Below are 57,671 nucleotides of genomic sequence, written 5' to 3' on the forward strand. Positions count from 1 at the left end.
GAGACGAGGAGGGGGTCGCCCCATCCGGCGCGCCTTCTTTGCCTACTTTCTTGGCAAGACAAGAAAGTAGGTCGCCCCCCGCAGGGGGGTGAAACCGCCTTTGACTTTAAGGTTTTAAGCCTTTGAAGTTAAGCAGTTGCAATTGCAACCCCATCAAACAAAAAAAACAAAACACCCAAATCCCAAAAGGACCAAAAGGAGACACCCCATGCCCCAAATCGACATCCACAAACTAGCCGACGAAGCCCGCTTCAACCGCTTCCACGCCCAAATCCTCCTCTGGTGCGCCCTCATCATCATCTTCGACGGCTACGACCTCGCCGTCGTCGGCATCGCACTCCCCTCCATCATGAAAAGCATGGGCGTCGACGCCACCAGCGCCGGCTTCATGGTCAGCTCCGCGCTATTCGGCATGATGTTCGGCGCGATCTTCATGGGCACCATCGCCGACCGCATCGGACGGCGCCGCGCCATCGCCATCTGCATCCTGCTGTTCAGCGTCTTCACCGCCGCCGCGGGCTTCACCAGCGATCCCGTGACGTTCAGCGTCACGCGCTTCCTGGCGGGCCTGGGCATCGGCGGCGTCATGCCGAACGTGGTGGCGCAGATGACCGAATACTCGCCGCGCAAGATCCGCGGCACCATGGTCACGCTGATGTTCAGCGGCTACTCCGTAGGGGGCATGCTGGCCGCCCTGCTGGGCAAGGGCCTGATCGAGAGCTACGGCTGGCAGTCGGTGTTTATCGCCGCAGGCCTGCCGGCGCTGCTGATCCCGTTCATCCTGAAATCCCTGCCGGAATCGATGCCCTTCCTGGTCAGGAAGGGCCAGATCGACACGCTCAAGGCCATCGTTTCCCGGCTGGAACCAGGCTACCGGCCGCACGCCGGCGACCAGTTCGCCCTGCCCGCCGGCGACAAGGCCGGCGATGCGCCCATCGGCAAGCTGTTCCAGGACGGACGAGGCTTCAGCACCGTGATGTTCTGGGTGGCATTCTTCATGTGTCTCTTCATGGTCTACGCACTCAGCTCATGGCTGGCCAAGATGATGGCCAGCGCCGGCTACAGCCTGGGCTCGGCGCTGGCCTTCGTGCTGGTGCTTAACTTCGGCGCCATGGTCGGCGCCATCGGCGGCGGCTGGCTGGCCGACCGTTTCAATATCAAGTACGTGCTGGTCGGCATGTACGCGCTGGCCGCCGTATCGATCACGCTGCTGGGCTACCCGGTACCCACCCCGCTGCTGTTCGTGCTGGTGGCGCTGGCCGGGGCCTCGACCATCGGCACGCAGATCGTGACCTATGCCTATGCCGGGCAGTTCTATCCGATGGCGGCGCGCGCCACCGGTATTGGCTGGGCATCGGGCATCGGCCGCAGCGGGGCGATCCTGGCGCCGATCGTGATCGGTGCGCTGGTGGGCATGTCGCTGCCGCTGCAACAGAATTTCATGGCAATCGCCATTCCGGGGGTGATCGCCATGATTGCGGTCCTGCTGATCGATCATCGCCGCTCGGCCTCGGCGCAACACGCATCCGCCCTGGCAGAGCAGGCACAAGCGCCCGGCCAGGCTGGCGGGCAGCGCATGGGTCCCGGAGTACAGCACTCCGGCTGAAGGCCGCGCATCCAATGTGCGGCGGCAGACATTCGGCGCCCGATTCCAGGTGCAGATTTAGCCCTGTACGTGAGTGGCCCCCAAGCGCCGTACCTTCGCCTCGCCATGCTCTTTCCCGAGCTGGCGAGGCGCCTTTCGCCGGATGCGGCAAGCGGTGCTTGTCATGCCGACATGTCATTTCGCCAGCCGCGCCCCCGGCCATGCCCGCACAAGCAACGCCCCGATGGCCGCCGCCGTCGACAACGCCGTGACGGCCATCCATCCCCACCGCGCCAGCATCAGGCTGCCCAGCGCGGCACCGGCCGCCATGCCCACGAACATGCCGACGAACAGCACCGCATTCAACCGGCTGCGCGCGCCGGGCTCGATGCCATAGACGATGGTCTGGTGCGCGACCAGCGCGACCTGCACGCCGAGGTCGAAGCCCAGCGCGCTGGCCGCGATCAGCCACAGCCGTGCGTGCGGCGCCAGCAACGGCGAGAACAGCATCCCCGCGAACGAAACCGCGGCCAGCGCGGCGCCCAGGCGCGTGACCAGCTCGGGGCCCTTGCGGTCGGCCAGGCGGCCGGCCAGCGGTGCGGCGAGCGCGCCGGCTGCGCCGGCCAGGCCGAACGCGCCAGCAGCCGCGCTGCCCAGATGAAACGGCGCGCCATGCAGCATGACGGCCAGCGTCGACCAGAACGCGCTGAAACCGATTGACAGCAGCCCCTGCGCCAGGGTCGCCCGGCGCAGCGCGCCATGCTTGCGCCACAGGCTGGCCAGCGAGCCCAGCAGCGCGCTGTACGCGAGATGCGTGGTGGGCTTGAAGCGCGGCAGTGCGCGCCATGCCACCGCGCCGATCAGCGCGATGCTGGCCGCCGCGATCACGAACATGATCCGCCAGCCGAAGTGCTCCGCCACGAAACCACTGAGCACGCGCGAGAGCAGGATGCCGAGCAGCAGCCCCGTCATCACCGTGCCGACGACCTTGCCCCGGTGCGACTCCGGCGCCAGCGTGGCGGCCGCCGGCACGATGTCCTGCGCCATCGTGGCGGCCAGCCCGATCGCCAGGCTGGTGGCCAGCAGCAGTCCGATGCCTGTGGCGGCGCCGCTGGCCAGCAGCGCGGCGCTGAGCACGGCGGCCTTGGCCAGGACGATGCGCCGGCGGTCATAGCGGTCGCCCAGCGGCGCCAGCAGCAGGATGCCCAGGGCATAGCCCAGTTGCGTGAGCGTGGGGACCAGCCCCACCGCCCAGTCGGACGCACCGATATCCGGACCCAGCACGCCCAGCATGGGCTGGCTGTAATAGAGCGATGCCACGGCCAGGCCGGCGCCGGCGGCAAGCAGCAGGACCAACCGGGCGGGCAAGCCGGTGGCGGCACCCGTCTCGGCCGCCAGGACCGCCGGAGCCCTGGCCGGGTGTGTGGCGACATTTGCATCTGTAACGCGAATGGATGACATAGCGGAAACCCTCGGATCGAAAACGAGACTGGAGTTTGCCGGCCCCTGGTTCAGCGCGGTAGTACTACACTCTGCACAATTGCTATGCGTCCGACGTATGACCAACTTGAAACCGCCCTCGCCCGCCACGCCAGCGCCCGCCTCGACCGACCGCATCGAACTGATGCAGACCTTTGTGCGGATCGTCGAAGCCGGCAGCCTGTCGGCGGCCGCCGCGCAGATGGGCACCACCCAGCCCACGGTGAGCCGCCGCCTGCAGAACCTGGAGCGCTCGCTGGGCCTGCGCCTGCTGCAACGCTCCACGCATGCGATGAAACTCACCGAGGACGGCGAACGCTGCTTCGGGCGCGCCAAGGAACTGGTGGCGGGCTGGGAAGCGTTCGAGGCGGACTTGCGGGGCGCCGGCGACGAACCGGCGGGCACGCTGCGGGTGGTGGTGCCACACGCGTTCGGCCAGCAGCAGCTGGTGGGGCCGCTGGCGGCATTCCTGCGCCGCCACCCGCGGGTGACGGTCGAATGGCTGCTGCACGACCGGACACCGGACTTCATCGCCGAAGGCATCGATTGCGCCATCCACGTGGGCGAGGTCAGCGACCCGTCAGTAGTGGCGATCCGGCTTTCCGAAGTGCCCCGCATCGTCGTGGCGGCGCCATCGGTACTGGAAGCCAGGGTGATGCCCTCGCATCCGAATGAGCTTGCCGGCTTGCCCTGGCTGTCGCTGCGCACCTTCTACCGCAACGAGGTGTCGCTCACCCATGCGGCCACGGGCGAGACCCAGCGGTTGGCCTTCCACCCGCGCGTCGGCACCGACAGCCTGTATGCGCTGCGCAGCGCCGCGGTCATGGGGCTGGGGGTTTGCGTGGCGTCGGCGTGGCTGATGGCGGACGACATCGCGCAGGGACGCCTGCTCCACCTGGTACCGCAGTGGCAAGCTTCCTCGCTGCCCATGCAACTGGTCTATCCCTACGCGAGCTTCTATCCCGCCAAGCTGCGCCGCTTCGTGGAAACGATGCGGCAGACCGTACCGGCGACGATGGCGAGCAGCGCGGTGCTGGCGCCCTGAGCGGAGCCGCCGCGCCCCGGAACAAGCCCTCCCCGCGCGCGGTCGAACTGATCAAGCCGTGAGGAAAGCGGGAGGTCGCAATGTCCAGGTCCCTTTGTTTCGCCGCCGCCGCTTTGGCCGCATTGTCCGGCGCCGGCGCCCTGGCGACGCCTCCGGGCGGCAGTCTCTCTGTCAGCTTCATTGATCCGCAGAGCTACACCGACGCCGCCTACTCCCACCCGTATGCAAGCGAGAAGGATCTCGCCGCGGTGGAAAGCGATATCACGCGGCATCTGACCCGGCTGGCCGAGCGCAAGCTCGCCCCGGGCGACTCGCTCAAGATCGAAGTGCTGGACATCGACCTGGCCGGGCGCTTCGAACCGTTTCGCTTCAACGGGCAGGAAATCCGCGTGGTGCGGGATATCACCTGGCCGCGGATGACGCTGCGCTACACCCTGAGCCATGACGACCGCATACTGGCAAGCGGCGAGGAACGGCTGGCCGACATGAACTTCATGATGTCGGTAAATACGTACTCGAGCAGCGACCCGCTGCGCTATGAGAAGCCCATGCTGGATGACTGGTTCGACAGGCGGATCGTCAGGCACTAGCCCCCTCTCGCGCGGCGCCTGGCGCACATGCCTGCGTGCAGGCGCCCTATGCAGTTGATCAAGCGATGGCGAGCACGATGCCAGCGGCACCGCGCCCGGCTTCAGTGATTACTTGCGCACGCAATCGGCACCAGAACCATCCCTGGTTGTCGAATAATAGTTGATCGCCACCCCGGGATCCTTTCGGCAGTTCATGAACTCGATCGTCATGAATCTCGCCCAGCGCCGGCTCTTGTCATTAGCATCGGGATGTACAGGGTTGTTGAAACGGCAGTACTGAATATTACCGTCCCTTGGGTAGAGCTGAGAAATATTGGAAATCTTCCCCGAGATAATATCCTCGCACGCAGGGAAACCTGACGAATCCCAGCCGGAAGGCCCCCAAACCGACGGCGCAACGGAGTACGGCGTGAGAGGACACATAATATCGATAGCGTAGCTGCTGTAACCCAGCACCAGCGGCTTCTCCGCACGGCGATCGCCGACCTGATCCATCGGGAAATGGCAATAGCGCGACCAATCGCCACCGGGCAACGCAGGAGGGAGATCAACATCATTGAAAAAATCGAGCGTATATTCTTCCACCTTTTTCTTGATCAGCCCGTTGCGATAGGAGTAAATCATATTCAAATCGCAAAGCGGCTCGTGCATTGTTTTTCCTTCGGGGTCGACGGGCTGCTCGACGGGCTTTCCGTCAAAGCCTATGCAAGTGCCAATCTTATCCCTCTGCTCGCCGTAGGTCGGATTCAAGGAGTTGCCCAACATCTCGGACAACGGATAATTCATGTCCTTGCGCCGCTCGTTCGGCCACTTGGGCAGACTATTCAGGTAGGCCGCCGACGTTTCCACCAGATAAGCCTTGTCCAGCGAATCCCATATTCCAGCGGAGTATTTCGCCACCAGGGAATTATAGATATTATATTGCTGCGCCATGACGGGCTGATTGAAACTCGGATCAGGAGAACCATTATAAAGATTGCGCGGATCCGGATATTTCAAAGTCGCCTGCCGCATCGAACTATAGAAAATACTCAGCCGATCATTTGGCAGCCCCTTGATCGCCACATCATCACCTGAGATCTCGACAGAATTGGTAAATATGCCATCGAGATTTGCCAGCGCCTTGTTCAAACCTGTCTTGGCGCAATCAGACGGAAATGAAGCCCCAAATCGCCTCACATATTCAATTATGAAGTATTGACTGGGGAACGGCTTATTTCCATGTGCGCAGTCGAAAGACGTCACATAGACAAGCGAGTTATAGGACGAATTGATTTTTGAACTATTATCGAATATCTGACTGGCACTTTGCTGTGCGATATTCTTGAGGTAGATCGCCTCGAACTTCTTTATGTAGGAAGTCAGATCCTGCAACGTCGCGGAGATATTATCCAGCTTGCTATTGATCTGATCCAGCCGCGAGATGATTTCCGGACCCAGCTGCGCAATCGGGTCTTCAGGCTTGTTGAACAGATCGAACGCCTCGAAGAGGCTGGTCATGCCAGCGACTGCCGCCTTGGCGTATTTTCCCTCCGCCAGGCTAAGAGCTATCTCGCCCCCGTTCTTGACCCCAAACGCGGCAATTGACGGCCACGTGGTGGAATCCGTCTCGGCCGATGCCAGTGCGCGCTGGTTGCCTGTGGAGACACTGGCAGCCGGGGATTTCATGTAAGGAGAATTTCCGGAATCGATTGCCTGCAGCAATTCAGAAAAGACTCCTTCATGTTTCCGAACATCGGAAATGGCCGATCCCTTGCCTACGAAATACTGGCCGAGGCCAAGGTAGAAATCATAGATACTGCCCTCGGACTTGGTCAGCGCAGTTAGCTTGCCGCGGATCTCTTCTTCGTCAAGCGGGCTGAGCTGGTTCAGTTTTCGCCCCACGTAGAACCCGGTGGTTTCCGTGCTGATGATCGGGTTCGTGCTGATCGCACAGTGACTGTCGGGCTCGATCCTGAATGCAGTGGCCCCCAGGAACCTACCGCTTTCGTCACTCGCAATCAGCGTGTAGTAACCGCGAGAAACCTGGCTTACCGGGATATCCCCGGCGCAGAACCCGTCTTCTTGCACACAGGCAAGAAGACCCGCTCCGGAAGCGACATCTGTAGTGTCCGATTCCTGTAGCACATCCACTTTCACCGTAGATGTCAGCGGCACGGCCGAAGACGAGAACTTCAAGCGGGTGGCCATGTTTCCGGTGCAGGCTTGCGAAGCGGTCAGTCCCGGACTTGCCTCGCCAGGGGCGTCACCACCACCACCACCACCACAGCCGGCCAGCATCGAAATGCCAAAGATGAGTGCAACTCGTTTCAACACAAACCCTCCCGTCAATGTCAAGAAAATGAATTAATTTCAGTGATAAGCACTCAGGAAACCGCCCAATGAAGCAATCAAGTGAATCACTGGATTGGGCGTGGACGACTTCTGGAGCCATGGCTTCCGTGACAGACAGGCGCCGTCTATCTCATCGGCGCCAACGTGGCCTTGATCCCGTTGACGGTCTTGTCGGAAGGCATGCCCGGGCCACTGGAATTGCAGGCCATCGGGGTTGCTATCGCGGTGGAGGCAATGAGCTGGCTGACGCAGGCGGATAGGAACCGAGTGCCTATATCAGCACCGATCCTATCCAAATGAATCACCGAAAAACTGACAAATGCTGACATGACCCTGCCATGTCAGGCTCGTCGGGCGCTGCTTGCGCACGGCACGTGACATTGGTTAAAGGGGTGGAACAGCCCCTTCAGGCAGGAACAGGACGGGATTGCGCCGATGTAAGCGACTGGATGCCTGCGAGACCTGACTCGCGACATTGCCGATAGGACGCCTGGGACTCAGAACCGAGTTTTTCAGGTCGTACTCAGGGCGCGGCGAGTTTGGGTCCCCGCCGCTCTTTCTGGATCGGTGACGAGGCGTCTTTCGCCTCGTCCCGATCGCCTTCCCTGGCTACTTTCGCAGCTGCGAGAGAAGAATGGGGCGCACCGCCCACAAGGGTGGTGAAACCGCCTTTGGCTTTAGGATTTTGATTTTGAAGTTCAAGCCGTTGCGGTTACCTCCTGCCTCAAACCCCATCCGGAATCCTCTCAAGGTCCTTCATCCACACAACAGACTCCGAATCACTAGGCGCCCGCCAGTCCCCCCGCGGCGACAGCGACCCACCCGACCCCACCTTCGGCCCATTCGGCACGCAAGACCGCTTGAACTGGCTCGTCCGGAAAAACCGGTCAAGAAAGATCCCGAGGTTCCGCTTGATATCCGCCACCTTGTACTCATTACGCGCCACATGCAGCCCCTCGGGCCAGCTTCCCTTATCGCGATCGCCCCAGGCGCTCATGGCAAGAAACGCAATCTTGGTCGGCGTAAATCCAAACCGCAACGTGTAGTACAGATTGAAATCCTGCAGCTCATACGGACCGATGAAATTCTCGGTCTTCTGCTGTGGCGCATCGGCCGAGTCGCCCGGCACCAGTTCGGGACTGATCTCCGTCCCAAGCACATCGAGCAATACGTCAGACCCCGCGTCGCCAATCTGTCCCGTCTCCGCTACCCAGCGGACCAGATGCGAGATCAGCGTCTTCGGCACGCTGCCGTTCACGTTGTAATGCGACATATGGTCGCCAACGCCATAAGTACACCAGCCAAGCGCAAGCTCGCTGAGGTCGCCCGTGCCGATCACGATAGCGTGGCTGGAATTGGCAAAGCGGAACAGGTGGTTAGTACGCTCGCCCGCCTGCACGTTCTCGAACGTCACGTCGTACACGGGCTTGCCGGACGCATACGGGTGCCCGAGATCCTTGAGCATTTCGGTGCAGCTCGGCCGGATATCGATCTCCTTCGACACGCAGCCCACCACCTCCATCAGCTTGCGCGCCTGGAGCAGCGTGCGGTCGCTGGTGGCGAAGCCGGGCATGGTGATGCCGAGGATATTGGTGCGAGGCAGCTTCAACCGGTCCATGGCCTTCGCGCACACGAGCAGCGCATGCGTTGAGTCCAGCCCGCCGGAGACACCGATCACCACCTTGGAGATGCCGCTGGCCGACAAGCGCTGGACCAGCGCCTGCACCTGGATGTTGTAGACCTCGCTGCATCGCTCGTCCCGGCGCCGGGCGTCGGATGGCACGTAGGGGAACCGCTCCACCGTCCGGCGCAGCGGCAAGGACTTGTCCAGCACCGTATCGACGGCAAACGGAATCACCCTGAACTTCGCGACCTCCGCGCCATGGCGCCGCACCGAGTGGCCGAAGGTGGTCTGGTGCATCCGCTCGCGCGACAGGCGCTCCAGGTCGACGTCGGCAAAGGTCAGGTGCGAGCTGTCCGCGAAGCGTTCGGACTCGGCCAGCAGTTCGCCGTTCTCGTAGATCAGCGCCTGCCCGTCCCACGCCAGGTCGGTGGACGACTCGCCCTTGCCGGCCGAACTGTAGACATAGGCCGCGAGACAACGCGCCGATTGCTGGCTGACCAGTTGATGCCGGTAGCCGGACTTGCCGACCACGATATTGGATGCCGACAGGTTCACCAGCACGGTGGCGCCCGCCAGCGCCGCGAACGACGACGGGGGAATCGGCACCCAGACGTCTTCGCAGATCTCCACGTGGAAGCGGAAAAACGGAATGTCCCGCGCTTCGAACAGCAGGCCGGCGCCAAACGGCACCTTGTTTCCATCCAGCAGCACTTCGCTCACCGCCGCGCTGTCCGCCGCGCTGAATTGCCGTGCCTCGTAGAACTCCCAGTAATTCGGCAGGTAGGACTTCGGGACGACACCGAGCACCTGCCCGCCGGCGACCACCGCCGCGCAGTTGAACAACTGATGCTCGACCCGCAGGGGCAGCCCGACCACCAGCGTGGTGGCAATGGTCCTGGAGGCAGCCACGATCTCTGCCAGGGCAGCCTCGCACGCATCGAGCAAGGCCCGCTGGTGAAACAGGTCGTCGCAGGTATAGGCGGACAAGCCGAGTTCCGGGAAGGCCACCAGCGCCGCGCCCTGGCTGGCGGCTTCCCTGGCCAGCGCAATCGTCCCGGCTGCGTTGAAGGCGGGATCGGCCACGCGGCAGACAGGCACGCCCACCGCCACGCGGGCGAAACCGTGGGAATAGATATTCAGGAACTTGTTCGTCATGTCACTCATGTCAGTCATCCTTGCGCTGCGCGTCGCAGCGTCCCGGCGCCTGCCAGGCGCCGGAGCGGGTTGTGCGGTACATGACGCAATTCTACGATGCGCGTCCTGCCGGCGCTGAAGTCTGCCGGCGCGCAACGGCACAGGCACGGCCGGGACGGGCTGCGCCCGGCGCCGGACATTGCGGCGTTTTCAACGAGCGGGAAGGAACGACCAGTGCCGGCAGGCAAGCGCTACTCGCCGCGGGCGATCTGCCGCCCCACCGTTGCCAGCAGCATCTCCAGGTGGCTCATCTCGATCGGCTTCACCATATGGGCGTGGAAGCCGGCGACATGCGTATCCTCATGGTCGGCCGGTTGCCCGAACCCGGTCATCGCGACGAAGACCGTGCCGCGCAGTTCCGGCTGGGCCCGCAGCATCTTCAGCAATTCGAAGCCGTCCATGACGGGCATGGCGATGTCGATCAGCGCGAGGTGCGGCGAAAAACCGGTAGCGATCGCGTGGGCCATTTCCCCCTCGTAGGCGACCGACACTTCATGGCCCAGCATCTGCAGCAACATGGCGAGACTGTCGGCCGAATCCCGGTTGTCATCCACCACCAGCACGCGCAATGCGCCGGTCCGCGGGGACGTATCGGCAGTGGTGTCCGCGGGCTGATGCTTGATACAGGGCATCTGGATGGTAAATGTGCTGCCCTTGCCCAGCCCCGCGCTGGAGGCCCGGATGGTTCCGCCATGCAATTCCACCAGCGAGCGGCACAGCGACAGGCCAATGCCAAGCCCGGCATTCTGGACTTCGCTGATGGGGCTGTGTTGCACGAACAGGCTGAAGATATCTTCCAGCGCGTCCTGCTGGATGCCGCAACCCTGGTCGGATACCCGCAGTTCAAGCAGGCGGCCGGTCACCTCGCCACTGATGGCGATGCGGCTGCCCGCCGGCGAGAACTTCGCGGCGTTGTGCAGCAGGTTCTGCAGGACCTGCACAAGCCGGGTGAGATCGGCCCGGAACGCCACGGGCTCATCAGGCAGGCTGACGTCGACGTGCTGCCCGCGCAAGTCCAGCACGGGCCGGGCGGATTCGATGCCACGCGCCACCACGTCGCGCAGGTCGACATTGCTCAGCCGCAGTCCCACTTTGCCCGAGGCAATGCGTCCCACATCCAGCAAGTCGTCGACGAGCCGCGTCAGATGGCTGATCTGCCGGTCGATCATGTCCCGGCAGCGCGCGGCATGGGGACTGAGGCTGGTGTCCAGCCGCATCAGGTTGATGGCATTGCGTACCGGTGCCAGCGGGTTGCGCAGTTCATGCGACAGCGTCGCGAGGAACTCAATCATGCGGCGGCTCGACGCTTCGATTTCTTCCAGCCGCCGTCTTTCGCTCATGTCCCGGACCACCTTGGCAAAGCCGCTGACGGCCTGGCTCTCATCGTAGATCGGTGTGATCGTCACGTTGGCCCAGAACAGCGTGCCGTCCTTGCGCACCCGCCAGCCCTCGTCTTCGAAGCGCCCTTCCGCCCGGGCGCACCGCAACTCGTAGTCCGGCCAGCCGCTGGCAACGGCCTGGGGCGTGTAGAACACCGAGAAATGCTTGCCAATGACTTCCGCCGCCGCATAACCCTTCATCCGCTGCGCGCCCGGGCTCCAGCTCGAAATATGGCCGGTCCCGGTCAGGGTGAAGATGGCGTAGTCCTGGATGGCGTCCACCAGCGCGCGGTAGCTCGTCTCGCTCGACTCCTCGACTTGCGGGGTGGGCGAAGCTGACGAGGAGGGAGCATTCAGGCTGCTGGGCTCTGTCATGGCGGATTCGTGAAGCTTTGCAGGGCGGATGCCCTGGCGGCGCAAGCTTGCCGGTGCCGCCCTGCTGCAATGAGCGGCGGCGTGGCCGGGATGCGCGGGATRCAAAATTGTGACACGGTTTGGGCAGCGCAGCCAGATTAGGCGAGATGCCGGCCGGCCCCACCCCGGTACTGTATATTCATACAGTTCGCCGCAGCAGCATGTTCATCCCGTGATTTCCCCTACCAAGTGCGTCATCCCCTACACCGGGAGTTGCCTCCTTGCCGAGCCCGCCCGCCGCGCCTCCGACACAGGAGCGAGGCCGATGACGTACACCGTCGCCGTGCGTGCCTTGTGTGAATTCACCGCCAAGCAAGGCGATCTCGACGTGCGCTTCACGCCTTCGCCTACCGCCGCCGACGGCATGGCCGCCCATGCCCTGGTGCAGTCGCGGCGCGGCGCCGCGTACCAGTCCGAGATCAGCCTGCAGGGCGAGTTCAGGAACCTGCGGGTGCGCGGGCGCGCCGATGGCTACGATCCCGACCGGAACCTGCTGGAAGAAATCAAGACGGTGCGCGGCGATTGGACCGCGCTGCCCGAGAACCATCGGCAATTGCACCTGGCCCAGGCGAAGATCTATGCCTGGCTGCTATGCGAAAAGCTCGGACTCGCCGGCATGCAGGTGGGCGTGGTCTATTTCGACGTGGCGAGCCGGCAGGAGTCGGGCTTCAGCGAGCACTTCGGGGCCGGGCAACTCCTGGCTTTCTTCGAAGAGAAGTGCGAGCGCTTCGTCAACTGGGCCTTGCAGGAGAGCGCGCATCGCGCGGCGCGCGACCAGGCGCTGCAAGGCATGGCCTTTCCCCATGCCTCGTTCCGGCGCGGGCAGCGTGACCTGGCCGAAGCCGTCTATCGCGCCGCACGCTCGGGCCGCTGCCTGCTGGCGCAGGCCCCTACCGGCACCGGCAAGACAGCAGGCACCTTGTTCTCCATGCTCAAGGCGGTACCCCAGGGGCAGATCGACAAGGTGTTCTACCTGACCGCCAAGACCACCGGCCGCCAGATGGCGCTGGACGCCGCGCGGGGACTGCGCGACGGTAACGCCGGCCTGCGCCTGCGGGTGCTGGAGCTGACCGCGCGCGACAAGGCCTGCGAGCAGCCGGACCGCGCCTGCCACGGCGAATCGTGCCCGCTCGCGCGCGGGTTCTACGACCGCCTGCCGGCAGCACGGCAGGACGCCGCCGGGCAGGCCCTGCTCGATCGCGCAGCCTTGCGGCAGATCGCGCTCAGCCACGATATCTGCCCGTACTACCTGGGCCAGGAAATGGCGCGCTGGGCGGATCTCGTGATCGGCGACTACAACTACTACTTCGACCGCGCCGCCATGCTGCATGGCATGACCACCGCCAACGACTGGCGCGTCGGCGTGCTGGTCGACGAGGCGCACAACCTGCTGGAGCGGGCGCGCAAGATGTACTCGGCGGAGCTGGATCCCGCGGTGCTGCCCGAACTGCGGCGCGGCGCGCCAAGGCCGCTCGCCAGCGCGCTGCGCCGGCTCTCCGGCCAGTGGAACCTGCTGGCGAAGGCGCAGGAGAGCGCCTATGCCGCGCACCCGGAAATTCCCGGCCCGTTTATCGCGGCGCTGGAGCGCACGGCATCGGCCATCCTGGACCAGCTCACCGAAGCGCCGGAAAGCGTGGGCCCGGCGCTGCAGCGCTTCTATTTCGATGCCCTGCACTTCTGCCGCCTGGCCGAGTCGCTCGACGCGCATTCGGTCTTCGATATCAGCAAGGAGGCTGGCGCCGCCGAATCCGCGACGCGCCCCGCCCGGAGCAAGACAGGCAAGGGCCGCCTTGCCGTGCGCAACCTCATCCCCGCGGCCTTCCTGGCGCCCCGGTTCGCGGCGGCCCATGCCACCACGCTGTTCTCCGCCACGCTGACCCCCGCGCGCTTTGTCAGCGACACGCTGGGCCTGCCACGCAACACGGTCTGGCTGGAAGTGCAGTCGCCCTTCCGCGCCGACCAGCTGGCGGTGCGTATCGCCGGCAATATTTCCACGCGCTACCGCGACCGCGAGCGCTCCGTGCGCCCCATCGTGGACCTGCTGGGCGCGCAGTACAGGGCGCGTCCGGGCAACTACCTCGCATTCTTCAGCAGCCACGATTACCTGCGGCAAGTGGCGGACGCCTTTGAGCAGCGCTGCCCGGATATTGCCGTGCGCCGGCAGTCGCGCGCCATGACCGAGGCCGAGCAGGCCGAGTTCCTGGCGGCCTTTGCGCCCGGAACCTGCGCCATCGGTTTCGCGGTGCTTGGCGGCTCCTTCGCGGAGGGCATCGACCTGCCGGGGGACCGGCTCATCGGCGCCTTTATCGCCACGCTCGGCTTGCCGCAGGTCAACCCGGTCAATGAACTGACCATGCGCAGGATGCAGTCGGCATTCGGCTGCGGCTACGAGTACGGCTACCTCTATCCCGGCTTGCAAAAAGTCGTGCAGGCGGCCGGGCGCGTGATCCGCACCGAGGCGGACCGCGGCGTGGTGCACCTGATCGACGACCGCTTCGCGCGGCCGGAGGTGCGCGCCCTGTTGCCGGCCTGGTGGGAAGTCGCCATCGAAACCGGCGCAACGCCGGGGAGTGCCTAGCCTTGCGTGAGCCGGCACGCAGCCGTTACGGCGGCGAAACCAGGTGCCGCACCCRCGGCGGCGCCGGGCCGCGATGCAAGGCATGGACGCGGGCCTGGATCGCCTTGTCGTTGGCGCTGAAGCGCTCGTGCTGGCGCAGGTGCTCCAGCCACGACTCGATCACAAACGTTTCCACGTAGCGGCCGGGCGCTTCCATGTCCTCGAACAGGCCCCACGACAGCGCCCCGCCGCGCCGGCGCACGCGCCGCATTTCGCGGGCAGCGGCGCGAAACGCGGCGGCATCCGCCGGGTCGGTGCGGTACTCGACGGTGATCATCACCGGCCCGCAATCGTCGGCGGTCTCTTCGGAAAGCGGCACGCTGGCATCGTGCGGCGACGGCGTGAGATCCAGGTCCGGCGAATCGGCCAGACGCCAGCGCAAGGCCGCCACGGCGGCCAGCAGCATGCCCGAGCCGGCCACCTGCAGCGCCAGGTCCGTCCCCTTGAGCGAGGCTACCTGCCCCCACACCGCGCTGCCGGCCGCCATGGCGCCGAAGAACACCACCAGGTAGACCGCCAGCGCCCGTGCCTTCACCCAGCCCGCCGAACTGCGCTGCGCGCCGCCATTGAGCACGGACAGCACGACGATCCAGGCCAGGCCCGCGAACAGCAGCACGGCGGCGATCAAGGCGAAGCTCCTGAAGACCGACATGGCGAACAAGACCAGCGCGAAAATCACGCTGGCGCCAAGCACCAGCCGATCGGGCGAGAGCAGTTGGCGCAGGCGCGGCAGCACCAGGGCGCCGCCGATCGCCCCCGCCCCCACGCAAGCCAGCAGCAGCCCGTAGCCGCCCGGCCCCACCGCCAGCCCTTTGCGCGCCACCAGCGGCAACAGCGCCCAGCCGGCACTGCCGAACACAAAGAAGGCCACCGCGCGGACCAGCACCACCTGCAGCACCGGCGCCGCCTGCACGTAGCGCAGGCCCGCCCGCACGGCCGGGAGGAAATGCTCGGGCGGCAAGCGCCGCGTGAGCGGCGCCGGTTGCCACCGGTAGATCACCCACAGCACCCCCAGCACCGACACCGCGTTGATCAGGAATACCGCCGGCGGCCCGAACAGCGTCAGCACGACGCCGCCCAGCGCGGGCCCGATCGCCCTGCTGATGTTCACCCCCAGCGAGTTGAGCGCCACCGCCGACTGCAGCGCCGGCTTGGGCACCAGGTCCGGCACAATGGCCTGGAACGGCGGCGCGCTCATCGCCGCGCCAATGCCCAACAGGAAAGTGGCGGCCAGCAACACCGCGGGCGTTACCAGCCCGGCCAGCGCCAGCAGGCCAAGCGCCGCCGCCACCACCAGCATCCAGGCTTGCGCGAACAGCAGGTACTTGCGCCGGTCCACGATATCGGCCAGCACGCCGGACGGCAGGGCGAACAGGAACATCGGCAGCGTCGTGGCCGCCTGCACGAGCGCCACCATCAGTGGCGACTGGCTGACCGACGTCATCATCCAGCCGGCGCCGACATCATGCATCCAGGTACCGATATTGGACGCCAGCGTGGCCAGCCAGATGGCCCGGAACACCTTGTTGCGCAAGGGACTCCACGGCCCGGCGGCAGGCGCGGCTACCGCGGAGCCCGCATGGGAAAGCTCCTGATTCATCTCAGCTCCAGGTCCACGAAAGCGACACCCATGGATTGTAGGATGCGGTATGCGTGGCATGGGTCCCCGCGGGCATGCCGCATTTCGAGCGCCGGAAATCACTGCCCGCGCGATGGCGCCTGAGCATCGGCTGACAGGCGTTGTCAGCCAGGCGGGCCCAGGTGCGCCTCGGGCTGCGGCCACGGGCGAACATCCGCTGCCTGGCGCGCCTCGCTCGCCGGAGCGAAGTCGGCCGGATCGAGCATGGCGGCAAGCACTTTGCCAAAAGCACTGAGGAGCACGTCGGAGGTCAGGCCGGAGGGGCCGGCCAGTGCCGGGCAGATAATCCAGGTGCTGTCGTCGCGCGTGAACACGCGCAGGGATTTCACCAGGTCGGCGGGCTGCAACTGCCGCTCTTGCACCGCCGCGCCGTCCAGCGCGAATGCACTGACAAAATCCTCGGTGTGCCGATGGCCCAGGCACACCACCACCTTTGGCCGCCAGCGCGCGCACATCTCGGCCAGGAAGCGGAAGCGTCCGCCGTACCGGCACAGGTCCAGGTAACGCTCCTTGGGCACCAGTTCGGGCTGGCCGCGGAACACCCTGGACCAGGGGGTCAGGCCATCGAGCTGCACGGGCACGGGAAACAGGTTGAGCTTGAACTCGGCGCCGCAGGACGAATACAGGCAGTGCTCGTAATACGACTTCCAGTCGGCATCGGCATCGCGAAGGCCCAGCACCTCGGCGCGGGCGGCGGCCATGATGCGGGCAATGCGCTGGTGACTAAGCCATTTGCCCATGCTGCCCCGATGCGCTTCACGAAACGCGCGGTCCCACGACAACGGCGCCATGCGGGGCTCGAGCGGCGCTTTCAGGTGCTCGGACCAGGGATTCGGACTCCTGTCGCAGAACCAGACCGAACCCCGCGGATTCCCGCCCTCCATGCCGACATACGAAGCAAAATAAGTGTCCAGTTCCTGCCTTGCGAACACCGCGGTGTTTTCCATGCTGCCCCCCTGATTGCCTGGTGGGCCCCCCTTCCGCACTTGCCGCAACGTGCCGCTCAGCCAGGTAATGGCCGCGCGTGCCGTCGCGATCGTCATCCGGACGCCAGGCGCCGGCCAGGGCCGGCGCTATGTCATTCCGGTCGTCTCATCTGCTTTGCGCCTCGTCGAAATCGTCCTGAATAGCCTCTCGCCGCGGCCTGCTCCCTATTCGTCAGCCGTGTCGGCCCCCCCGCCGTTGCCGGACCTGAGCAACTCGGCGATCGTGGTCGCCGCGGCCGGTGCGAACTGCGTTACGCATGCGCGCGTCAGCGCCAGTGTGTAGGAAAACGCCATGGCGCGGTCCTCGAATGTGCGGTTGAGCATGAAGTGCGCGGCGGGCACCAGGCCGTCGGCCAGCTTTGACAGGCGGACGAGCGATCCCCAGCTTCCGTCCTCCACTTGCAGGATATCCACTTCAATGGCGTATCCCGCCTCGATATAGGTTCTGGCCGGTCCTGCCAGCCGGCGTTCCGGTTTGTCGGGCACCATCTCTCGCTCCTCCACGATACAGATCATTCCAACACCATCACGCGCACGCCGTGCGCGTCACCACCAGCCCCTGGCGGCGGGCTCCCCCCCGGCCGCCACGGGCTGCAATGCACGGGTCAGCCTCGCCTTCGGGTCGGCGCGCCGGCCACGCGGTTGACGGCAGGCGGCGGCGCGGTGGACTGGCGCACCACCAGGCCGCTGGGGAAACACAGGCGAATCGGCGCCAGGCCGGGTTGCGCCAGCCGCAGCATGACCCGGCGCACCATGGCCTCCGCCATGTCGCCAAAAGGCATGGCCACCGATGTGAGCGCGGGATTGGTGTACGAGCACATGCCGATATCGTCCATGCCAATCACTGAAACGTCGGCCGGCACCGACAAACCGGCCTGGTGCAAGCCCGACATCAGCCCGATCGCCATCATGTCGTTGACCGCGATCAGCCCGGTCGGGCGCGCCGTGGTGCGCGCCAGCCGCGCGGCCAGGACCTGGCCCAGTTCGGCCAGTTCGGCATCGCCATAGTGCGCGGCGGGCGGGCACTCTATCACCTCTGCCGTTTCCGCGATCCCGGCCTCTGTTGCCGCGGCCTCGAAGCCGGCAATCTTGCTCGCGCGGCTGACGGTGCGCCCGGCGGGCATGACGAATGCGATGTGCCGGTGGCCAAGGGCGATCAGGTGCGAGGCGGCCAGGTGGCCTGCCTGGAAGTTGTCGGGCGCGATATGGTCGATGCGCGCAGGCATGTTGGGATCGGCGCCGCCGTCGTAGCTCACCATCGCCAGCCCCTGGCGGGTCGCCGGCTCGAAATGCTGCTCGTCGGTCAGCGACGAGACGATGATCACGCCGTGCACGCCAAACGAGAGCAGGTCGTCGAGCATGCGCGACTCCTGCTCCCGGTCGCGGTTGGTGTTGCCCAGCAGCACGCGATAGCCGGTCTGGCGCTGCGCTTCGGCCTCGATCTTCAGCGCGAGCTGGCCGTACATCGGATTGGCGGTGGAAGGCACCAGCAGGCCCAGCATGGGCGTCTGCCCGGTCTTGAGCTGGCGCGCAACCTGGCTGGGGCGGAAGCCGAGCGTGCGGATCGCCTCCTGCACCCGCTCGAAGGTGGCGGGATTGAGCCGTTCGGTGCGTCCGTTGAGCACGTTGGAAACGGAGCTCACGGACACGTTTGCCAGTCTGGCGACGTCTTGTATGGTTGCCATTATCGGGTTCTCATGCCAGCTTCATCAGGCGGGGTAGCCATAGCGTGAGCGATGGCATCAGGACCAACAGCAGCAAAATCAGCAACAGCAGCGCCAGGTACTTCAGCATCGGCCCGGCGACCTGCTCCATGCGCGTGCCGGTCATCGCGCAGGTGGCGAACAGCCCCAGGCCCAGTGGCGGCATGAACAGGCCGAACCCCATGGCGATCACCATCACAGTGCCGAAGTGTAGCGGATGCACGCCGGCCTGCCCGGCAATGGGCGCCAGCAGCGGACCAAAAAGGATGAGCGCCGGCGCGCCCTCCAGGATGGTGCCAAACACGATCGTCAGCAGCACCGACACCAGCAGGAAGGCGGTACTGCCGTATTGCACCGCCAGCCCGGTCATGGCGTGCTGGAGCAGGCCGGGAAGTTGCTGGATCGACAGCGCGAATGCCAGGCTCGATGCCGTCGCGATCACGAACAGGATGCTGCCGGTCATGGCCGCGGCCCGCGCGAACAGGCGCACCACGGCGCGCACATCGAGCTCGCGGAACACCAGCACCCCCACCAGCAACGCGTAGACCACCGCAAAGGCGGACACCTCGGTCGAAGTAGCCATGCCCGATGTCACGCCCTTGCCGATCATCGCGATCATCAGCAGGGTGGCCAGCGCGCCGCCGGCCAGCTTGCGCCTGGACTTGCGCACCGGAAAGGCCAGGGCGGGATCGATGCGGCTGCCGCGGGCCACGGCGAGGACGATCAGGCCGAGCGTCATCACCGCGGCCGGGACCACGCCGGCCAGGAACAGGCCACCAATGGAGATGTTTGCGACAAAACCCATCAGGATCAGGTTGATGCACGGGGCGATGGTCTCCGCCATCACGGCGGAACTGGCGAGCACCGCCGCGGTTTCGTTGGCATCCTGCCGCGTGCGGCGCACCGCCGGCACCACAATGCCGCCCACCGCGGCAATGTCCGCCAGCTTGGAGCCGGACACCCCGGAGAAGACCGCCGTCGCCACGATGGCGATCAGGTTCATGGCACCGCGCACGCGGCCGAAGGCCAGCACCAGCAACTCGACCAGCCGCGCCGACATGCCGTTGACCTCCATCAGCAGGCCCGCCAGCACGAAGAAGGGGATCGCCAGCAGCACGAAATGATCCATGCCGGATAGCACCTGCTGCGAATAGACGATCAGCGGCAGCGACGGCTCTGCCAGGAAATACAGCAGCGCGGCCAGCCCCAGCACGAAGGCAATCGGCATGCCCAGCAGCATGCCGCCGGCAAAACCCACGGCCAGCAGCAGCCACGGCGGAACCTGCCAGCCGCTGCCGGCCACCGTGCCGGACAGCGTGTTCCACGCCCACACTGCGGCGCACAGCAACGTCGCCAGCAACAAGGCCAGCCACCTGGCACGGCCCCCCCTCAGTGCATTGGCGAGCGCGATCGCGCTCAGGTACAGGCTGCCCAGGCAAGCCGGCAAGACATGGAGCCACTGCGGCAGGCCCAGCGGCGTGCTGACGTTGCGCGCGTCGAGCAGCAGCAGCACCGATGAAGCGAACAGCATGACCGACACCGCCGCGATCATCCACGCGCACAGCCGCGTGGCAAGAGAATGCCACCTGCCCGGCAGCCGGTTGCGAAAGACCTCGAAGCCGGGATGCCGGCCGCGCGCCAGCACCGTGCCGGCGCCGAAGAACACAAGTACCGCCATCAACAGCCGCGCCGCATCCTCGGCCCACTCCAGCGGCGCGTGCAGCAGGTAGCGGCAGATTACCGATGCGCACACCAGCAATACGTCGGCGGCCAGCGCTGCCGCGCAGAGGTATTCGGCCAGCCTGGACAGGCGGCCCGGCACGCTGCCGGCTCGCCCATCGGGGGCGCGTGCGGCGACGCCCGCGGCATCGTCCAGCGGGTTCGCGCTCATACCGCCGCGCCTTGCGCGCAAAGACAAGATGGCACGCCCATGCTGCTCAGGCGCGCGCGGCTTCGATCGCCGCCAGCAGCGGCCGGGTAGCCGGATAGCTGGCGGTGAATCCCGGCCATAGCTGCGCCTGCATGCGAGAGCGGACCGACTCCCGCTCCGCGGCGCGCATGGGATGAAAGGCCAACCCGAGCTGGCGCAGCGCATCCATGGCCCGCTGGCCACGCTGCGGCGCCACCTCGCGCTGGTAGGCGCTGGCCTGCGCGGCCGCCTGCAACAGCGGCGCCTGCAGCTCGAGCGGCAGCTTTTCCCATGCCCGCTTGCCCAGCACGGCAACGCTGGCACTGAACAGGTGCTCGGTCAGCCAGCAATGCCCGACCACCTCATTGAGCTTGTTGGCCAGCACGCTGGCGGCGTCGTGCTCGAAGCCCGCCACCACGCCGGTCTGTACCGCCGTATAGACCTCGTTGAAGGGAATCGGCGTGGGAATGGCGCCCATCAAGCGAAAGGTGTCGACAAAGATCTGCGTGGGCAGCACGCGCAGCTTCACCTTCTGAAGCGCCGCCAGCGAGGTCACCGGATGGCGGGTATAGACGCTGCGCGCGTTGAAGAAGGCGCCCCATCCGATCACGCGGCAACCGGTACGCTCGCGCAGCATGGCATCGAACCGCGCGGCCACGCCGCCATCCAGCGCGCGCGCCAGGTGCGTCCAGCCGTCGAACAGATAGCCCAGGTCAAGCAGTGCCAGCTCAGGCAATGCGGTGGCCCAGATCGAACTGCCGGTGACCATCATGTCGATCGAGCCCAGGCGCACCTGCTGCACCACATCGGCCTCCTTGCCCAACTGCCCGTTCGGAAAATAATCGACACGGATGCGCTCGCCCACCGCCGCGCGCAAGCATTCGCGGAAGCGCTCGAACCACAGGTATTGGGCCGAACTCTGGTCCACCGGCATGGCCGAGGAACAGCGCAGCACCACCGGCGCATCGGCGCCCATCGCAACGCGCGGCAGCGCGGAACCCGCGGCAAGCGCCAGCGAGGACTTCATGATCTTGCGGCGAAAAGCATTACACACGTCGTAAGACTCCATCATGAGCAGGGCCGGGCAACTTGGTATTAAGCGTTTCAGTAAAACGGTTTACTAAAACGATTCACGAGATCATAGGCGAGTGGGAGCCAAAAGCAAGCGCGGCGAACTGGCAGGGCAGCGGGCGGCGCACATCCGGGCGCCAGGCGCGGGGAGAGCATGCACGAACAAGAGAATTCAACAGCAAGACACGGAGTGATGCCGCCGGGATCCTCCTCTAAAGTTCGTTGCATCGACACGAACCACGAAAGGCCGCAGCATGAAAGCAAGCCAGGCAACGGCAACCCGCAGCGCGAATACCATTGAAGAGGCCACCCCGCGCGTAGAGACCCTGGAGACCCTGGACTGGGACGCCATCGCGCAGAACCTGGACCACCACGGCTACGCCGTCATGGCAAACCTGCTCGCCCCCAACGCGTGCGATACGCTCGCGGCCCTTTACCCCCTCGACACGCCCTTCCGCTCCCGCGTGGTAATGAGCCGCCACGGCTTCGGCCAAGGCGAATACAAGTATTTCAGCTACCCCCTGCCTGCCCTGATCGAAAGCCTGCGCGGCGCGCTATATCCCCACCTCGTCCCGATAGCCAACCGCTGGAACCAAGCCATGGCCATCGACACCCGCTACCCCGCCCGGCACGCCGATTTCCTGAAACGCTGCCACGCAGCCGGCCAGACACGCCCCACCCCGCTGATCCTCCAGTACGGCCCGGACGACTACAACTGCCTGCACCAGGACCTGTACGGCGAACACGTCTTCCCGATCCAGGCAGCCATCCTGCTCTCCGAGCCGGGCCAGGACTTTACCGGCGGCGAATTCGTGCTGACGGAACAGCGCCCGCGCATGCAGTCCCGCGCCGAGGTGGTGCCGCTGCGCAAGGGCGACGCGGTGGTGTTCGCGGTCAACCAGCGCCCGGTGCAAGGCACGCGCGGCAGCTACCGGGTCAAGCTGCGCCACGGCGTCAGCCGCCTGCGCTCGGGCCAGCGGCATACGGTGGGGATCATCTTCCATGATGCCCTGTAGGGGTAACGCGGAATCCACCCGCGGAATTTGACCGCAAGAGCCGGAGTGCGCAGCCCGCTCCACCGGCATACAGTGAACCCATGAAACGCCACCAGACACCCAGCACGAGGACCACCATGGAAATCCCGCTGACCTCCGCCGAACGCGACCCGCGCTGGGCACGCGTGCTCGCCCGCGACCCGGCTGCCGATGGCGATTTCGTCTATGCCGTGAAGACCACCGGCATCTACTGCCGGCCCGGCAGCCCGTCTCGCCTGCCGCGTCCGGAGAACGTGGAATTCTTCGACACGCCCGAGGCCGCCGAAGCGGCCGGCTACCGCCCGAGCCAGCGCGCGGCGGCAGATCAGGCTGCGGTTGCCGCGCAGCACGCCGCCCTCGTCGCCGGGGCCTGCCGGGCCATCGAACGCGCGGACAGTCCGCCCACGCTGGACACGCTCGCCGCGCAGTCCGGCCTGAGCCCCTATCACTTCCACCGTGTCTTCAGGGCGGTCACCGGCCTCACGCCGAAGGCCTACGCCGACGCGCACCGCGCGCGCAAGCTGCGCACGCAGCTCGGCCGCGGCGGCTCCGTCACCGAAGCCATCTACGACGCGGGCTTCAACTCCAACAGCCGCTTCTATGAGGCCTCGGACCAGATGCTTGGCATGACGGCAAGCCGGTACCGCGCGGGTGGCGCCAATACCGACATCCGCTTTGCCGTCGGAGAGTGCTCGCTCGGCTCGATCCTGGTCGCGCGCAGCGAGCGTGGCGTGTGCGCGATCCTGCTGGGCGACGACCCCGACGCGCTGGCGCGCGAGTTGCAGGACCAGTTTCCCAAGGCCAACCTGATTGGCGGCGATGCCGGCTTCGAGCAATGGATCGCGCGGGTGGTCGGCCTGATCGAAGCGCCGTCGCTGGGCCTGGACCTGCCGCTGGATGTCCGCGGCACGGCGTTCCAGGAGCGCGTGTGGCAAGCGCTGCGGGAAATTCCTGCCGGCACGACCGCCAGCTACGCCGAGATCGCCGCGCGCATCGGCGCACCCAAGGCCGTGCGCGCGGTGGCGCAGGCTTGCGGCGCCAACCATCTCGCCGTGGCGATTCCCTGCCATCGCGTGGTGCGCAGCGATGGCAACCTGTCCGGCTACCGCTGGGGCGTGGAGCGCAAGCGCGAGTTGCTCGAGCGGGAAGCGCAAGCGAAATTGTGAATAGCGCAGCCGCCTGCGGCGTACCCGCTAGCGAATCAGCGCGCCATGTCCGGCGGGCAGCCAGCCGTGCCCCCGGTACCAGGAGATGACATCGCGCACCGTTTCCTCGACCGGCCTGAATCCCAGGCCCAGCTCGCGCTCGCTCTTGGCGTGGCTGAAACGGGTCCGGTCCGCTTCACTCACCATCAGCCGCACGGTGGCCAGGCTGAGCAGGACCGGCTTGCCGCTCAGGCGCGCGTAGATCTCTTGTACGCCGGCGAGCGCATACAGCAGAGGCAGCGGTAGCGCGCGCGCCGGCGTTGGCACACCGGCGACGCGGCCGATCAGCGGAATCAGCTCGCGCATCGTCATATGCCGGCCCGCCGCGAGATAGCGCTCGCCACGCCGGCCGCGCTGCGCGGCGGCGATCTGCGCCAGCGCGACGTCGCGGGCATCGACCACGGAGAAACTCCCTGGAACCAGTCCCGGCAGCTTGGCCAGCACCGTGTCGAGCGCCACCTGGCCGGCGGAAGTCGGGCCGATATCGCCCGGCCCCCACATCCAGCCGGGCAGCACGAAGGTGGCGTGCATGTCAGGGGTTGCCTTGAGAAAGTCCTGTACCGCGCGGTCCGCCAGGATCTTGCTGCGATAGTAGTCGTCCGCCTCGGCGGGATCGCGATCGTTGGTCTCATCGATCACCGCGCCCGGCGCGCCGTTCAGCACGGCAATGGACGAGGTCTGCACGAAGCGCCGGACACCAGCGGCATAGGCTTGCCCGATCAGGGCGGCCGTGCCATCGACATTGATGCGCCTGAGCGTTTCCCAGTGGCTGCCGCCCTTGTAGTTGTCGCGGAAGAAGGCCGCGGTATGGAACACCACGTCGCAGCCGCGCAGGGCCGGCACGAAAGCGGGAACGTTCTCCATGTCGCCAACCACAAGTTCGACGCCGGCCAGGCCGGCGAATTGCTGCTGTCCTTTTTCCGGCGAACGGACGAGCGCCTTGACGGCCACGCCGCGGCCAAGCAGCGCGCGCACGAGGTTGTTGCCCAGCAAACCGGTGGCCCCGGTAACGAAAGCGGTATTCAAATTCATGGCAGCCCCTGCATTTCGACGTTCATTGCGAATTCAGATATCAATTGATATCCGTTATCATAGCAGTTGAATTCCCAACATCAATGGCTATCGCTATCACCACCCGCCACGCCAATGAACCAACCCACCCCACGAAAGCGGCTAAGCCGCGAGCAAAGCCAGGCGCAAACCCGCGAACGCCTGCTCGATGCAGCACGGCGGCTATTCGTGCAGCGCGGCTTCGGCGGCACGTCGATCCGGGATATCGCGGAGGAAGCTGGCTATTCGCAGGGTGCGTTCTACTCGAACTTTCCTGACAAGGAGGCGCTGCTGCTCGATCTGCTGCGCGGCCATATGGAAGCCGAGGCGCGGCAGCTTGCCATGGTGTTCGATACCGCGGAACGCCCGGGCGGCGAGGTGCTCGCGGGCCTGGATGCCTGGGCCGCGACGCTCAACGCGGAGACGGACTGGGCCATGCTCTCGATCGAGCTGCAAATGCACGCCAATCGCAGCCCGGCGTTCGCCGGCGCATATCGCACCGTCTGGGAAACGCACCGTGCGGAACTCGGCCGCCTGATCGAACGGCTGTTCCGGCACCTTGGCCGCATACCGCCGGCTGCACCGGAAGAGCTGGCCGCCAGCTTCATGGCGCTTGCGCATGGGCTTGCGCTGCAACGGACCACGACGCATCCCGACCCCACGGGCCGCATGCTCATGGTCTTCCTGCGCGGCCTGCTGGCCAGTGCCGGGGCCGCGGGCGACGCGCCCACCGCGCGTCGCCGTTAGTGGGCGCCCCGCGCCTCAGTCGTCGAAATCCCACATCCGGTGCAGGTCCAGCCGCAGCYGGCTGTCCGCTTCCAGCGCGTCGACCATGGCCACCCGTTCGGCCAGCGTGGTGTCGGCCAGCGCGCGCCGGATGATCAGAAGTTCGCTCAAGCCGGTTTCGCCCGCCTTGTAGGCCCGCCCGGTGCGCGCGGCGGCGCTGCGCTGCAGCGCCAGCGCCTCGGACTGGGCCATGGCCGCGGCCCGCTTGCCTTCCAGCCCGCGATACTGCACCTCGAACTCCGCACCGATCCGGCGCTCCACCGACAGGCGGCGGCGGGCCGCTGCCTCCGCGTCGGCGGCGGCCGCCACCGCCGACGCGCGCCGGTGCGCCGAGCCCAGCGGCATGGCGATGCTCACACCGGCAATCCGCTCCGCGCCGCCGCGCTCGACCGTGAAGAACACGCCCACGGTCGGGTCGGGCTTGCGCTCCAGGTCGGTGCGCCGGGCCTGCCGCTGCGCCTGCATCTCCTCGGACTGAGCAAGGCGGAACTCGTGGCTGTCCTCCACATAGCGGATGCGCAGCGCGTCGGCGGAATCGTCCGGCAAGGCCTGCAGGCGCACCTCCGCAGGCAGGCCGCCGGGCACGCCAAGCCCCGGAAAGCGCGCCCGCAGCTCGGCTTGCGCCGCTGCCTCGGCCGCCCGCGCGCTAGCCAGCGCGGCAGCCGTGCGGGAGCGCTCGGCCAGCAAGAGTTCGTGATCCATGCGCGCCGCATCGCCTGCCTGTACGCGCCGCGCGGTCACGCTCGCCAACTCCGCGGCCAGGCTGTCGTTGCCCTGCGCCGCGACCCTTGCCTGCTGCGCGCGCAGCGCCGCGAACCACAGCGACAGGATCTGCCGCGAGACCTCATGGCGCGCATCCATCACGGCGAGCTGGCCGGACTGCACGGTCGCATCGGCCAGCGCGCCATCGGCATCGGCCTTGCCCCATAACCGCAGCGGGCGCTCCAGCGCCAGTTGCCCTTCGGCATACCGCTCGGACGGCTCCCGCACCTGCCGGCCCTGCCCGATGGCGCGCACCACGGCCTCGGCGGTGCCGGCACGGATGCCGTCCGCGCGGGCCAGCACCGCGTCGCGGTGCGCTTCGGCCATCTGCACGTCGGGGGACTGGCCGACCGCCTCGCGCACGGCGGCTTCCGGAGGCAAGATGCCGGCTTCGGCCGGCCGGATCGCCTGCGCCCACGCGGTACTCGTCATGCCGCCGGTTGCGGCCATCAGGGAGACGGCCGTTGCCACGGCGAATGCCGAAGCGGCGGCAATCCCGCGCATTGCGCCCTTCGTTGCGCCCTTCGCGCTCCTGGTTGCGCTCTTCATTGCCCCTCTCCTTGTTCCATGCGGCCCTGGTTTTCCTCACGCGAACGCGCCACGCCGTAGCGCTCGAACAAGAGCGGTAACAGCAGCAAGGTCAGCGCGGTGGCACTCACCAGCCCGCCCGAGACGACGATGGCCAGCGGACGCTGGATCTCCGAGCCCGGCCCGGTCGCCAGCAGCAGCGGGATCATGCCCAGCGCGGTGATGCAGGCGGTCATCAGCACCGGCCGCAAGCGGTCGCGCACGCCAGTGCGCACTGCCTCCGCCACTGGCCGCCCCTCCTCCAGCAAGGTGTTGAAATGCGAGACCAGCACCACACCGTTGAGCACGGCAATGCCAAGCAGCGCGATAAAGCCCACCGAGGCAGGCACCGAGAGGTATTCGCCCGCCACCCGCAGCGCGGCGATGCCGCCCACCAGCGCGAACGGGATATTGGCAATCACCAGCGCCGCCTGCCGGATCGAGCGGAAGGTCAGCATCAGCAGCAGGAAGATGGCGCCCAGCGCGAGCGGCACCACCAGCGCAAGACGCGCGGCGGCGCGCTGCTGGTTCTCGAACTGCCCGCCCCAAACCACGCGCAGCCCCTTGGGCAGCCCGGCCAGGCCAGCCACGGCGGCTTGCGCCTCCTGCACGAAGCCGGTCAGGTCGCGCCCTTCCACGCTGACCTGGATCACCGCGAAGCGTCCGCCGTCTTCATGGTTGATCCGCACCGGCCCTTCCACGCGCCGCACCTGCGCCAACGAGGTGAGCGGCCAGGGCGTGCCATCCGGTGCCGTCACCTGCAGGCTGGTGAACATCTCCGGCGTCTGCCGCAGGCTTTCGGCGCCCCGCAGGATCAGCGGCGTGCGCACGGTGCCCTCCGGCACGATGCCAATGCGCTCGCCTTCCACCTGCGCGCGCAGCAACGCCTGCAGCGCGTCGCCGGAAAGCCCCGCGCGACCGACGGCCGCGCGGTCCAGCGCGAGCGTGAGGTACTGCACGCCCTCGTTGCTGGGCGCGATGACTTCCGCCGCGCCGGCGATCTTGCGCACGCGCGCTGCGATGGCCTGCGCGGCCGTGTCGATGGCGCCGAGATCGTTGCCGAACACCTTGATCGCCACGTCGCCGCGCGTGCCGGTCAGCATTTCCGACACGCGCATCTCGATGGGTTGGGTGAAGCCGTACACCACGCCCGGGAAGCGTTCCATGACGTGGCGGATGGCGGTGGCGATATCTTCCTTGCTGCCGCGCCACTGGTCCTTTGGCTTTAGCACCAGGAAAGTGTCGGTCTCGTTCAGCCCCATCGGGTCCAGGCCAAGGTCGTCCGAGCCGGAGCGCGCCACGATCGAGCGGATCTCCGGCACCTCGGCCAGCAGCGCCCGCTGCACCCGCAGGTCCAGGTCCACCGAAGTGGCCAGCGAGACCGACGGCGCCTTTTGCAACTGCACGATCAGGTCGCCCTCGTCCATGGTGGGCATGAAGGTTTTGCCCACCGACAGGTAGAGCGCCACCGCCAGGGCCAGCGCCGCGCCCGCCGCGGCAAAGACGATGCGGCGATGCTGCGCGCTCCAGTCCTGCAGCCGGGCAAACCCGCTCGCCACCTTGCGCATCAGGTACGGCGCCTCGTCGGCATGCGCGCGCAGCAGCATCGATGCCAGCGCAGGCACCACGGTGAACGCGATCACCACCGACGACGCCAGCGCCAGCACGATGGTCAGCGCCACCGGCCCGAACAGCTTGCCCTCCAGGCCCTGCAGCGACAACAGCGGCAGGAATACGATGGCGATGATCGACACACCGGCCAGCATCGGCGGCGCCACGCTGGCAACGGCATGGYGGATCACCGCGCCACGCAGCGACGGATCGCTCTTGTGGCCGTGCGCCCGCGCCAGGGCGGACTCGATGTTCTCCACCACCACCACCGCCGCGTCCACCAGCATGCCAAGCGCAATCGCCAGGCCGCCGAGGCTCATCAGGTTGGCGCTCAGGCCCACGTAGCGCATCAGCAGGAAGGTTGCCAGCATCGACAGCGGCAGGGTGGCCGCCACCACCAGCGCCGCGCGCAGGCCGCCGAGAAACAGGTACAGCGTCACCACCACCAGCAGGCTGGCTTCAATCAGCGCGCGCACCACGGTATTGGCGGCACGGGTGACCAGTTCGCCGCGGTTGTAGAACACGTGCGTGGACATGCCCTTGGGCAGCTGGGGCGCCAGCTCGTCCAGCCTGGCCTGCACGGCGGTGACCAGCTGGCGGGCATCGGCGCCGCGCAAGCCCAGCACCAGCCCCTCGACCGCTTCGCCACGGCCGTCCTTGCTGACCGCGCCGTTGCGCGTGGCCACGCCGAGCCTGACGGTGGCCACATCGCCCACCGTCACCAGCGGCATGCCATTGCGCGCGCCGGGCGCATCGATGACGATCTGCCGCAAGTCTTCCACGCCGCGCACGCCGCCTTCCACGCGCACCACCCAGTTCTCGTCGCCCTGCTCCACCCGGCCCGCGCCATCGTTGCGGTTGTTGGCGTCGAGCGCCTGGCGCAGTTGCTCCAGCGTGACCGCGCGGGCGCGCAGCCGCGCCGGGTCGGGGATGACTTCGTAGCTGCGCACCGCGCCGCCCAGCGCGTTGACGTCGGCCACGCCAGGCACCGTCCGCAAGGCCGGGCGGATCACCCAGTCGAGCACGCGGCGCCGCTCGGCGAGCGAGAAGCCATCGCCTTCCACTGTGAACATGAACATCTCGCCCAGCGGCGTGGTGATCGGCGCCAGCCCGCCGATGGCGTTGGGCGGCAAATCGCGCATCAGTCCGGACAGCCGCTCGGACACCTGCTGGCGGGCCCAGTAACTGTCCACGCCCTCCTCGAAATCGACCGTCACGTCGCTGATGCCGTACTTCGATACCGAGCGGACGATGGTCTTGTGCGGAATGCCAAGCAGTTCCTGCTCGACCGGCGTGGAGACGCGCTGCTCCACTTCCTCCGGCGTCATGCCGGGAATCTTCAGGATGACCTTGACCTGGGTGGGCGAGATGTCCGGGAAGGCATCGATGGGCAACTTCAGGTATGCCCACGCGCCGGCCACCGCCAGCACGCAGGCGGCAATCAGCACCAGCGCCCGCTGGCGCAGGGAGAATTCAATCAGGCCGGCGAGCATCACTGACCTCCCGCCAGCATGCCCTTGAGCGCGCCCACGCCGCCGACCGCAACCCGCGTGCCGGCCGGCAGCGCGGCCCGCACGGTCGCCGCGGCATCGTCCACGGCCTCGACCACCACGGTCTGGTAGCGCACGCCGGCCTTGTTCGCCACGAACACGCCGGGTGTGCCGCGCCAGTACGTCAGCGCGGCAGCCGGTACCCGCGCGCGGCCCGCGCCGGTGGCGTCGGGCGCGCTACGCAAGTGCACGATCACATTCACGCTTTCGCCGGCCTGCAGGCTGCCGCGTTGGTCCAGCGCCGCGCGCACGCGCACGGCGGCGGTGCCGTCGCTCGCCGGCACCACGCCGGCCACCTTGCCGGTGGCGCCGCGCTGGCGCACTTCCACGCGCTCGCCGCCAGTGGGGGCCGGCATGTCGCGGCCGACCAGCAGGTCAAGCTCCAGCGCGGTGGGATCGACGATGCGGAACAACGGCGCCGCGCCGTCCACGCGCGTGCCGGGCACCGCGTTCACCTCGGCGATCAGCCCGGCGCGGCCGGCCACCAGTTGGGGTTCGCCAGAGCCACTGGCGAACACGATGCCCGCGGCGCCCATCTCGGCCTCGCGGGCGCGCACCATTGCCGCCGCCTCTGCGGCGCGCGCCTGCGTGGCTTGCCAGCGGCTGCCGGGGATGATGCCGTCTTCATGCAAGCTGCGGTCCCGCGCCAGCGCGAGCCGCGCCAGGTTGGCCTGCGAGCGCGCTTCGGCCAGCGCACGCCCCGCCTCGAACAACTGCGGGCTGGCAAAGGTGGCAAGCGCCTGGCCGGCACGCACCGGCTGGCCGATCGCCACCAGCACGCGCGCGACCATGCCGGGATAAGGCGCGGCCACCACGTACTGCGCATCGGGCTTGAGCACCACGCGCCCGCTGGCGCCAATCTCAACCTGCGCGGCACTGGCGACCGGCTCGAACCGCACGCCGAGCGCGCGGGCCTGGGCATCGGACAAGGCCAGCGCCTGCGCGCGCGCCATGCCGACGGGAAACAGCGCTGACGCAAGCAATGCGCCAACGAACAACATGCGACGGGAAAACATGCCTGACTCCAAAGCAGGATGGAAGCGCCCGGCGCGCCTTGACCGGTCCCGGTCAGGCGCGCGAGCGTGCACCGCCGGCGTGGCCGGCGGGGGAATCAGGAGGCGAAGGGAGGAGCGTGCGCCGGAGGCGGCCTGCTATCGCCGCCACGCCATCGGGGCGGCGTGCGTTCGCGCCAGGGCAGGCGCCGGGGTGCCGGCAAGGGCAGCGCCGCAAACAGCAGGAACGCGAAGACCACGCCGACGAGCACATCGGCGGCCTGTACGTGGAGGGTAAAGGCAATGGGGCCGATGGCGGTCTGTACATCGACCTCCAGCGGCTCGACCGCGACCAGCGCGCTGCCATCGTGGGCAGCGGAAGCGTTGGGCGAAGCGGAAGGAGAATAGGAATTAACCGCACCTTGCAGCGCCGTGTGCACATGCAGGCCATGGAGTTTCGGGGTTCCGAGATGGCCGTGCAGAAGCGGGGTCAGGAGCTGCATTGCGAACAGCAACAGCAGCAGGACTCCCCGGAAGAAGGAGGGGCGGTCTGCGCGAAACATGGCGCGATTGTAACCGAGTTCGAGGCGGTGGCTAGTGCTCATGGCATCTGCGCTGGCCGAGGATCAGCGCTCGACACTGCCCGGCTTCTCGAAGCGCAAAGGCTGCGCATCGGGCGCTCGGCACCGCCCACCGCCAAGCCCGTTCACTTCACCGCGCCCACGGTAAAGCCCGCGACAAAGCGGTCGACGAACAGGTTGTAGAGCACCGCCACCGGCACGCTGACGACCAGGCAGGCGCCCATCAGGGAGCCCCAGAAATAGACGTCCCCGCGCACCAGGAAGGTCGGCACGCCAACGCTGACGGTGTACTGCGACGAACTGGTGATAAAGGTGAGGGCATAGACGAATTCCTGCATCACCAGCGTCAGCGTGAATATGACCACCGTCAGGATGCCGGCCGACGACAGCGGCACCACCACCTTCAGGAAGGCGCCGAAGCGGCTCAGCCCGTCCATCATCGCCGCCTCTTCGATATCGCGCGGCACCGCCTTGAAGAAACCCATCATCAGCCAGGTGCAGAACGGCACCGTGAAACTCGGGTACACCAGCACCAGCGACCACAGCGAATCCTGCAGTCCGAGCGCGCCGATGATGCGGGAGAAGGGAATGAACAGGATGGTGGGCGGGATCAGGTAAGTCAGGAAGATGGCGATCGCCAGTTGCCGTCCGCGGCTGCCTGCCAGCCGGGCCAGGCTGTAGCCGGCGGGCACCGCCAGCAGCAGGGTGATGGCCACCACCATCGCGCCCACCAGCAGCGTATTGGCGATCCAGCGCAGGTACTGGGTCTCCAGGAACAGCACGCGCAGGTTGTCCAGGGTGGGCGGCTGGTTGAACAGGAAGGGGTTGTTGGCGGTGTTGATCAGGTCGTGGACATCCTTGAAGGTGGTGATCAGCATCCAGTAGAAGGGAAAAGCACAGAACCCCGCGAAGACGGCAAGGATGGCGACATGGCCGAAGCGTGCGCCCCAGCGCGCGCCACGGTGCTGCCAGCGATTTGCATCGGCACGCATGTCAGGCTACCTCCGCGCGGTTGGCGACGGTCAGCAGCAGGGCCACCACCGCTACCAGCAGCGGGAACAGGAACAGCGAAATCGCCGCGCCCTCGGCCAGGTCGCCGCCCTGGATGCCGGTGAAAAATGCCAGGCTGGCCAGCACCTGCGTGGTGTCGTAAGGCCCGCCACGCGTCAGCACGAAGATGATGATCATGTCGGTGAGCGTAAACACGATGCCGAACAGAAGCGCCACCAGCATGATCGGCATCACCAGCGGGATATTGATGCGGAACAGGTGGCGCCAGAAACCGGCGCCATCCATGGCGGCGGCGTCGTGGATATCCTGCGGGATGMCATGCAGGCCGGCCAGGATGATGACCGTGGCCAGCGGCAGCAGGCGCCAGACATCCACCAGGATCACCGACGCCATCGCCAGGTCCGGCTGGCCCAGCCAGACCGGCCAGGTATTCGGGCCGAGCAGGCCGAGCGCGCGCAGCGTCCAGTTGATGATGCTGTAGACCGGATCGAAGATCCACAGCCAGCCGATCGAACCCAGCGAGATCGGCGCCACCCACGGCAGCAGGATCAGCAGCCGCACCAGCCATTTGCCGCGAAAGTCGCGCAGCAGTGCCAACGCCAGGATCTTGGCCAGAATCACCACCAGCGCCTGGGACACCAGCGTGAACACAAGCGCATTGCCGAGCGAGCGCCAGAAGGTGGGGGTCTGCACGATGCGCCGGAAATTCTCCAGGCCAACGAAATGCATGGCGCGGCTGCCCACGGTGATGTCGGACAGGCTGTAGTAGATCGACAGCAGGAAGGGAAAGCCGAGCAGCAGCGCGATGTAGATGAGTGCCGGCGCCAGCATCAGGGCGCCGAGCCAGCGCTCGCCCTCCAGCACATGCCAGCCGCCGGCCTGTGGCGCAAGCGCGGCGGAAGACCGGGCGCTCATGCGGGCCTCCCTGACGGCGCCGCGCTCACGCTGGCGCCGGAACGCGGATCAAAGCGCCTCAGGTCGGCATGCCGCACCACGAACGGGTAGCGCGCACCGGTCTCCAGCGGGAAGGTGACCGTGCAGGGAATCCGCGAGATGACCTTGGCGGGCGGCAGCGGTGGCTCCAGCAAGCCGTACACCAGCCGGTCGGAACCGAGGTTTTCGATGCGGGTGACATGGAACGGAAAGGGTTCCAGCATTTCATCGTCGCCGTAGACACCGCGCGGCAGGAAGTGCTCCGGCCGGAAGCCCGTCACCACCGCATCCGTATCGACCAGGTTCATCGGCGGCGAGCCGATGAACCTGGCCACGAACGTATCGGCCGGGTGCTCGTACACTTGCTGCGGCGTGCCGATCTGGTGCACGCGGCCGTGGTCGAGGATGGCGACCCGGTCGCCCAGCGCCAGCGCCTCGATCTGGTCGTGCGTCACGTAGATCGTGGTGGCCGCCAGGCGCCGCTGCAACTGCTGCAATTCCTCGCGCGCGGAAGTCCTGAGCTTGGCGTCCAGATTGGAGAGCGGCTCGTCCAGCAGGAAGGCCACCGGATCGCGCACCACCGCGCGCGCCAGCGCCACCCGCTGGCGCTCGCCGCCGGAGAGCTGGCGCGGCTTTCGCGCCAGCAGGTGGCCGATGCCGAACAGCGCCGCGGCCCAGTTCACCTTGCGCGCGATCGCCTCGCGCGGCATGCGCTGCGCCTGCAGCGGGAAGGCGATGTTGCCGGCCACGCTCAGGTGCGGATAGAGCGCGTAGCTCTGGAACACCATTGCCATGTTGTGCGCGCGCGGCGGCAGCCCGGTGACGACACGGCCGCCCACCAGGATGTCGCCGGAGGTGGGCGCTTCCAACCCGGCGATCAGGCGCAGCAAGGTGGTCTTGCCCGAGCCAGACGGGCCCAGCAGCACCAGGAACTCGGCCTCGCGCACGGCAAGGCTGATGCCGTCGACGGCGTTGCCGCCGTCGAAGCGCTTGGTGAGCGAGCGGGTCTCCACCGTGGCCATGGCTCATCGGCCCACGCCCGTCCCGACACCGCCGGCCCGGCGGGGGCGGCGGCTCATACCAGCCCTTTTTCCCGCCACTTGGCGAAGATCCGCTTGCAGGTCGCATCCGCGGCGCGGATGGCATTCTCCGGCGTTTCGTCGCCAGTGGCGGCCTTGGCGAACATGGTGTTGAGCACCCATGTATTGAAGATCTCGTCGGTGGCCGCGTTGGCATAGCCAGGGAAGCCGACGTTGGTGGCCTGATTCCTCAGGCTGCCCAGTACTTTGTACTTGTCGCGCGGCCTGGCCTTGGGGTCGTCGGCGATCAGCTTCTGCAGGTCCGGCACCGTGCCCGGGAAGCACGGGAAGTTGTAGAACTCGCTACCAAGGAAGCCCTCGCGGAAGTGGTCGATATAGTCCACCAGGAACTTCCTGGCGCCCGCAATGTTCTCGGCGAACTTCCAGATCACGTAGCAATCCATCACATGCTCCAGGCCGATGCGCCGCACCGGCCCTTGCAAGGCCTGCGTGAGCCAGATGTCCGACGTGACCGGCAGGTTCTTGTTCTCGCCTTCGCGGGTGATGGAAATCGCGTTCAGGCAAAGCGAGATCTTGCCTGCGAGCATGGCTCGGTTATTGGACGACGGGTCCCACGCCAAGACCTCCGCCGTCATGGTTTCCTGGTACAGCGCCTTGACGAACTTGACTGCCTCCAGCGTATTCTTCGAGTTCAGCACCACGGTATGGCGCTCATCCTGCACCGAGCCGCCGAATGCATAGAGGATGGCCCGCATCGCCATCGCGGTGTCGAGTTCCGCGGACAAGCCAATGCCGACCGGAATATTGCGTTTCTGCTTGATCTTCCTGCCCGCTGCAAGGACATCCAGCCAGTTATCGGGCGCGGCCATGCCAACGTCGTCCCAAAGGTCCTTGCGATAGTTGATCGGGTCCGGCACGAAGCTGTCGGAAAAGCCGAAGTACTTCTTCGTCTTCGGGTTATACGTACTCTTGATCGCCAGCTCGACCGGCCTGCCATGCTTGCGCTGGCATTCCTCGTAGATCTCGCGGTGATCGATGACCTGCTCCTCGTACACCGGGGGCGGCGACAGGAACATGAACAGGTCGTGCCCTTTTTGCGCGGAAACCTCGGCCGCGGCCCGCGTGGCCAACGCGGGGATTCCCACGTGATCGACGATGACCTCGGTATCGTTGCGCTGGCCCCATTCCTTCACGTAGGTGTTGTCGAACCACTTGTCGTAGCCCGGTACGAAATGGTTCCACTGGAGGATCTTCAAGGTGTGTTTGGCCGCCCGCGCCCGACGTGGCAGCACAAAGGGGCCAAGGCCCGCAGCGAGCGCGGTTGCCCCGGCGGCCTGAATCAGGCGGCGCCGCCGCGCGTTGTGGCCGATAAGGGTGCCGGTGGATCCGTGCCGGCGCGAATAGACGATTCGATCGATAGGTGCAATCCGCGTGTCTTCGTTCATGGCCGCCTCCGCAAGCAAGCCGTTAGCCGGCATGCGCGCCGATCGCGGTGGCATGCGCAACCTGACTTAAGAATAGGAGTTGGCGAACCCAAGGAAAAGAGACAAAGGCTTGATTTCATTGGGTTTAGTATCCAGATTCAAGGACTGGCCGGGTCTCTGCCGCATAGCAGCATCGGTAGCCCGCGCCGGCCGCCACTTGCGCAGCGCAGCACAAAACACGCGCATCGCAAACCGGTATTCCTCCGGCTTTCGCCATACCATGGAGGCTGGCGCCAGCCACGCCGCCCAACAACCTAGCCAGGGGCTTCCCATGCGCGACCGCTATCTTTCCCACCTCCGCGATACGCTGGACACCATCCGAGCCGACGGCTTTCACAAAGCCGAACGCGTCATTGCCAGTCCGCAGGCAGCCGACATCCGGCTCGCGGGCGGCGAGCATGTGCTGAACTTCTGCGCCAACAACTACCTGGGCCTGGCCGACGATCGCCGCCTGATCGACGCGGCGCGGCGCGGCCTGGAGCAGGATGGCTTCGGCATGGCGTCGGTGCGCTTCATCTGCGGCACGCAGTCGGTCCACAAAACGCTGGAGGCGGTGCTCGCCAAATTCCTTCACACCGGCGACAGCATCCTGTACTCCAGCTGCTTCGATGCCAACGGCGGGCTGTTCGAGACGCTGCTCGATGACCAGGATGCGGTGATCAGCGACGAACTGAACCATGCCAGCATCATCGACGGCGTGCGACTGTGCAAGGCAAAGCGCTACCGCTACCGCAACAACGATATGGGCGACCTGGAGGCGCGGCTGCGCGAGGCCCATGCCGCCGGCGCGCGCTTCAAGCTGATCGCCACCGACGGCGTGTTCTCGATGGACGGGATCATTGCCGATCTCAAATCCATCTGCGACCTGGCGGACCGCTACGGCGCGCTGGTGATGGTGGATGACTCGCACGCAGTAGGCTTTGTCGGCGAGCACGGGCGCGGCACGCCGGAGCTATGCGGCGTGGAGGGCCGCGTGGACATCATCACCGGTACGCTGGGCAAGGCGCTGGGCGGGGCCTCCGGCGGCTACGTGGCCGCGCACCGGGAAATCGTGGAATTGCTGAGGCAGCGCTCGCGCCCGTATCTCTTTTCCAACTCGCTGGCGCCGAGCATCTGCGCCGCCACGCTGAAGGTGCTGGACCTGCTGGCCAGCGAGGAAGGCGCCGCGCTGCGCGCCCGCGTGCGCGAGAACGGCGAGCATTTTCGCCGCGAGATGACGGCGCTGGGCTTTACGCTGGTGCCTGGCGAGCATCCCATCATCCCGGTGATGCTGGGCGATGCCGCGCTGGCCTCCGGCATGGCGGACGCGTTGCTGGCGGAGCATGTGTATGTGGTCGGGTTCTCCTTCCCGGTGGTGCCCAAGGGCCGGGCGCGGATCCGCACGCAGATGAGTGCCGCGCACACGGCGGAGCAGATCGAGCGGGCCGTTGCCGCGTTTGCAAAGGTCGGCCGCAAGTTCGGCGCCATCGCCTAAGCTTCGTGCAGGAGGCTCCCCATGAAAGCCCTCGCCAAACTTGAACGCGCGCCCGGCCTGACCATGACCGAGGTGCCCGAGCCGGAAGTCGGCCACAACGATGTGATGATCCGCATCCGCCAGACCGCCATCTGCGGCACCGACATCCACATCTGGAAATGGGACGAGTGGGCGCAGAACACCATCCCCGTGCCGATGCAGGTCGGGCATGAGTACGTCGGCGAGATCGTCGCCATCGGGCAGGAGGTACGCGGGCTGGAAATCGGCGACCGCGTGTCCGGCGAAGGGCACATCACCTGCGGCTTTTGCCGCAACTGCCGCGCCGGGCGCCGCCACCTGTGCCGCAATTCGGTGGGCGTGGGCGTGAACCGGCCCGGCGCGTTCGCCGAGTACCTGGTGATTCCGGCCTTTAACGCCTTCCGCATTCCCGACGACATCCCGGACGAGATCGCCGCCATCTTCGATCCTTTCGGCAACGCCACTCATACCGCGCTGTCTTTCAACCTGGTGGGCGAGGACGTGCTGATCACCGGCGCCGGCCCCATCGGCATCATGGCCGCCGCCATCGCGCGCCATGTGGGCGCGCGCAATGTGGTGATCACTGACGTCAACGACTACCGTCTCGCGCTGGCGCGCAGGATGGGCGCCAACCGCGTCGTCAACGTGCAGCACGAGAATCTGAAAGACGTGGCCGCCGAGCTGCATATGACGGAAGGCTTCGATGTGGGCATGGAGATGTCCGGCGTGCCGACCGCCTTCGCCACCATGCTCGAGCACATGAACCACGGCGGCAAGATCGCCATGCTCGGCATTCCGCCGTCGAAGATGGCGATCGACTGGAACCAGGTGATTTTCAAGGGGCTGGAGATCAAGGGGATTTACGGCCGCRAGATGTWCGAGACCTGGTACAAGATGGTCGCCATGCTGCAAAGCGGCCTCGACCTGACGCCCATGATCACCCATCGCTACAGCGTCGGCGACTTCGAAGCCGGTTTTGCCGCCATGCTGTCGGGCAATAGCGGCAAGGTGGTGCTGGACTGGACGGGATCGAGTCAGACGGCCACCGTTCCCGCCTAGAAGAGCGAGAGCGAATGCGCATGCCGGCCCTGTCGGCACCCCCGCTCAAGCGCCGCTAGCGATACACCAGCACTGGGATATTGCTGTGCGTCAGCACCTTGTTGGTCTCGCTGCCGATCAGCACGCCCTGCACGCCGCGGCGCCCGTGCGAGGCCATCACGATCAGGTCGCAGCCCTTGTCCTGGGCAGCCTGGATGATCGCCTGATACGGGTGGTCCTGCATCACGCCAAGGGTCTCGCAAGACACGCCCGCCGCCTCGGCTTCGGCGGCCAGGGTCTTCAAATAGTCCGCCACGTTGCTGGTGGCCTCCCGCTCGAACCGCGCACGGGTATTGGCCAGCATCTCCACCTGGTACGTATAGACATGGAAATCCGGGATCACACGGATCAGAGTGACCCGAGCTCGCGCCTCGCGGGCAAACACCAGCGCCTTCCTGAAAGCGGATTCGGACAGTGGCGAGCCGTCGACGGGTAGCAGCAGATGCTGGAACATGGCTTCCTCCTTGCACGCGAGGGGCGGAGGCCACCGGGTAGATTCCTCCTCGCCCATCGCTCGGGGTTGAGGATTACCTCACTCCAAGTATAGGTGTCGCGGTGCCGCGCACACACCGCCCTCTTCATCCAGCCGCGATTTGCCGGTAAGATCCAGCACCGGTTCCGCGCCAGTGCGCGGCACCAAGCGTTTACCCGAGGCCGGGCAGCCACACAATGGCAGCCCGGCCTTGTCAAGACGGCAGCCGCCCGGCCACCGTCGCCACTGCACCGCCTTGCCACCCAATGCGGCGCACCAGGAAAGCGAAGCTACCCCTTTGCATTCCCAATCTTCATGGAGAAGACGCTTTGACTGAACGCACCACCCCAGAGGCCGCCGGCCGCCTGTTCGGCACCGGCGAAGGCCCGACCCACGAGCGCGTCACGCTCGCCACCGACCCCGAATCCGGCCTGCAGGCCATCATCGCCATCTACAGCACCAGCCTTGGCCCCGCTTTCGGCGGCTGCCGCTACTGGACTTATCCCGCCGAGAGCGATGCCCTGACCGACGCCCTGCGCCTGTCGCAAGGCATGGCCTACAAGAACGCGCTCGCCGACCTGCCCTTCGGCGGCGGCAAGGCCGTCATCCTGCGCACCCCGGCGCAGCATGACCGCGCTCAGCTCTTCCGCGCCTTCGGCCGGCTGGTCGAATCGCTGGACGGCAGCTACATCACTGCCGAGGACGTCGGCACCACGGTGGAAGACATGGTCGCCGCCCGCACGCAGACCCGCTACATCAGCGGCATGCCGCGCGAAGGCACTTTCGGCGGCAACCCCTCGCCCAAGACCGCCTATGGCGTGTTCGTCGGCATCGAAGCCGCCGTGCGCTATGTGCTCGACCGCAACACCCTGCAAGGCGTGACCGTTGCCGTGCAAGGGCTTGGCTCGGTCGGCTGGGACCTGTGCCGCCGGCTGCATGAAGCCGGCGCCAGACTGATCGTGGCCGACATCAACGGCGCCAGGGCGGAGCAAGCGCGCGAGCAGTTTGGCGCGCATGCCGTGCCGACAACCGCCATCACCAGCGTCGCCGCCGATGTTTTCGCGCCCTGCGCGCTCGGTGCCGTGATCACCCCGGCGGTTGCCGAGCAGTGCCAGTTCAAGATCATCGCAGGCGGCGCCAACAACCAGTTGGCCTCGCTGGATGAAGGCGACACCCTGCAGCGCCGCGGCATCTTCTATGCGCCCGATTTCCTGATCAATGCCGGCGGCATCATCAGTTGCGCCCGCGAGTATCTCGGCGGCGCCGATGAAGCCGCGGTGCTGGCCGAGGTGGCCCATATCCGCGAGCGCGTGTTCGAGCTGGCACAGCGCGTGGAGAAGACCGGCCTGGCGCCCGCGCGCGAGGCGGTCAGCTGGGCGCAGGAGAAGCTCGCACGGGGCGTACGCTAGCCTCGCCGTTGCGAGAGTCCGCGCCGGCAGCGGGAGCCGGCGCGGCATCACGGGTCCGGCTCGCGCCGATCGCATGATCAGGCGCGAGGAAAGCTCTCTCTATTTACAAATCGATCGGCTATTCGACCGGCTAATCAATCGTCACCACGATAGCCACCCGCCGATTCTCCGCGCGGCCGGCCGCCGTGCGGTTGTCCGCCACCGGCTTGCTCTTGCCCAGCCCTCGTACCTCGATCTTCTCAGGCAGGAATCCCGCCGTGGCGAACACATTGGCCACCGCCTCCGCACGCCGCACCGACAGTTGCTGGTTATAGTCGGCCGAGCCTGAATCGTCCGTATGGCCATCCAGCCTGACCTGATCGATGCCCGCGCCCGTCAGCGCCAGCCCTATCCGTTGCACGGTCGCTTGCTGGTCGCCGCTGATGACATCCTCGTTCAAGCCGAAGAGAACCTTCTCCGACAAGCCCAGTTCCCAGCCGTTTTCGGTCAGTTTGAAACCCTGCTGCTGCAGCGCGTCGACTTGCGTGGCGGTGAGTGTGGAGACAGGCACGGTCTGGCAGGCGCCCAGGGCAAGCGTCATGGCGATCAGGGCGGCAGCCATGCCCCAGCCTCCGATGCCTCGCAAGTTCGATAACACGATGGATACTCCTGTTTCCGCATCGGCTTCCGCTTCCGCTTCGGTTTTCTTCTTCTATGCCTGTTCGGCTTGCACCGTGACCAGGCGCGGTTCCGCGCTTTGCCAGCGCCCCCCCGATCTGCGCTTGGCCTGATACATGGCTTCGTCCGCGGTCCGCAGCAAGGCGGCGGCCGTTTGCGCGTGCACGGGAAACACGGACAGGCCGATGCTCAGCGACGCGTCGATGCGGGTTCCGCTCGACAGTTGAACCGGATCCCGCATGCGAATCAGGATATGCTCCGCGACCTGGATGATGTCGGCCGGCTTGCGCAGCGCCGTCACCAGCACGGCGAACTCGTCCCCGCCCAGCCGCGCGACCACGTCGCCCTCGCGCACGCAGGAGCGGATGCGCTGCGCAATGTCGAACAGCACTTCGTCCCCCGCGGCGTGGCCGAAGCTGTCATTGATCTCCTTGAACGCGTCGCTATCCAGGTAGAGCACGCCCGCATGCGTCTTCGTGGCGGTGGCAAGGCGCACGGTGCGCTGCAATGCGTCTTCGAATGCCGCCCGGTTGAGCAGGCCGGTCAGGCTATCGTGGCTGGCGCGGTGTGCCAGCGAGCGGTTCTCGTGCTGGAGCTGGTTCTGCCAGGTCTCAAGCTCGTCGAGCAGGCCGTTGAAGTCCTCGCCGAGCGCGTTGAGTTCGGCAATATGGGCCGGGGGCGTACGCCGGTCGAAGGCACGCTCCGAACGCACCGCGTGGGCTACGTGCATCAGGTTGCGCACCGGCTCGATGATGTGGACCAGCATGCGGCTCGACAGATAGTGCGCGCTGACCGCGGTGAGCAGCAGGCAAGCCAGCAAGCCGAGCAGGCCGCTCAGCACGAAGCGCAGCAGGTTGGCGGGATCGCCGGTCAGCCGAACGGTGCCAACCGGCTGCGTTTCATGCAGGATCACCTGTTCCACCGGGCCCAGCGCCATCAGGCGGCTCGCCAGGCGCTGCAGGCCGGAGAACCGCGCGCCTTCCGGGCGCTGCCATTCGGCCAGCAGCCGGTTGTCCCTGTCATAGACGCTGGCCTCGGCCACCTCCGCCGCGGCGATCGCCACCAGTGCCTCGCTAGCGGCCGCCTGGTCGCGGAACACCACCGGCGCCTCCAGCGTATAGGCGACGGAGCGGGCCACCAGGTGCAGGTTGTGGTCGGCATACACGCGCAGCGCCGCCAGTCCGAGCGCGGTCAGCGAGATGCCGGCGGTGCAGACCGCGATCAGCGCCACGCCGAAGTGGATGCGGCGCAGCGTGTTGTACAGCGTCGGGCGCGATACCGCTGCGTCGGGCCGGGATGGCATGGTCATGACGGCGGCCCCCGGCGGCGGCCGAGCTGCAGCACGCCCGGATGGATGTGAATCCCGCTACGGGCAACGGAATCCGGGTTGACGCGGAAGGTAACGCGGCCATCGGCGACGTTGAGGCAGAACATGCTGCCGACCTCGCACTCGAAGTCTTCCTCCGTGATGACGAGGACGGGGCGCCCGCTCAGCTCCGTTGCCACCTTCTTGCGCCTGACATCCGTCATGACGCCCAGATAGACGGAATCGCAGCCCGTGGTCATCCCGGCATCCAGGAGTTCGATGCGCCTGGCTTGCACGGAGCGCCCGGTCGCCAGGATCCCGCCTTCCGAGAGTTTGGCGGCGTAGCGGGCGGATCCGTCTATGCAAAGGCGCAAGACGTCTCGCTCCGAGGGCCAGCGGGCATAGCCGAGCAGGCTGAATACCACCCGTGCCACCGCCTCGGAACGTTGCGGGGCCGTGTCCGCAGCGGTCCCCTGCGACTGCACGCACAGGCTGGCGGCAAGCAGGGCCAGCAGGAAACGAGAGGGAGAGAAGCGCCTCCGGCCGGTACAGGGACTGGCCGGGGCGGTAGCCATTTCAAGAGGCAAGAGTTCGGGCCTACCAGGTTGTACTTGTTGGGCACATCGAATCACACTGCAGGCGATACGATCTGACTTGGCCAGCGTCGATACTCAGGGATTCCTGCCCGATGCGGATGCAATCACGGGACAACCTTGCCAGCCCAAACCCTATAACGGCGTTCCCGGATTGATATTTACCTTTATTTTGGCTGTCGAGCGGATGCCGCTCCCTTTGGCCAGGAACCACGGGAAACGAGACGGGATTGTTTGCGGCACGACAGGAACTGGCAGGCGGAAGCAGGCCCGGGACCAAAGCCCCGGCGTTCGATATCCGAATGCCTGTCAATGAAAGCGCTGCCGAGACAACAATTCAGCGTAGCCGTATTCCTGACATGCACAGGGCCTTGTGAAACATGAACCGGGACAGCCGACCGTTACCATCCATGAACGGGTGAATGAAGACGAATCCGAACGAGGCGATGCTGGCCGCAATGATAGGGTYGACCTGGCACGGGGCATCGTTGACGAAATCCGAGTGCAGCCCAGTATTTTATTCAATTGTGCCTAATACACTACCCACGCCGGACTCGGACCCGCTCAGTACGCAAAGTTTTTTTCGGCGCCCCAGGATTTTCTTTAGTCTGCGTTCTGGCGGCACCGCCGTCGAGGCCGCACGTCCTTTGACGCCAGCCAAAAACCACTTTCAAACCAAAGCCGCACCCGCAACCCTCCCCAACATCCCCATCGGCCCAACCCGCTCCACAATTCGCATCTGCGCCCCATCCCGCACAAAAAACGACCCCGCGAACCCCAGCGTATTCACCGAAATTCCCTCCACGCACTCCGCCGACCTAGGCACGAGCAGCATCCCCAACCGCGTGACCAGCAAGTTATACGGCCCCGACGGCTGTAATTCACCGTTGACATCAATCGCCCGCACGCCGACGGCATCGAGCAGCGCCCGGTAACGCGCGAGCGCGATGTCCGCCAGCCCGGGCACGCGCGCGGAGGACAAAGCCAGCGGCGCGAACGCATGCGCAAAAGCCAGCCCAGGCACGATGCCCACCGGACCATCTATCCGCGCCGAAGCCAGCAAGGGCGCGATTGGCAGCGCCGGGCCATCCGGGCCGAGCGGCAGCGGCACCATCTGCAAGTGCTTGTGGCGCTGGCTTGCGCCGGCAGCCGCTCCCCCGTTGTAGAAACCCACCGCATCAAACTCGGCCATGCATACCAGCAGCGCCTCGAAATCCGCCAGAGCAAGCAGCGCGTCCTGCGATTCGAAACGGCGGGTGACAATGAGCAGGTGATGATCGATGACGTTGAACTTGTTCAGCAGCGCCACGTGGGTGTCCGAGATATCGGCGACGAACAGGTCCGGATCGTAAGGAAGGAACGGGTTGACCGCCGCGCTGGCGTCGCGTTGCCGGGCCTTGTCCTGATCCTTGCGCGCGAGGCTGGAGACCTGCCGCACCAGGAAGCGTACGCCACCATCCTCGATGACCGCCTGGATGGTCTCGATCGGACGCAGCGCCCCGCAACGCAGGGCGTGCGCCGTCTGGCGCAGGATGGCCGGCCACAGCGTGCCGGGCTGGAAAGATCGATCAGGCATGATCTGGACGACAGGATGCAGTGACTATAGTCATAGCCGGCCTCGCCGGCCAATCCCATCCCGCAGCCGCGCAATGCGCCGGAAGTGACGCCCGTGGCGCGCGGCCGGCATCTTGCCTCAGCGAAAATCAGGGATGACTGACAATGGCGCGACGCCGGGCGCCAGGCCCGGTGCGCTAGCTTGCCCGCTCCTCGATTGCGTCGACGCGGCCCGGATAGAAAGCCAGGTGATCCCCGATCGCCGCAACGGCGGGATATGGCGCCTCATAGGTCCACACCGCATTGACCGACCGCTCGCCGCCCGAGGGGATGCTGTAGTAGGCGCAGTCGCCTTTGTACGGGCAGTAGGTGGCGTGGCCGGTGCGGGCAAGCCGCGACATGTCGACGTCCTTGCGCGGGATGTATTGCACTGCGGGATACGATGCCTCTTGCAGCGTCAGGGCTTCGCGCGTGTCGGCGATCACGACGCCGCCGATGGACACCACGACGCGCGACGGGTTGGCCTCGATCGTGATCGGATGATCGGGTCCAGGGATCTTGATCGGCTTGCTGGTCATGGCCAGGCCTCTTCCGGGGAATCGCCAGACCGCCAATACTACGCCCGAAGCAGCAACGCCGCCGGGCGTCAATGTGCGCCCTGCACCGCCCGGCGCAGCGCCGCCCGCGCCAGCAATCGCGTGGAATCCAGCGTAGGCAGCGGCGAATTGGCGTCATTCACGATCAGCGGGATTTCCGTGCAGCCAAGCACCACGGCGTCGCATCCCTGCCCCTTCATCCGCTCGATGACTTGCTGGAAGTAAGCGAGCGCTTCCGGCGTGGCGATGCCGCCAACCAGTTACGTAAGGCAACGCCTGGTGGATGGTGTTGTCGGGGCAAATCAGGAAATCGGCACCCATGCCGGCAAGCTTTCCGGCGGAGGTGAGCATCAACTCACCTACCGCTTCCCAGTCGCCGCGATCGAGGCACCTGACATACTCGGCGAGCGAAGGCGTGTGCATCGATATCTCGGGATGCGCATGCGCCCCCAGCAGGCGGCTGCCTTCCATGCAGATGGTGCGATAGCAAAGCGCCGCGCCTTCGGCGGAGCAGGCAACGATGCCAATGTGGCCAGGCATTGGGGGATCCCGTCAGGAGAAAGGGGGGAGTTTATCGCGCCCGCTTCCTGCGTTGCCCGGTGGCTATCTCCCCGGGGGCCTCAATACGGCATCGCAGATCGCGACGATATGCCGGTGATCGGTCCCGCAACATCCGCCCAGCACCGACATCTTCGTCAGATGCCGGCACAGCCCCAGATATCGCTCCCCAAGGTCAACCGGATCGCCGGCATCCAGCGTTTGCGCTTCATCGAGTTCCGCGTGACTCTTGGCTGAGGCATTGGCACGCACGCCGCCGATACGCGCGGTCCAGGGCTCTCCGGTGGAGACGGCTGCCTCGAAATGGCTCGGGTGCGCGCAGTTGATCATGTAGTAGAGCGGACCGCCCGCCGTCTCGCGGTCGACCCGTTCGATCGCCGCGCCCAGGGTGTCGCCCGATGGCAGCTTGCCGTCGGTTTCGACGGTAAAGGAAACCGCGACAGGCGCACCGGCGGCGCTTGCGGCACGCACGATGCCGATCGCCTCGTCCGGATAGGTCATGGTCACGGCAGTGACCATGTCAGCGCCCGCCTCGCGCAGCGCCTCGATCTGCGGGGCATGGTAATGGCGGGCCTCGTCCTCGCTCATCCGGATGCCGGGCTGGTAGCCATCGCCGCGCGGGCCAACCACGCCGTTGATGACGATCGTTGTATCCGGCGTGGCAAAGGCCGCGCCGAGGCCCGCCGCCCAGGCGACCGACCGGCGATTCGCATCGGCTACGGCCTGTGGCGAAAAACCAAGCTTGCCGCCCCAGTCCGCGTTGGCCCGCCAGGTCGGCGTATCGAGGACGAATCCGACCCCGCGCTCCACGGCCGTGCGCAGATACGGCACGAAGTAGCGCTCCAGCCGCTGCAGCCCCTCGTCGCTGAGCACGAGCGGAAACGCGGCAAAGCATGGCAATTCGATGCCTTCCAGGAAAACCAGCGTGGTCTCGAGCCCGCCATCGGCCAGGAAGACCGGGCCGCCGGGCCTTGGCAGGTTTTGGGGAGCGAGTGGCATGACAGCACCTCCGGCAGTGGGACGCCAGGACTCGGCGCGCACGCACCGTCCCGGCCCCGGCACACCGCCGGAGAGCGCCAATACGCGCATGCCGCCGGCTTCACCCGCGGCCCAGCAGCAGGACTGGCCAATCCACCGGTGTTGCCGATGCCTCGAAGTATAGAAGCGCCTGGATTCGCCGCCAGCCTGCCGTGGCGCCCTTAGCCGGCCGTGCGTGCCTTGACGCGCCCCGCCGCATCCTTAGCGCGGACGCGGGCGGTTTCCACATCGGCGTCATACGCCAGTGCCACGCCCATGCGGCGCTTGGCAAAGCTCTCCGGCTTGCCGAACAGGCGCAGCTCGGTCTGCGGCACGCGCAGCGCCTCGTCCACGCCGTCGAACACCACGCCTTGCGCATCCACGCCGCCATAGATCACCGCGCTGGCGCCCGGGCTCTTGAGCGCGGTGCTGACCGGCAGGCCGAGAATGGCGCGCGCATGCAGCTCGAACTCGTTCTGCCACTGGGTGATCATGGTCACCATGCCGGTGTCGTGCGGACGCGGGCTGACTTCGCTGAACCAGACCTGCTCGCCCTTGACAAACAGCTCCACGCCGAACAGGCCCTGCCCGCCCAGGTTGGCGGTAACGGCCTGCGCGATCTGCTGCGACTTCCGCAGCGCGGCGGGATGCATGGGATGCGGCTGCCAGCTTTCCACGTAGTCGCCGCTCACCTGCACATGGCCGATCGGTTCGCAGAACTGCGTCTCGACCTGGCCGCCGGCGCCGATCGCGCGCACCGTCAGCAGCGTGATTTCATAGTCGAAATCGATAAAGCCTTCCACGATCACGCGGCCGTGGCTGAYCCGGCCGCCGGCCATGGCGTAGTCCCAAGCGGCCTTGACATCGGCGGCGCCGTCGATCTTGCTCTGGCCCTTGCCGGAACTGCTCATCACTGGCTTGACCACGCACGGGTAGCCGATGCCGCCGTCGATGGCGGCCTGCAGTTCTTCCAGCGAATCGCAGAACTTGTACGGGCTCGTGGGCACGCCCAGCGTTTCGGCGGCCAGGCGGCGGATGCCTTCGCGGTCCATGGTCAGGCGCGCCGCGCGCGCCGTGGGAATGACGCGCACCACGCCGCTGGCTTCCAGCGTCTCCAGCATCTGCGTGGCGATCGCTTCGATCTCCGGCACCACCAGGTCCGGCTTCTCGGCTTCGATCAGCGCCTTGAGCTGCTCCGGGTCGCTCATGGCGATGGTGCGCGCATGGTGGGCGACCTGCTGTCCGGGTGCGTTTTCATAGCGGTCCACCGCGATCGTTTCAACGCCGAGCCGCTGCAGCGCGATCAGGACTTCCTTGCCAAGCTCGCCGGAGCCCAGCAGCATGACTTTGGTCGCGGAAGGCGAGAGAGGGGTGCCGATAGTGGTCATGTGAGATCAGGGCCTGAAGATCAAGTAAAAACAGGGATTGTACGTGCAGAGAAAGGGCGCGCCCAGGCCGGGCGGCAAGCGGGCCGGGGAGGCCGGGCTGGCGAGGCCTGCGCCACAACGTTGCGGCTTTCGCGTTACATCCGCGAGGGGAAGCGCAAAGCATCGTGTGGCATCACGCAGATCGCCGCGGCGCGCCGGACGCGCGCACAAGGCCCTCACATGGCAGGCCCTCAGCGAAGCAGCTTGCGCACATCCTGTTGCCAGGACGGTTCGCCGCATCCGGACGGGTTCTCGGGACCCATCAGCGTGAAATAGCCCCTGCCCTTCATGCACGCTTCATAGGCCCGCACCTTGGCGCACTGCCCCGTGCCGGCCTGTTGCGAGGCGGCCTTGCATTGCGCGATCGAGCGGTCCATCGGACCGAAGTCGAGGGAATCCGGATTCGCCGGGGATACGGTATCGGGGCCGCCTGCCGAGAACTCGACCGGGCCGGTGCAGCCAGCCAGCAGCGCCACGGCTGCGGATAATGCGACAGTGGGAACAGACCAACGGGATTTCATCGCCCGGGCTCCAATGCATGATGGAAGTGGATGATACGCCGATCCCTGCTGTCGTACGCCCCGCACCTCCTTGCCCATTTGCGCGGAGCCAATACACTGGGTCAATCGGCCTCCGTCCCGGATGCCTGCCAACCAGGAATCAACATGAAGATTGACCTCTCGGGCAAGATCGCCCTCGTTTCAGGATCCACCGCCGGCATCGGCTTCGCCGCGGCAAAAGGGCTCGCCGGCGCGGGCGCCCGCGTGATCGTCAACGGCCGCAGCGAGGCCACGGTGGGCAAGGCCCTGGAAACGCTGCGCGGCGCCGTGCCCGGCGCCGATGTGGCGGGCTTCGTCGGTGACCTTGCCGACCCCGAAGCCTGCATCCGGCTGGTGGCGCAATACCCCCGGGTCGATATCCTGGTGAACAACCTGGGCATCTTCAAGCCGCAGGACTTCTTCGAGACGCCCGACAGCGAGTGGACCCGCTTCTTCGAAACCAACGTCATGTCCGGCGTGCGGCTGTCGCGCGCCTATGCGCCGTCGATGGCCGGGCGCAAATGGGGGCGGATCGTGTTCGTCTCGTCGGAATCGGCGCTGAATATCCCCGCCGACATGATCCACTACGGTTTCTCCAAGACCGCGCAACTCGCCGTTTCGCGCGGGCTGGCCAAACGGCTCGCCGGCACCGGCGTGACGGTCAACGCCGTGCTGCCTGGCCCCACGCTGTCCGAAGGCGTCACCGATATGCTCAAGGACGCGATCGCAAGCACGGGGCAATCCGCCGAGGAGGTGGCGGCGGATTTTGTGAAGACGCACCGCTCGTCTTCCATCATCCAGCGCGCCGCCACCGTCGAGGAAGTCGCCAACATGATCGTGTATGCCTGCTCGCCCCAGGCATCGGCTACCACTGGCGCCGCGCTGCGCGTGGATGGCGGCGTGGTCGATACGATCGCCTGACCCGCGGCCGGACCGGCGCGCGGTGGCATGGCGGGCGGCGGCACCGTCTTGCGCTTTGCATCGATTCCCTATAGGCTAAAACTACGATTCAATTCATCTTAGTTAAGTCATGTCCCACATCAGCACAGGTGTCGAATACGGACTGCATTGCCTGCTGTTCCTCGTGGACCCGCCGCCGGGCACCAAAGGCGCCAGCGTGCGGGACCTCGCCGACCTGCAAGGCGTGCCTGTCGAATACCTCGCCAAGCTGTTCACCAAGCTTGCCAAGGCCGGCCTGGTGGTGGCAACCGAGGGCATTCGCGGCGGCTTTTCGCTGGCGCGGCCGGCAGGGAAGATCACCGTCCAGGATGTCGTGGAAGCCATCGACGGAGACAAGGCACTGTTCGATTGCCGCGAGATCCGCTCGCGCTGCGCGCTGTTCGAGGATGCGCCGCCCGCCTGGGCCACGCGCGGCGTCTGTTCCATCCATGCGGTGATGCAGGCGGCGGAAAAGGCCATGCGGCAAGAGCTGTCAAAACATACCCTCGCCGACCTGGCCGAACGGACCCTCGCCAAGGCAAACGCCAGCTTCGGGCCGCATGTGGTGCAGTGGCTGACGGACCGCGCCACGCATCGTCGCGGCGACCGCGACACGGATACCAGGGACTAGGCCAAGGCGATTCGGCCGACGCCAGCAGGTAAAGGCCGGACCGTCAGCGCAATTGACGGTCCGGCCTTTACCTTTGCCCTTGCTATCCTGCCATCAGGACATCCGGCAACGCCGCGCGAGCGAACGTTGCCGGGCTTCCGATCACGCCACCACGATGCGGTTCGGATCGGCCGCGGCCAGTGCTTCCGCGCGATCGGCGCTGGGCGGATAGATCCACTCCGAGTTGATCTGGCTCTTCAGCTTCTTGGCATCGGCACCCACGAGCCTGACTTCGCGCTCCCAGCCCTCGGTATAAATCGCACCCCACGGACCCAGGTCCAGGCAGGTGACGTACTTCGGCTGGCTGTACGGGATCGGCGCAAGGCCGAGCAGATCCGCCGCCACATTGTGTCCTGCCGAACGGCCAAGGTTCATCGCGTGCTGGCACGACATCGCGGCGTAGTTGCCTTCATCGTCCGTCGCGGCATAGGCGACGTCGCCGGTGGCGAACACGGTGTCCACGCCCTTGACGCGCAGGCTGCTGTCCACGTGCAGGCGGCCGAACGCATCGCGCTGCGCGGGGATCTGCTGCGTCAGCGAACTCGCGCGCACGCCGGCAGTCCAGATCACCGTCCTGGCATCGATGCGTTGTCCGTCCGCGGTGGTCAGGCCATTCTCGTCGACGGATGCCACCGCGGAGCCAAGCCGCCAGCTGACGCCAAGTGCATCGAGTGCCTGCGTGATAACGGGGCGCGGCCCGGCACCGAGTTCGGCCGCCACTTCGTCGTTGCGATCGACCACGATGACGTTCACGTCGGCGTCCTCCCCCAGCACCTCGCGCAGGCGCGCCGGCATTTCCGCGGCTGTCTCGATGCCGGTGAAGCCGCCGCCAGCCACCACCACGGTATTGCGCGCAAGGGATGCGGGATGGTCGGCCAGACGCTTGATATGCGCCTCCAGCTCGGCCGCTTCATCAACCTGGTCGACGCTGAATGCGTGCTTGTCCAGGCCGGGGATTTGCGGGCGGAACAGGCGGCTGCCCGTAGCCAGCACAAGGCGGTCATACGCCACGGTGGAGCGGACCTGATCGACGCCGACCACCTCGACTTCGTGGCGGTCCGCGTGGATCCGCTCCACCGTGCCCTGGATGAACCTGACGCCAACCGCATCGAAGATCTCCTTGAGCGGCGCCCGCATCTGCGCGGCACCCACTTCATAGAGGCGCGGACGCACATGCAGCTCCGGCTGGGGGGCGATCAGCGCGATCTCTATGCCCGTCTCTCCCTGCTGGTCGATCAGGCGCGCCGCGCTCAGGGCGCTCCACATGCCGGCAAAGCCGGCGCCAACTACCAGGATGCGTTTGGTCATCGTGCCACTCCGTTGAATTGATACGTGCTTTCACTCTGCTGGACCTCCTTGCGCCATGCGCGGGCTTTGGTCCGTGAAGGAAGGGGGAAAGGGCCGGGCTGCGCCACAAGCCCCTCCATAACTCCGATTCTATGAGTCGTAGTTATGGAATTCAAGGGATTTTTTTGCACGGCGAAGCCTGTGCTGCGAAAATCTCGTGCGGCGTGAACGAAGGGACTCACCCGACCGCACACGGCAGACGGCGGAAACCGCGATACTTCGAACCTTGGTTTTTGGGCAAGAAAAGCCCGGCGTATCGGTATGAATGCCGGAGTTCGTCACTCAGGAAGAGGACGGCGAGACACGCCAGGCCCTCTCGCGAGGTGCCGGCGTGATGGCTCGGCGTGATGGCTTAGAGCTTCTTGCTCATGTAGAGCCGGAATGACCCGACAGGAAAATCCTGCAAGCGACCGAACTCCGCATAGCCGTGCCTGGCGTAGAACGGCGCGGCCTGCCATTCGAACGTATCCAGGCAGGCATTGTGCGCACCCAGTTCCCTGGCGCGCGCCTCGGCATCGATGAGCAGGCGCGAACCAAGCCCCGCGCCGCGCGCTTCCTCCGCGACCCAGAGGACGTTGATCGACAGCCACTGCATCATGACGTAGCTGTTCAGGCCGCCGACTACCTCACCCTGCCCGTTCCTGGCGACAAGCCAGACCGGCTGGCTTTCGTATTCGCCGATTGCCGCGTAGTTAAAGCGCCGCAAGCGCGCGCCAACATCCCGGGCTTCCTGTTCGGTGGCGGTACTGATCTGGACGATGGACATGAACGCGGCGGCTAACGGCTGTATTTTCCGATCACGCTCTGGCCGCCGAGCGCGTGGCCCTTTAGCGCCGACATCAGTTCCTCCCTGGTCAGCCCCGGCGGCAGCGCGGAGGGCGGAAGGTCCGTCGCAATGACGGTCAGGGTGTAATGGTGCGGCGCATCACCAATCGTGGGACAAGGCCCGCGATAGATCATCTCGCCCCTGACGTTCTTGCCTACGGTGGCGCCGTGTCCGTCGGCCTGCGCCTCGCCCTCCTTGAGCTGCCCGCGCTCGGCGGCAATGTTGTACGCAACCCAATGCGAAACGCCGAGTCCCATCGCGCCATCGGGATCCGAAAGCAGCACGGCAACCGACTTGGCGCCGGCGGGAAGATTCGACCATGACACCTGCGGCGTCACGCCCTTGCCACCGCAATCATTCGTATTGTTGCCATGCAGCACAGGGATCGTGGCGCCATCCGCAAACGACGCCGAAGACACCAGCATGCCTGCCGCATGGGCAATGCCGGCACAGGTATAAAACAGTGCGCCGGYCAGCGCCGCGAATCGTGTTCTAAGCAGTTTCATTTTTTGTCTCCGTCAATGAAATGAGTGGAATGTATGCGCAAGGCGCCGGCTAATCTGCGCGTATACCCTCTGGCATTCGCGATTGCCAGCACGGTGATTCCGGATTTACCATGGACTTGATCGTGCTCCAGGCAGTTAATGCGTCCGGACGGCGTCCGGTGATGTCATTAGATATAACGTTAAAAATATAACGATTAAAGGAGACATCCATGCAAGATTATCAAAGCCTCGTTTTTTTGTGCGCTATTGGCCTTGTATGCCTCTATGTATTGCTCGGTACACTCGCCCAATCCCGTGCGATCAAATTCGGTGCGCCGGCGATCGTCTCGGTCCTGATGCTGGCGTTCTCCGTCTCGCCTTGGCACGTGGTGGGGTAAGTCCACCCACGCGATGGGACAGGTGCCGCGGCGGCCATCCGCGTCGAGCCGCCGCGCGGAAGGCCATGCTGCGCGAACGGTCCGTTCAGTGCATTCTTGCGGGATTCGATGCCTTGCAGGCTGCGTCCGGCGCAGCCATTGCCTAGCCCGCCCTGGCGGCCCCGTCGACACGCGTGCGGGGCTCGCACCCGACTACCCGATCATTGCCCGATTGCCCGATTGCCCGGGGGCCCTCCCTTCCCAGTGACCGGATCCATCATCCGGTACACATTGTGCGATGCGGCGGCGCACAATCTTCGCGGCCGGACGTATTCGGCACAGCTTGGCTACCCCAGCCAATGCAACCCGCCCCTGTGCTGAACCATGGCGCCACTGGCAGCCACTGGCAAACGGGTTCAGCCAGGCTGGGAACTTTGGCCATTGCCGGGCGCACCGGCGTGGCCCAGAATTTCGCCAGACCCTGTCCGGACGGACGGCTGCCATTCACAAAAGAACACCAGGAGACCACCATGCGCGACTACGCCGAGGCCATCGCCGGCTTTTCCTATGAGGCATCGATCTCGGAGCGCCTCAGCGGCAAGCTCGATGCCCTCAACGCCTGCGTTGAATGCTGCGACCGCCATGCCCTGCCCGGACGCATCGCGCTGTTCTGGGAAAGCCGCGACGGCACCAGCGAGACCTACACCTTCACCCAGCTGCAAAAACTCTCCGCCCGGTTCGCCAGTTTCCTGAAGGCGCAGGGCATCGGGCCGGGCGACAGGGTGGCGGGCTTGCTGCCGCGCACGCCGGAGTTGCTTGTCACCATCCTGGGTACATGGCGCGCAGGCGCGGTCTACCAGCCACTGTTCACTGCCTTCGGGCCGAAAGCCATTGAACACCGGCTGCAGGCCTCGGGCGCCCGCCTCGTCGTCACCGATGGCGCCAATCGCGGCAAGCTGGCGGACGTGGCGAACTGCCCGGAAGTCCTCACCGTTGGTGGCGCCAAGGGCCGCGGCCTTGTGCACGGCGACTTCAGCTTCTGGGCGGAACTCGATCGCCAGCCCGCGGACTTTGAACCCGTCTTGCGCAGCGGCAGCGATCCGTTCCTGATGATGTTCACCTCCGGCACCACCGGCCCCGCCAAGCCCTTGCTGGTACCGCTCAAGGCCGTCGCCGCGTTCGCGGGCTATATGCGCGATGCGGTAGACCTGCGCCCCGAGGATGCCTTCTGGAATCTCGCCGATCCGGGCTGGGCCTATGGCTTGTATTACGCGGTGACCGGACCGCTGGCGCTGGGGCATCCCACCACCTTCTACGACGGCCCGTTCAGCATCGAGAGCACCTGCCGCATGATCGAAAAATACGGCATCACCAACCTGGCCGGCTCACCTACCGCCTATCGCCTGCTGATCGCGGCGGGGCAGGCCGTGGCCGGTCCCCTGCGCGGCAAGCTGCGCGCGGTCAGCAGCGCGGGCGAGCCGCTCAACCCGGAGGTGATCCGCTGGTTCGCCGGCGAGCTTGGCGTCACCATCCACGATCACTACGGCCAGACCGAGCTGGGCATGGTGCTGTGCAATCACCACGCGCTGCGCCACCCGGTGCATCTGGGCGCCGCCGGCTTTGCCAGCCCCGGCCATCGCGTGGTAGTGGTGGACGATGAAGCGCGCGAGCTGCCGGCTGGCCAGCCAGGCACGCTGGCGCTGGACCTGGAGCAGTCGCCGATGTGCTGGTTCGCCGGCTATCACGAAACACCGACCGGCGCATTCGTCGGCAAGTACTACCTGACCGGCGACACTGCCGAGCTGAACCCGGATGGCAGCATCAGCTTTATCGGCCGCGCCGACGATGTCATCACCACCTCCGGCTACCGGGTCGGTCCGTTCGACGTGGAGAGCGCGCTGATCGAGCATCCGGCCGTGGTCGAGACTGCGGTGATTGGCAAGCCCGATCCCGATCGCACCGAACTGATCAAGGCTTTCGTCGTGCTCGACCCGCAATACCGGCCAAGCCCGGAACTGGCCGAAGAACTGCGCCTGCATGTGCGCAACCGCCTTGCCGCGCACGCCTATCCCCGCGAGATCGAGTTCGTGGCCGAACTGCCGAAAACGCCCAGTGGCAAGGTCCAGCGCTTCATCCTGCGCAACCAGGAAGTGGCGCGGCAGCGCGAGGCGCAAGGACAGGCGTAGCGCCGCCGGCGGCAGTAACGTATGGGAGGGCGCTGCCTGGCAGCGCCCTACTTTCTTCATCACCGCTCCCCCCTCGCTTTCCTTCCCCTCCTGAACGCCTCCATGTGTGGCCGGAACCGCTTCCGGCAAGCCGCAAACACGTCCAATTCCATCGAACGAAGTCATCGACTCCTTCGCATGGATTATTGAACTACGCGGTCCATAATGCTTTCACGCACCACACACACCGATAGACGTTCCCAGGAGAACACCATGAATCGCTTTGAAGGCAAAACCGTACTGGTCACCGGCGGCAACAGTGGCATAGGCCTGGCGACCGCGCAAGCGTTCGCCGCGGAAGGGGCGCGCGTCATTGTTACCGGCCGCGATGCAGCCACGCTGGAAGCCGCCAGGCCCACGCTGGGCGCCAACGCCCTGGCCATCCAGAACGAAGCCGGCACCGTTGCCGCGGCCCGCGCGCTCGCGCAACGTCTTACCGACGAGGGCATCCGGCTCGACGCCATGTTCATCAACGCGGGCATCGCCAGGTTCGCGCCCTTGCCCGAGGTCGAGGAAGCCATGTGGGACCAGACCTTCAATACCAATGTGAAGGGTCCCTTCTTCCAGATCCAGGCGTTGACGCCCCTGTTCAACGAAGGCGCTTCCATCGTGCTCAACGGCTCGATCAACGCACATATCGGCATGCCGGCGTCGTCGGCTTATGCAGCCAGCAAGGCGGGCATCATCTCGCTGGCCAAGACCCTCTCCGCCGAACTGCTGCCGCGCGGCGTACGCGTCAACGTGATCAGCCCGGGTCCGGTCAGCACGCCGATCTACGGCAAGCTCGGCCTGGATGCCGACACGCTGGCCAACACCGCGGCCCAGATCAAGAGCCAGATTCCGCTCGGCCGCTTCGGCGACCCGAAAGAAATCGCGGCGACCGTGCTGCACCTCTCATCGGCCGAGTCGGCGTTCATCGTCGGCACCGAGATCGTGATCGACGGTGGCATGAGCCAACTGTAAGGCGGGAGCCAGCCGACCGTACCTAGCGCACAAGGAGTCTTTCCATGAGTGAAACCATTGCCTTTATCGTCCATCTGCCGGGCAAGCCGGAGCATCGCGACGAACTCGAATCCGGCCTGCTTGACGTCCTGGAGCACATGGCCAAGGAGCCGGATTTCATCAACACTTTCCTGCATCGCTCGGCCGACGATCCGGATACGCTCATCCTGTATGAGACCTGGGCCTGCAGCCGCGAGTATTTTCAAACGCATCACCTCGCGCGCCCTTACCGCAGTGCCTATGAGGCAGCGCTCCCGCGCCTGCTCAAGCGGACGCGCACGCTGGAGTTTCTCAAGCCCGTGCGCGCCTTCGAAAAGCCCGCCGCGTAAGGGCATGGAGATATCCGTTGGCTTCGGGGCGCCGGCCGCGGCGGGAACAGGGCGAAGGCTAGCCGGAAGTGGATGACTCCGTCTCCCCGCCGGCACACGCGCCACGGCGACGGCRCTGGCCGCCGCGCTCAAGCAGACGGGTCATTGCCCCGGTGGCCCAGCGCGCGCCCCGCCGCAGCCTGTAGCCCGCCAGTCCCCAATGCGTATGGACGATATGGAGGCTGACCGTAGCGCCGGTGACACCAGTGCCGCAGGACTGCTTGCCATGCTGGCCGGTGCCGAAGTTGAAATCGAAGTGGTTATCGAACGCCCACTTCACGCAGTAGTCGATCAGCAGGGCGCCGGGCGACAGCCTTGAATACGCGGCGTCGTAGGTATTCATGACCAGATCGACGCTGTTGCTCCGGATCCCAAGCAGACTGATTGCCAACGGCATGCCGTTCAGGGTCAGGACAAAAAAGCAAAAGGGCTGCGATTGCCTGCCGCCTTGCGTCATCAGCCGGATCAGGAATCTCCAGCTGTCGTCCGACAACAGCCGCGCGCTCTCTATATCGCCGTGCTCAGCCCACTGCCGCTTG

The 57,671-nt window shown here is 66.2% G+C and carries 48 protein-coding genes and 2 pseudogenes (1 of these 50 running past the window's edge); 16 read left to right on the forward strand and 34 right to left on the reverse strand.

Going from position 1 to position 57,671, the window contains the following annotated elements; all coding sequences use genetic code 11:
- Nucleotides 1–208 precede the first annotated feature (208 nt).
- Nucleotides 209–1,606, forward strand: coding sequence for an MFS transporter (locus AC1DN0_RS12835; RefSeq protein ID WP_441637705.1), 1,398 nt, complete (start codon nt 209–211; stop codon nt 1,604–1,606).
- A gap of 174 nt (nt 1,607–1,780) precedes the next feature.
- Here AC1DN0_RS12835 and AC1DN0_RS12840 read toward each other — a convergent pair whose 3' ends face one another.
- Complete coding sequence (locus AC1DN0_RS12840; RefSeq protein WP_477102676.1) at nt 1,781–3,046, reverse strand: MFS transporter; 1,266 nt, start codon at nt 3,044–3,046, stop codon at nt 1,781–1,783.
- Nucleotides 3,047–3,143: 97 nt separating this feature from the next.
- Here AC1DN0_RS12840 and AC1DN0_RS12845 point away from each other — a divergent pair, with 97 nt between their 5' ends.
- Both AC1DN0_RS12845 and AC1DN0_RS12850 read left to right on the forward strand, forming a co-directional pair.
- Complete coding sequence (locus AC1DN0_RS12845) at nt 3,144–4,109, forward strand: LysR family transcriptional regulator (protein WP_441635400.1); 966 nt, start codon at nt 3,144–3,146, stop codon at nt 4,107–4,109.
- A gap of 80 nt (nt 4,110–4,189) precedes the next feature.
- Nucleotides 4,190–4,699: a DUF3016 domain-containing protein gene (locus tag AC1DN0_RS12850; RefSeq protein WP_441635397.1), complete on the forward strand. Its 510-nt coding sequence runs from the start codon at nt 4,190–4,192 to the stop codon at nt 4,697–4,699.
- A gap of 108 nt (nt 4,700–4,807) precedes the next feature.
- Here the strand turns inward: AC1DN0_RS12850 and AC1DN0_RS12855 are convergent, their stop codons facing one another.
- From AC1DN0_RS12855 to AC1DN0_RS12865, 3 genes are all read right to left on the reverse strand, one after another.
- Nucleotides 4,808–7,012 (reverse strand): hypothetical protein, encoded by a 2,205-nt coding sequence (locus AC1DN0_RS12855; protein WP_477111323.1) that lies wholly within the window; start codon nt 7,010–7,012, stop codon nt 4,808–4,810.
- A gap of 745 nt (nt 7,013–7,757) precedes the next feature.
- Nucleotides 7,758–9,812 (reverse strand): NAD(+) synthase, encoded by a 2,055-nt coding sequence (locus AC1DN0_RS12860; protein ID WP_441635406.1) that lies wholly within the window; start codon nt 9,810–9,812, stop codon nt 7,758–7,760.
- 230 nt (nt 9,813–10,042) lie between these two features.
- Complete coding sequence (locus AC1DN0_RS12865; RefSeq protein WP_441635393.1) at nt 10,043–11,605, reverse strand: hybrid sensor histidine kinase/response regulator; 1,563 nt, start codon at nt 11,603–11,605, stop codon at nt 10,043–10,045.
- Nucleotides 11,606–11,909: 304 nt separating this feature from the next.
- On the opposite strand from AC1DN0_RS12865, the gene AC1DN0_RS12870 reads away from it, so the two are divergent.
- Entirely contained in the window at nt 11,910–14,222 is a 2,313-nt protein-coding gene (locus tag AC1DN0_RS12870; RefSeq protein WP_441635391.1) for a helicase C-terminal domain-containing protein, read from the forward strand.
- 25 nt (nt 14,223–14,247) lie between these two features.
- Here the strand turns inward: AC1DN0_RS12870 and AC1DN0_RS12875 are convergent, their stop codons facing one another.
- The 6 genes from AC1DN0_RS12875 to AC1DN0_RS12900 all read right to left on the reverse strand — a co-directional run bounded on the left by AC1DN0_RS12875 (nt 14,248) and on the right by AC1DN0_RS12900 (nt 21,567).
- The gene (locus AC1DN0_RS12875; protein ID WP_477145761.1) at nt 14,248–15,861 is read right to left on the reverse strand and encodes an MFS transporter; all 1,614 of its coding nucleotides are present in this window, start codon (nt 15,859–15,861) and stop codon (nt 14,248–14,250) included.
- A gap of 143 nt (nt 15,862–16,004) precedes the next feature.
- Entirely contained in the window at nt 16,005–16,847 is an 843-nt protein-coding gene (locus AC1DN0_RS12880; RefSeq protein WP_441635387.1) for a transcriptional regulator, read from the reverse strand.
- A gap of 204 nt (nt 16,848–17,051) precedes the next feature.
- Nucleotides 17,052–17,375: a hypothetical protein gene (locus tag AC1DN0_RS12885; RefSeq protein ID WP_441635385.1), complete on the reverse strand. Its 324-nt coding sequence runs from the start codon at nt 17,373–17,375 to the stop codon at nt 17,052–17,054.
- Nucleotides 17,376–17,491: 116 nt separating this feature from the next.
- Nucleotides 17,492–18,571 carry a LacI family DNA-binding transcriptional regulator gene (locus AC1DN0_RS12890; protein WP_441635383.1) on the reverse strand — a complete coding sequence of 360 codons (1,080 nt, stop codon included), beginning with the start codon at nt 18,569–18,571 and terminating at the stop codon, nt 17,492–17,494.
- A gap of 10 nt (nt 18,572–18,581) precedes the next feature.
- Nucleotides 18,582–20,480, reverse strand: a complete 1,899-nt coding sequence (locus AC1DN0_RS12895; RefSeq protein WP_441635381.1) for a TRAP transporter large permease — start codon at nt 20,478–20,480, stop codon at nt 18,582–18,584.
- A gap of 46 nt (nt 20,481–20,526) precedes the next feature.
- Nucleotides 20,527–21,567, reverse strand: a complete 1,041-nt coding sequence (locus AC1DN0_RS12900) for a TRAP transporter substrate-binding protein (protein WP_441635404.1) — start codon at nt 21,565–21,567, stop codon at nt 20,527–20,529.
- 256 nt (nt 21,568–21,823) lie between these two features.
- On the opposite strand from AC1DN0_RS12900, the gene AC1DN0_RS12905 reads away from it, so the two are divergent.
- Entirely contained in the window at nt 21,824–22,585 is a 762-nt protein-coding gene (locus AC1DN0_RS12905) for a 2OG-Fe(II) oxygenase (protein ID WP_441635379.1), read from the forward strand.
- Nucleotides 22,586–22,701: 116 nt separating this feature from the next.
- Complete coding sequence (gene ada, locus AC1DN0_RS12910) at nt 22,702–23,769, forward strand: bifunctional DNA-binding transcriptional regulator/O6-methylguanine-DNA methyltransferase Ada (RefSeq protein ID WP_441635377.1); 1,068 nt, start codon at nt 22,702–22,704, stop codon at nt 23,767–23,769.
- Between the two features lie 27 nt (nt 23,770–23,796).
- Here the strand turns inward: ada and AC1DN0_RS12915 are convergent, their stop codons facing one another.
- Nucleotides 23,797–24,840 carry an SDR family oxidoreductase gene (locus tag AC1DN0_RS12915; protein WP_441635375.1) on the reverse strand — a complete coding sequence of 348 codons (1,044 nt, stop codon included), beginning with the start codon at nt 24,838–24,840 and terminating at the stop codon, nt 23,797–23,799.
- Between the two features lie 114 nt (nt 24,841–24,954).
- Here AC1DN0_RS12915 and AC1DN0_RS12920 point away from each other — a divergent pair, with 114 nt between their 5' ends.
- Nucleotides 24,955–25,605 carry a TetR/AcrR family transcriptional regulator gene (locus AC1DN0_RS12920; RefSeq protein ID WP_441635373.1) on the forward strand — a complete coding sequence of 217 codons (651 nt, stop codon included), beginning with the start codon at nt 24,955–24,957 and terminating at the stop codon, nt 25,603–25,605.
- Nucleotides 25,606–25,620: 15 nt separating this feature from the next.
- On the opposite strand, the gene AC1DN0_RS12925 is transcribed toward AC1DN0_RS12920, so the two are convergent.
- The 8 genes from AC1DN0_RS12925 to AC1DN0_RS12960 form a co-directional block, all read right to left on the reverse strand.
- A complete protein-coding gene (locus AC1DN0_RS12925) occupies nt 25,621–26,838 on the reverse strand; it encodes a TolC family protein (RefSeq protein ID WP_477145776.1) in 1,218 nt (405 codons plus the stop codon).
- Between the two features lie 113 nt (nt 26,839–26,951).
- Nucleotides 26,952–30,077, reverse strand: coding sequence for an efflux RND transporter permease subunit (locus AC1DN0_RS12930; RefSeq protein WP_477145762.1), 3,126 nt, complete (start codon nt 30,075–30,077; stop codon nt 26,952–26,954).
- Nucleotides 30,077–31,150, reverse strand: coding sequence for an efflux RND transporter periplasmic adaptor subunit (locus AC1DN0_RS12935; RefSeq protein ID WP_477111324.1), 1,074 nt, complete (start codon nt 31,148–31,150; stop codon nt 30,077–30,079). Before AC1DN0_RS12935 ends, AC1DN0_RS12930 begins: the two co-directional genes overlap by 1 nt.
- A gap of 95 nt (nt 31,151–31,245) precedes the next feature.
- A complete protein-coding gene (locus AC1DN0_RS12940) occupies nt 31,246–31,731 on the reverse strand; it encodes a hypothetical protein (RefSeq protein WP_441627546.1) in 486 nt (161 codons plus the stop codon).
- 101 nt (nt 31,732–31,832) lie between these two features.
- The gene (locus AC1DN0_RS12945) at nt 31,833–32,699 is read right to left on the reverse strand and encodes a carbohydrate ABC transporter permease (protein WP_441627548.1); all 867 of its coding nucleotides are present in this window, start codon (nt 32,697–32,699) and stop codon (nt 31,833–31,835) included.
- 1 nt (nt 32,700) lies between these two features.
- Nucleotides 32,701–33,633 carry a carbohydrate ABC transporter permease gene (locus AC1DN0_RS12950; RefSeq protein ID WP_477145763.1) on the reverse strand — a complete coding sequence of 311 codons (933 nt, stop codon included), beginning with the start codon at nt 33,631–33,633 and terminating at the stop codon, nt 32,701–32,703.
- Nucleotides 33,630–34,673, reverse strand: a complete 1,044-nt coding sequence (locus AC1DN0_RS12955; RefSeq protein ID WP_477111325.1) for an ABC transporter ATP-binding protein — start codon at nt 34,671–34,673, stop codon at nt 33,630–33,632. Before AC1DN0_RS12955 ends, AC1DN0_RS12950 begins: the two co-directional genes overlap by 4 nt.
- A 53-nt stretch (nt 34,674–34,726) precedes the next feature.
- Nucleotides 34,727–36,136, reverse strand: coding sequence for an ABC transporter substrate-binding protein (locus tag AC1DN0_RS12960; RefSeq protein WP_441627554.1), 1,410 nt, complete (start codon nt 36,134–36,136; stop codon nt 34,727–34,729).
- A 310-nt stretch (nt 36,137–36,446) separates the two neighbouring features.
- On the opposite strand from AC1DN0_RS12960, the gene AC1DN0_RS12965 reads away from it, so the two are divergent.
- Both AC1DN0_RS12965 and tdh read left to right on the forward strand, forming a co-directional pair.
- Nucleotides 36,447–37,649 carry a glycine C-acetyltransferase gene (locus AC1DN0_RS12965; protein ID WP_441627556.1) on the forward strand — a complete coding sequence of 401 codons (1,203 nt, stop codon included), beginning with the start codon at nt 36,447–36,449 and terminating at the stop codon, nt 37,647–37,649.
- A gap of 21 nt (nt 37,650–37,670) precedes the next feature.
- Nucleotides 37,671–38,726: an L-threonine 3-dehydrogenase gene (tdh, locus tag AC1DN0_RS12970; RefSeq protein WP_477145764.1), complete on the forward strand. Its 1,056-nt coding sequence runs from the start codon at nt 37,671–37,673 to the stop codon at nt 38,724–38,726.
- 55 nt (nt 38,727–38,781) lie between these two features.
- Here tdh and AC1DN0_RS12975 read toward each other — a convergent pair whose 3' ends face one another.
- The gene (locus AC1DN0_RS12975) at nt 38,782–39,219 is read right to left on the reverse strand and encodes a universal stress protein (protein WP_441627560.1); all 438 of its coding nucleotides are present in this window, start codon (nt 39,217–39,219) and stop codon (nt 38,782–38,784) included.
- 284 nt (nt 39,220–39,503) lie between these two features.
- Here AC1DN0_RS12975 and AC1DN0_RS12980 point away from each other — a divergent pair, with 284 nt between their 5' ends.
- Nucleotides 39,504–40,646 carry a Leu/Phe/Val dehydrogenase gene (locus AC1DN0_RS12980; protein WP_441627562.1) on the forward strand — a complete coding sequence of 381 codons (1,143 nt, stop codon included), beginning with the start codon at nt 39,504–39,506 and terminating at the stop codon, nt 40,644–40,646.
- A gap of 130 nt (nt 40,647–40,776) precedes the next feature.
- Here AC1DN0_RS12980 and yfiB read toward each other — a convergent pair whose 3' ends face one another.
- The 10 genes and pseudogenes from yfiB to AC1DN0_RS13030 all read right to left on the reverse strand — a co-directional run bounded on the left by yfiB (nt 40,777) and on the right by AC1DN0_RS13030 (nt 48,875).
- The gene (yfiB, locus tag AC1DN0_RS12985) at nt 40,777–41,247 is read right to left on the reverse strand and encodes an outer membrane lipoprotein YfiB (protein ID WP_441627564.1); all 471 of its coding nucleotides are present in this window, start codon (nt 41,245–41,247) and stop codon (nt 40,777–40,779) included.
- A 90-nt stretch (nt 41,248–41,337) separates the two neighbouring features.
- On the reverse strand, nt 41,338–42,612 hold the full coding sequence (dgcN, locus tag AC1DN0_RS12990; RefSeq protein WP_441627566.1) for a diguanylate cyclase DgcN/YfiN: 1,275 nt from the start codon (nt 42,610–42,612) through the stop codon (nt 41,338–41,340).
- Nucleotides 42,609–43,184 (reverse strand): regulatory sequestration protein YfiR, encoded by a 576-nt coding sequence (gene yfiR / locus AC1DN0_RS12995; protein ID WP_477145765.1) that lies wholly within the window; start codon nt 43,182–43,184, stop codon nt 42,609–42,611. Before yfiR ends, dgcN begins: the two co-directional genes overlap by 4 nt.
- 370 nt (nt 43,185–43,554) lie before the next feature.
- A pseudogene (locus tag AC1DN0_RS13000) lies at nt 43,555–43,668 on the reverse strand (Fic family protein); the annotation flags it as partial.
- A 204-nt stretch (nt 43,669–43,872) separates the two neighbouring features.
- Nucleotides 43,873–44,778, reverse strand: a complete 906-nt coding sequence (locus AC1DN0_RS13005; protein WP_441627570.1) for an ATP adenylyltransferase family protein — start codon at nt 44,776–44,778, stop codon at nt 43,873–43,875.
- 175 nt (nt 44,779–44,953) lie between these two features.
- Entirely contained in the window at nt 44,954–45,334 is a 381-nt protein-coding gene (locus AC1DN0_RS13010; RefSeq protein ID WP_441627572.1) for a DUF427 domain-containing protein, read from the reverse strand.
- Between the two features lie 68 nt (nt 45,335–45,402).
- Nucleotides 45,403–45,892, reverse strand: a pseudogene (locus tag AC1DN0_RS13015) (aspartate/glutamate racemase family protein).
- A gap of 63 nt (nt 45,893–45,955) precedes the next feature.
- On the reverse strand, nt 45,956–46,909 hold the full coding sequence (locus AC1DN0_RS13020) for a homocysteine S-methyltransferase family protein (RefSeq protein ID WP_441627576.1): 954 nt from the start codon (nt 46,907–46,909) through the stop codon (nt 45,956–45,958).
- A gap of 200 nt (nt 46,910–47,109) precedes the next feature.
- The gene (gene purT / locus AC1DN0_RS13025; protein ID WP_477145766.1) at nt 47,110–48,315 is read right to left on the reverse strand and encodes a formate-dependent phosphoribosylglycinamide formyltransferase; all 1,206 of its coding nucleotides are present in this window, start codon (nt 48,313–48,315) and stop codon (nt 47,110–47,112) included.
- Nucleotides 48,316–48,545: 230 nt separating this feature from the next.
- Nucleotides 48,546–48,875 carry a hypothetical protein gene (locus AC1DN0_RS13030; protein ID WP_441627580.1) on the reverse strand — a complete coding sequence of 110 codons (330 nt, stop codon included), beginning with the start codon at nt 48,873–48,875 and terminating at the stop codon, nt 48,546–48,548.
- A 144-nt stretch (nt 48,876–49,019) separates the two neighbouring features.
- Between AC1DN0_RS13030 and AC1DN0_RS13035 the strand changes: the two genes are divergently transcribed.
- Both AC1DN0_RS13035 and AC1DN0_RS13040 read left to right on the forward strand, forming a co-directional pair.
- On the forward strand, nt 49,020–49,814 hold the full coding sequence (locus AC1DN0_RS13035; protein WP_441627582.1) for an SDR family NAD(P)-dependent oxidoreductase: 795 nt from the start codon (nt 49,020–49,022) through the stop codon (nt 49,812–49,814).
- Nucleotides 49,815–49,923: 109 nt separating this feature from the next.
- Entirely contained in the window at nt 49,924–50,463 is a 540-nt protein-coding gene (locus AC1DN0_RS13040; RefSeq protein WP_441627584.1) for an RrF2 family transcriptional regulator, read from the forward strand.
- A 141-nt stretch (nt 50,464–50,604) separates the two neighbouring features.
- On the opposite strand, the gene AC1DN0_RS13045 is transcribed toward AC1DN0_RS13040, so the two are convergent.
- The 3 genes from AC1DN0_RS13045 to AC1DN0_RS13055 form a co-directional block, all read right to left on the reverse strand.
- Complete coding sequence (locus tag AC1DN0_RS13045; protein WP_441627586.1) at nt 50,605–51,810, reverse strand: NAD(P)/FAD-dependent oxidoreductase; 1,206 nt, start codon at nt 51,808–51,810, stop codon at nt 50,605–50,607.
- Nucleotides 51,811–52,201: 391 nt separating this feature from the next.
- Nucleotides 52,202–52,615: a GNAT family N-acetyltransferase gene (locus AC1DN0_RS13050; protein WP_441627589.1), complete on the reverse strand. Its 414-nt coding sequence runs from the start codon at nt 52,613–52,615 to the stop codon at nt 52,202–52,204.
- 11 nt (nt 52,616–52,626) lie between these two features.
- A complete protein-coding gene (locus AC1DN0_RS13055) occupies nt 52,627–53,181 on the reverse strand; it encodes a YbhB/YbcL family Raf kinase inhibitor-like protein (RefSeq protein WP_477145767.1) in 555 nt (184 codons plus the stop codon).
- Nucleotides 53,182–53,390: 209 nt separating this feature from the next.
- Between AC1DN0_RS13055 and AC1DN0_RS13060 the strand changes: the two genes are divergently transcribed.
- The 4 genes from AC1DN0_RS13060 (at nt 53,391) to AC1DN0_RS13075 (ending at nt 57,093) form a co-directional block, all read left to right on the forward strand.
- A complete protein-coding gene (locus tag AC1DN0_RS13060) occupies nt 53,391–53,558 on the forward strand; it encodes a hypothetical protein (protein WP_441627593.1) in 168 nt (55 codons plus the stop codon).
- A gap of 509 nt (nt 53,559–54,067) precedes the next feature.
- The gene (locus AC1DN0_RS13065; RefSeq protein WP_441627595.1) at nt 54,068–55,723 is read left to right on the forward strand and encodes an AMP-binding protein; all 1,656 of its coding nucleotides are present in this window, start codon (nt 54,068–54,070) and stop codon (nt 55,721–55,723) included.
- 252 nt (nt 55,724–55,975) lie between these two features.
- Nucleotides 55,976–56,725 carry an SDR family oxidoreductase gene (locus AC1DN0_RS13070; RefSeq protein ID WP_441627597.1) on the forward strand — a complete coding sequence of 250 codons (750 nt, stop codon included), beginning with the start codon at nt 55,976–55,978 and terminating at the stop codon, nt 56,723–56,725.
- A gap of 44 nt (nt 56,726–56,769) precedes the next feature.
- Complete coding sequence (locus tag AC1DN0_RS13075) at nt 56,770–57,093, forward strand: putative quinol monooxygenase (RefSeq protein WP_441627599.1); 324 nt, start codon at nt 56,770–56,772, stop codon at nt 57,091–57,093.
- 58 nt (nt 57,094–57,151) lie between these two features.
- Here the strand turns inward: AC1DN0_RS13075 and AC1DN0_RS13080 are convergent, their stop codons facing one another.
- Nucleotides 57,152–57,671 carry the end of a GNAT family N-acetyltransferase gene (locus AC1DN0_RS13080; protein ID WP_477145768.1) on the reverse strand. The gene runs 641 nt beyond the window's last position, so the window shows 520 of its 1,161 coding nt (coding positions 642–1,161); the start codon falls outside the window, past its right edge — the gene reads right to left on this strand; the stop codon is at nt 57,152–57,154.

It is taken from the genome of Cupriavidus sp. 05N39 (assembly GCF_056397325.1).

Coding starts and splice junctions, on each gene's coding strand:
- AC1DN0_RS13045 (WP_441627586.1), bottom strand. CDS start 51,810: ATGACCAAACGCATCCTGGTAGTTGGCGCCGGCTTTGCCGGCATGTGG.
- AC1DN0_RS13050 (WP_441627589.1), bottom strand. CDS start 52,615: ATGTCCATCGTCCAGATCAGTACCGCCACCGAACAGGAAGCCCGGGAT.
- AC1DN0_RS12885 (WP_441635385.1), bottom strand. CDS start 17,375: ATGGTGCCCGACAAACCGGAACGCCGGCTGGCAGGACCGGCCAGAACC.
- AC1DN0_RS12955 (WP_477111325.1), bottom strand. CDS start 34,673: ATGGCCACGGTGGAGACCCGCTCGCTCACCAAGCGCTTCGACGGCGGC.
- AC1DN0_RS12865 (WP_441635393.1), bottom strand. CDS start 11,605: ATGACAGAGCCCAGCAGCCTGAATGCTCCCTCCTCGTCAGCTTCGCCC.
- AC1DN0_RS12850 (WP_441635397.1), top strand. CDS start 4,190: ATGTCCAGGTCCCTTTGTTTCGCCGCCGCCGCTTTGGCCGCATTGTCC.
- AC1DN0_RS12870 (WP_441635391.1), top strand. CDS start 11,910: ATGACGTACACCGTCGCCGTGCGTGCCTTGTGTGAATTCACCGCCAAG.
- AC1DN0_RS13030 (WP_441627580.1), bottom strand. CDS start 48,875: ATGAAATCCCGTTGGTCTGTTCCCACTGTCGCATTATCCGCAGCCGTG.
- AC1DN0_RS13065 (WP_441627595.1), top strand. CDS start 54,068: ATGCGCGACTACGCCGAGGCCATCGCCGGCTTTTCCTATGAGGCATCG.
- AC1DN0_RS12880 (WP_441635387.1), bottom strand. CDS start 16,847: ATGGAAAACACCGCGGTGTTCGCAAGGCAGGAACTGGACACTTATTTT.
- AC1DN0_RS12890 (WP_441635383.1), bottom strand. CDS start 18,571: ATGGCAACCATACAAGACGTCGCCAGACTGGCAAACGTGTCCGTGAGC.
- AC1DN0_RS13005 (WP_441627570.1), bottom strand. CDS start 44,778: ATGCCTGATCGATCTTTCCAGCCCGGCACGCTGTGGCCGGCCATCCTG.
- AC1DN0_RS12905 (WP_441635379.1), top strand. CDS start 21,824: ATGAAAGCAAGCCAGGCAACGGCAACCCGCAGCGCGAATACCATTGAA.
- AC1DN0_RS12840 (WP_477102676.1), bottom strand. CDS start 3,046: ATGTCATCCATTCGCGTTACAGATGCAAATGTCGCCACACACCCGGCC.
- dgcN (WP_441627566.1), bottom strand. CDS start 42,612: ATGACCATGCCATCCCGGCCCGACGCAGCGGTATCGCGCCCGACGCTG.
- AC1DN0_RS13010 (WP_441627572.1), bottom strand. CDS start 45,334: ATGACCAGCAAGCCGATCAAGATCCCTGGACCCGATCATCCGATCACG.
- ada (WP_441635377.1), top strand. CDS start 22,702: ATGGAAATCCCGCTGACCTCCGCCGAACGCGACCCGCGCTGGGCACGC.
- AC1DN0_RS12835 (WP_441637705.1), top strand. CDS start 209: ATGCCCCAAATCGACATCCACAAACTAGCCGACGAAGCCCGCTTCAAC.
- AC1DN0_RS12920 (WP_441635373.1), top strand. CDS start 24,955: ATGAACCAACCCACCCCACGAAAGCGGCTAAGCCGCGAGCAAAGCCAG.
- AC1DN0_RS12845 (WP_441635400.1), top strand. CDS start 3,144: ATGACCAACTTGAAACCGCCCTCGCCCGCCACGCCAGCGCCCGCCTCG.
- AC1DN0_RS13035 (WP_441627582.1), top strand. CDS start 49,020: ATGAAGATTGACCTCTCGGGCAAGATCGCCCTCGTTTCAGGATCCACC.
- AC1DN0_RS13075 (WP_441627599.1), top strand. CDS start 56,770: ATGAGTGAAACCATTGCCTTTATCGTCCATCTGCCGGGCAAGCCGGAG.
- AC1DN0_RS12965 (WP_441627556.1), top strand. CDS start 36,447: ATGCGCGACCGCTATCTTTCCCACCTCCGCGATACGCTGGACACCATC.
- AC1DN0_RS12975 (WP_441627560.1), bottom strand. CDS start 39,219: ATGTTCCAGCATCTGCTGCTACCCGTCGACGGCTCGCCACTGTCCGAA.
- AC1DN0_RS12900 (WP_441635404.1), bottom strand. CDS start 21,567: ATGGAGTCTTACGACGTGTGTAATGCTTTTCGCCGCAAGATCATGAAG.
- yfiB (WP_441627564.1), bottom strand. CDS start 41,247: ATGGCTGCCGCCCTGATCGCCATGACGCTTGCCCTGGGCGCCTGCCAG.
- AC1DN0_RS13040 (WP_441627584.1), top strand. CDS start 49,924: ATGTCCCACATCAGCACAGGTGTCGAATACGGACTGCATTGCCTGCTG.
- AC1DN0_RS12940 (WP_441627546.1), bottom strand. CDS start 31,731: ATGAGCACTAGCCACCGCCTCGAACTCGGTTACAATCGCGCCATGTTT.
- AC1DN0_RS13020 (WP_441627576.1), bottom strand. CDS start 46,909: ATGCCACTCGCTCCCCAAAACCTGCCAAGGCCCGGCGGCCCGGTCTTC.
- AC1DN0_RS12915 (WP_441635375.1), bottom strand. CDS start 24,840: ATGAATTTGAATACCGCTTTCGTTACCGGGGCCACCGGTTTGCTGGGC.
- AC1DN0_RS13070 (WP_441627597.1), top strand. CDS start 55,976: ATGAATCGCTTTGAAGGCAAAACCGTACTGGTCACCGGCGGCAACAGT.
- AC1DN0_RS13060 (WP_441627593.1), top strand. CDS start 53,391: ATGCAAGATTATCAAAGCCTCGTTTTTTTGTGCGCTATTGGCCTTGTA.
- AC1DN0_RS12935 (WP_477111324.1), bottom strand. CDS start 31,150: ATGTTTTCCCGTCGCATGTTGTTCGTTGGCGCATTGCTTGCGTCAGCG.
- yfiR (WP_477145765.1), bottom strand. CDS start 43,184: ATGGCTACCGCCCCGGCCAGTCCCTGTACCGGCCGGAGGCGCTTCTCT.
- AC1DN0_RS12960 (WP_441627554.1), bottom strand. CDS start 36,136: ATGAACGAAGACACGCGGATTGCACCTATCGATCGAATCGTCTATTCG.
- AC1DN0_RS12860 (WP_441635406.1), bottom strand. CDS start 9,812: ATGACGAACAAGTTCCTGAATATCTATTCCCACGGTTTCGCCCGCGTG.
- AC1DN0_RS12980 (WP_441627562.1), top strand. CDS start 39,504: ATGCGGCGCACCAGGAAAGCGAAGCTACCCCTTTGCATTCCCAATCTT.
- AC1DN0_RS12945 (WP_441627548.1), bottom strand. CDS start 32,699: ATGCGTGCCGATGCAAATCGCTGGCAGCACCGTGGCGCGCGCTGGGGC.
- AC1DN0_RS12895 (WP_441635381.1), bottom strand. CDS start 20,480: ATGAGCGCGAACCCGCTGGACGATGCCGCGGGCGTCGCCGCACGCGCC.